This is a genomic window from Streptomyces sp. NPDC001348, assembly GCF_053597535.1.
In genome coordinates this window covers 88,159-145,829 of the sequence record NZ_JBSFIK010000011.1, presented here as the reverse complement: position 1 = coordinate 145,829, position 57,671 = coordinate 88,159, and the positions used below count along the sequence as shown (strand labels likewise).

Here is a 57,671-nt window from a genome sequence, read left to right as displayed (position 1 = left end):
ACCGGGTCGCAGGTGAGGCCGAGGTTGTGCTCCATGCCGATCTCGGCGGCGTTCTCCACCTGCTCGGGACTGCCGCCGAGGACCTCGGCGAGACCGCCGGCGGCCATGGAGCACGCGGAGCCGACCTCCCCCTGGCAGCCGACCTCGGCGCCGGAGATGGAGGCGTTCTCCTTGAAGAGCATGCCGATGGCGCCCGCCGCCAGCAGGAAGCGGACGATGCCCTCCTGGTCGGCGCCCGGCACGAAGTCGAGGTAGTAGCGGAGCACGGCGGGGATGATGCCCGCCGCGCCGTTCGTCGGGGCCGTGACGACGCGGCCGCCCGCAGCGTTCTCCTCGTTGACGGCCATCGCGTAGAGGGTCACCCACTCCATCGCACGGGCCGCCGGGTCACCTTCGCCGCGCAGCGCACGGGCGGCCGCCGCGGCACGACGACGGACCTTCAGGCCGCCGGGCAGGATGCCCTCACGGCCCAGCCCCCGGGCCACACAGGCCTCCATGACCCGCCAGATCTCCAGCAGGCCCGTGCGGATCTCGTTCTCGGTGCGCCAGGCCTTCTCGTTCTCCAGCATCAGCGCGGAGACCGACAGGCCGGTCTCCCGGGAGAGCCGCAACAGTTCGTCTCCCGTGCCGAAGCCGTACTTCAGCACGGTGGTGTCGGCCTTGATGCGGTCCGCGCCGACGGCGTCCTCGTCCACGACGAAGCCACCGCCCACCGAGTAGTACGTCTTCTCCAGCAGCGGTCCACCGTCGGCGTCGTACGCGAGGAGGAGCATTCCATTGGCGTGGTACGGCAGCGATCGCCGGCGGTGCAGCACCAGTTGGGTCGAGAGGTCGAAGCCGATCTCGTGGGCCGCGCCGATCTCGGCGCCGAGGAGGCGGATGCGGCCGGTGGCCCGCATCCGTTCGACGTCCAGGTCGGCCTGAGCGACGTCGACCGTGTGCGGCTCGTTGCCCTCCAGGCCGAGCAGCACCGCCTTGGGGGTGCCGTGACCGTGACCGGTGGCACCGAGGGAGCCGAACAGCTCCGCCCGGACCGAGGCGGTCTGGGCCAGCACTCCCTCCTGCTTCAGCCGGGCGACGAACATCCCGGCGGCGCGCATCGGTCCCACGGTGTGCGAGCTGGAGGGGCCGATGCCGATGGAGAACAGGTCGAAGACGCTGATTGCCACACCGTACTCCGTGGGATTGTCGGGGCGGACCGAGCGGTGCCGGTCACAGGCCGGGGTAGAGCGGGTGCTTCCCGGCCAGGGCCTTGACCCGGGCTTTCAGCGCCTCCGCGTCGTAGGACGGCTTCAGCGTCTCGGCGATCACGTCGGCGACCTCGGCGAAGTCCTCCGCCCCGAAGCCGCGGGTGGCCAGGGCCGGGGTGCCGATCCGCAGCCCCGACGTCACCATGGGCGGTCGCGGGTCGTTCGGGACGGCGTTCCGGTTGACCGTGATGCCCACCTCGTGGAGCCGGTCCTCGGCCTGCTGCCCGTCCAGCTCCGAATCACGCAGGTCCACCAGGATCAGGTGCACGTCCGTACCGCCGGAGAGCACGTTCACACCGGCCTCACGGGCGTCGGCGGCGGTCAGCCGCTCGGCGAGGATCCGCGCGCCCTCCACCGTACGACGCTGCCGCTCCTTGAACTCCTCCGAGCCGGCCACCTTGAAGGACACCGCCTTCGCCGCGATCACGTGCTCCAGCGGGCCACCCTGGAAGCCGGGGAACACCGAAGAGTTCAGCTTCTTCGCGAAGTCCTTGCCGCGGGCCAGGATGATGCCGCCGCGGGGGCCGCCGAGGGTCTTGTGGGTGGTGGAGGTGACCACGTCCGCGTACGGCACCGGGTTGGGGTGCAGCCCGGCGGCGACCAGGCCCGCGAAGTGCGCCATGTCGACCCACAGGTACGCCTCGACCTCGTCGGCGATCCGGCGGAACTCGGCGAAGTCCAGCTGCCGCGGGTACGCCGACCAGCCCGCGATGATCACCTTCGGCCGGTGCTCCTTGGCCAGCCGCTCCAGCTCGGCCATGTCGACCAGGCCGGTCACGGGGTCCACGTGGTAGGCGACCACGTCGAACTGCTTGCCGGAGAAGTTCAGCCGCATGCCGTGGGTGAGGTGACCGCCGTGCGCCAGGTCCAGGCCGAGGATGGTGTCACCGGGCTGGGCGAGCGCGAACAGGGCGGCCTGGTTGGCGGAGGCGCCCGAGTGCGGCTGCACGTTGGCGTACTCGGCGCCGAACAGCTCCTTGACCCGGTCGATGGCGATCTGCTCGGCGACGTCGACGTGCTCGCAGCCGCCGTAGTAGCGGCGGCCCGGATAGCCCTCGGCGTACTTGTTCGTCAGGACCGAGCCCTGCGCCTCCATCACCGCGAGCGGAGCGAAGTTCTCCGAGGCGATCATCTCGAGGGTGGACTGCTGGCGCTCGAGCTCGGCGTCCACGGCGGCGGCGACCTCGGGGTCGGCCTGGTGCAGGGGCTGGTTGAACAGGGTCATCGGCGGTCTCCTTGGATGGGGGCACGGTCGGGGGGCGCGCCTCGGCACAACTCCCGCGGGAGGGGCGGTGCGCGCCCGGCCGAGGTCGCTCAGGCGACGTACTCCGTCGCCGCGTCGAGCAACCACTCCGCCAGATAGCCGGCGAACGAGGAACGGACCAGCACCCAGAACCCCCTGCTCGGTTCGTCCCGGGCGACCAGGACGACCTGGGTGCGGCCCAGGGTCGTCTGGGCGCAGCGTCCGGAGCCGAAGACCCGCGGATGCAGGTCCAGCGCGCAGCCGTGGGCCAGCAGGTCGCGGGCGTGTGGGCCCGTCACGAGGAGCGTGGTGCGCTGGGCGGAGACGTCGGTGACGCAGACGTGCTCGTCTCCGGCGGCCTCCCGGATCCGGCTCTCCAGATGCCGCTCGCTCCCCGCCGGTCCCACCAGCAGCCATTCGTCCGGGCCGAGCCACAGCACGGTCAGCTTCCCCGCGCGTACGGTCGTGTTCGGCTGGAGGGGCAGCTGGAGGTCCAGTGCGAGCCCGACGGCTTCCGCCGCCGCACCCTTGCCGTCGAGGCGCACGTTGATCTGCGTCAGGAAGGGGAGTTCGGCCAGCCGGATCGCGCCCCCGGACGTGCGGGTCGCGGCGGCCAGCCGATCCGCGACATGCGACAGAGGGCTGCGGAGCGGGGCGGTCAGGACGTTGTCAGCCATCTCGGCGGGCTCCCTCGGGGTCGTAGAGGACGGGGCCGGTGACGGTCACCGGGACCAGTTGGTCGCCCACGGGGGCGTAGAGCCGGTCGCCGATGCGGTCCCGTCCGCCCTTGACCAGGGCGAGCGCGAAGGTCCGGCCGAGAGCCGCGCTGCGGTAGCTGGACGTGACGTGCCCGAGCATCGGGACGGGCGGTGCCGGCAGCACACCGTCGGCGATCAGGTGAGTGCCCTCCGGAAGGAAGGTGCCGGGGTCCTCGGGGAGGAGGCCGACCAGGTGTTTACGGTCGGGGCGTGCGGTGTCCGCGCGGGCGTGGGACCGCTTGCCGATGAAGTCCGGCTTCTTCTTCGACACCACCCAGCTCATGCCGAGATCCTGTGGGGTGACGGTGCCGTCGGTGTCCTGCCCGATGATCGGGTAGCCCTTCTCGGCGCGCAGGACGTGCATGGTCTCCGTGCCGTACGGGGTGATGCCGTACGGGGCGCCGGCCTCGTACACGGCCTCCCAGAGCGCGAGGGCCTCCCAGGGCGAGACGTTGATCTCGTAGGCGAGTTCGCCGGAGAAACTGATCCGGCACACCCGCGCCTCGATGCCCGCGACGGTCGTCTCCCGCCACGCCATGAACGGGAAGTCGTCGTTGGCGACGGGCAGTCGGGGCGCCAACGCGCCCAGGACCTCGCGGGAGCGGGGGCCGACCAGGGCGACCGTGGCCCACTGCTCGGTCACGGACGTGCAGTGCACCTTCAGCCCGGGCCACTCGGTCTGGAGCCACTCCTCCATCCAGTCCAGTACGGCGGCCGCGTTACCGGTCGTGGTGGTGACCAGGAAGCGGTCCTGCGCGAGACGGATGACCGTGCCGTCGTCGAAGACCATGCCGTCCGGGCGGCACATGACGCCGTAGCGGATCATGCCGACCTTCAGGGTGCTCATCATGTTGGTGTAGAGCAGGTCGAGGAAGGTTCCGGCGTCCGGCCCCTGCACGTCGATCTTGCCGAGGGTGGAGGCGTCCATGAAGGCCACGCTCTCGCGGGCCGCCCGGCACTCGCGCAGCACGGCGGCTTCCATGTCCTCGCCGTCCCGCGGGTAGTACCAAGGCCGCTTCCACTGGCCTACGTTCTCGAACAGGGCGCCGTGCGCGACATGCCACGCATGAATGGCCGTCGTGCGGATCGGGTCGCTCAGCGCGCCGCGGTCGCGGCCGGCGAGCGTGGCGAAGGAGACCGGGGTGTAGGGCGGCCGGAACGTGGGCAGACCGAGCGCCGAGATGTCCACGCCGAGCAGTTCGGCGATGACACCGCTCGCCAGGACGCCGGAGGTCTTGCCCTGGTCGTTGGCGGTGCCGGCCGTCGTGTAGCGCTTCGTGTGCTCGATCGAGCGCAGCCCGGCGCCGGTCGCGCGGGCCAGGTCGTCGGTGGTGACGTCGCGTTGGAGGTCGACGAAGCGGGGGGCGTCCGGCGCGCCCGGGACGGCGTACACGTGCATGGGGGCCGTCGGCCGTGGCTGCGCGGCCACCGCCGGGAGGCGGGGCGTCTCGGACGTGTACCCCTCGGCCTCGACGGCACGGGCACCGGCGGCCGCGCCCTGCGCCAGGACGGTGGCCGGGTCGAGGACGCCGCTCGCGCTGCCCGCCACCTCGACCGCCTGACGGCAGGTGTCGGGGACAAAGGAGCCGAGCGCCTCGTCGTGGCGCAGCGTGCCGCCCGCCTGGCTGAACAGGTGCGCCACCGGGTTCCAGCCGCCGGAGACCAGCAGCAGGTCGGCCGCGAACTGCCGCTGCCCGACGGACTCTCCGTACGGGGCGACGGTCACGGCGGTGAGGCGGGCCTCGCCCTCCGTACCGGTGACGGCGTGGCCGGCCAGCACCTCGATGCCGGCCGCCCGCGCGCGCTCGGCCCACTCCCCCGGTTCGGGACGGGTGTCGACGATGGCCGTGACGGTCACACCGGCCGCGGCGACATCCAACGCCGAGGCGTAGGCGCTGTCGTTGGTGGTGAAGACGACCGCGTGACGGCCCGGCAGGACGCCGTGGCGGTTGACGTAGCTACGGGCCGAGGCGGCCAGCATCACCCCGGGACGGTCGTTGTCCGCGAAGGCCAGCGAGCGCTCGTGGGCGCCGGTGGCGAGGACGACACGGCGGGCACGGATGCGGTGGACGCGTTCACGGGAGATGTTCTCGGGGGCCTCGGCGCCGAGGTGGTTGGTGCGGCGCTCGACGGCGAGGAGGTGGTTGTCGTCGTAGTGACCGAAGACGGTGGTGCGGCGCAGGACCCGTACCTCGGGTGAGGCCTCCAGTCGCCCGGCGGTCTCCCGCACCCAGTCGAGGTGTTCCCCCGTTCCCAGCAGGCTGCCGCCCGGCTCCGGCTGGTCGTCGGCCAGGATGACGCGGGCGCCGCTGTTCGCCGCGGCGGCCGCCGCGGCGAGGCCGGCCGGGCCCGCGCCGACGACCAGCAGGTCGCAGTGCGTGTGTACGGCGTCGTAGCGGGCGGGGTCCGGGTCGGTGGCCAGGCGTCCCTGGCCGGGGAGGCTGGTGGCGACCAGGCCGTCGTAGAGCTCGACGGTCGTCGCGGGGAGCATCGGCTCGGGGAACGGGGCCTCGATCTGGACGACGGCGTTGGGCTCCTCGACGCCGGCCGAGAAGATGCCTCGCGGGCGGCCGAGCTTGATGCTGGTGCCGGCCTGGACGACGCCGTTCGCGAGGAGGGCGGAGGCGAGGGTGTCGCCGCGGAAGCCTCGGTATTCGGTGCCGTCGAAGGTGAAGGTGAGGGGCTCGTCCCGCCGGATCCGGCCGCGGGTGGGGTGGCGGAAGGGCTGCGTTGTTCCGCCACCGCCGTCCCCGGCCGTCACGTCCTGCGGGGACTCGGCCACGGACCCCGCTTCGGCCGGAACGGCCTCGTCGCCGATCGCCGGACGGGCCGGTGGTGCCGGGCAGGGCTGAGAAGCGGCGGGACGCGGCTCGGAGATCGCCGGGCGCTCCTCCCCCGACCGGTACACGGCCAGCATCTCGTTCGTCGATGTGTCCCGCACCGCGTTGAACCAGCGGCGGCAGCCCGCCGCGTGGCTCCAGCGCTCGGCGAAGGGGCCTTTGGAGTTGTCCCGGAAGAACAGGTAGCGGGCCCACTCCTCGTCGGTGAGGGAGGCCGGGTCCTGCGGGTACGGCACATGGGCCTGACCGCCGTAGTGGAACTCGGCCTCGTCGCGGGGCCCGCACCACGGGCAGGGGATGAGCAGCATGGACGGCTCCCTAGTGGGCCACCGCGGCCGCGCCGTGCTCGTCGACGAGCGCGCCGGTGGTGAAACGGTCGAGCGAGAAGGGGGCGTTGAGGGCGTGCGGGGTGTCGTGGGCGATGGTGTGGGCGTAGACCCAGCCGACGCCCGGGGTGGCCTTGAAGCCGCCGGTGCCCCAGCCGCAGTTGAGGTAGAGGTTGTCGACGGGGCTGAGCCCGATGATCGGTGAGGCGTCGGGGCTCACGTCGACGATGCCGCCCCAGGTGCGCAGGACGTGGGCACGGGCGAAGACCGGGAAGAGCTCCAGAGCCGCCGACATCTGCTCCTCGATGATGTGGAAGGCGCCGCGCTGGGTGTAGGAGTTGTACGCGTCGATGCCCGCGCCCATCACCAGCTCGCCCTTGTGCGCCTGGCTGACGTACACGTGGACCGCGTTGGACATGACGACGGTGGGGTGCACGGGCTCCAGCAGCTCGGAGACCAGGGCCTGCAACGGGTGACTCTGGAGGGGGAGTGCGATACCCGCCATGGCGGCGAGGACGGAGGTATGGCCCGCCGAGCACAGCGCGACCTTGCCAGCCGCGATGGGGCCGAGGTTCGTCTGGACGCCGACCACCCGGTTGCCGACCACGTCGAGGCCGGTGACCTGGCAGTTCTGGATGATGTCGATGCCCGCCGCGTCCGCCGAGCGGGCCAGGCCCCACGCCACGTAGTCGTGCTTGGCGATGCCCGCACGCGGCTGGTAGGTGGCGCCGAGAACCGGGTAGCGCACGTCCGGGGAGACGTTGACGATCGGGCAGACTTCCCTGACCCCGTCCGCGTCGAGCCACTCCGCGTCCACGCCGTTGAGGCGGTTGGCCTCCACACGCCGCACGCTGTCACGGACGTCCTGGAGGCTGTGCGCGAGGTTCAGCACGCCGCGCTGGGAGAACAGGATCGGGTAGTCGAGTTCCTCCGCCAGGCCTTCCCAGAGCTTGAGCGCGTGCTCGTAGATGCCGGCGCTCTCGTCCCACAGGTAGTTGGAGCGGATGATCGTGGTGTTGCGGGCCATGTTGCCGCCCGCGAGCCAGCCCTTCTCCAGTACGGCGACATTGGTGATGCCGTGGTTCTTGGCCAGGTAGTGGGCGGTGGCCAGGCCGTGTCCGCCGCCGCCGACGATGACGACGTCGTACGAACGCCTCGGATCGGGCGTACGCCACAGCCAGTCGGGGTGCTCGGGGAGGTCGGCGCCGGGGGTGCGGGGGTTCATCGGACGTCTCCGTCTTCTGAAGGGTTCGGATACTGCGGGTACGTTGCGACGTGCGCGTTCATACGACGGTGGCGTTCCTCTCGGCGGCCTCGACGACGTTGGCGAGCAACATCGCCCGGGTCATGGGGCCCACGCCCCCGGGCATGGGCGCGATCCAGCCGGCGACCTGGGCGGCGTCCGGGTGGACGTCGCCGACCAGCCCCTGGTCGGTGCGGGTGATGCCGACGTCCAGGACCGCCGCGCCCGGGCGCAGCATGTCCTTGGTGACCAGGCCGGGCGAGCCGGCGGCCGCGATGACGATGTCCGCCTCGCGTACGTGCCAGGCCAGGCCCTTGGTGCCGGTGTGGCACAGGGTCACGGTGGCGTTCTCGGAGCGACGGGTGAGGAGGAGGCCGATCGGGCGTCCTACCGTGATGCCCCGGCCGATCACGCAGACCCGGGCTCCGGCGAGGGGAACGTGGTGGCGGCGGAGCAGTTCGACGATCCCGCGCGGGGTGCAGGGCAGTGGGGCCTCGACGCCCAGGGTGAGCCGGCCGAGGTTGACGGGGTGCAGGCCGTCGGCGTCCTTGCCCGGGTCCATGCGTTCCAGTACGGCATTGGCGTCCAAGTGGCGCGGGAGCGGGAGCTGGACGATGTAGCCGGTGCAGGCGGGGTCGGCGTTGAGTTCGTCGACCGTCTCCTCGACCTGCTGCTGGGAGGCGTCGGCGGACAGTTCGCGGCGGATGGAGGCGATGCCGACCTGTGCGCAGTCGCGGTGCTTTCCGGCGACGTAGGTACGGCTGCCGGGGTCGTCGCCGACCAGGACGGTGCCCAGGCCCGGCGGGCGGCCGACGGTGGCCGTCGACTTGGCCACGCGCTCCGCGAGTTCGCGACGGATGTCGGCGGCGGCCGCCTTGCCGTCGAGCAGCTGTGCGTTCACCGGCGGTGTTCCTTTTCTCGGAGTCGGCGTCAGGGGGTGTTTTGAAAGTCCAGTGCGGTGCCCGCGGTGTCCGGTGCGGCGAGGGTGCGTGCCGGGCGCCGCGGGTGCTGTGCGGGACTTTCAAGACACCCCCTGGGTGTCAGCCACGGAGGCGGGACATGGTGGGGTCGAACAGGGGCTCCTCGGCGACGACCGCCTCGACACGCCGGTCGAAGTAACCGATCCGCAGGGGTGTGCCGGGGGTGGCCGAATCGGCCGGCAGCCAGGCGTAGGCGATGCCCTTGCCGATGGTGTAGCCGTAGGCGGCGCTGGTGACGTAGCCGACGGGTCGGTCCCCGTCGTACACCGGCTCCTTGCCCAGGACGACGGCGTACGGGTCGTCGATGGTGAGGCAGGTCAGCTTGCGCCGCACGTTCTCCCTGCGGCGCTCCAGGGCTGCCTTGCCGATGAAGTCGCCCTTGTCGAGCTTGACGGCGAAGCCGACACCGGCCTCGTACGGGTCGTGCTCGTAGGTCATGTCGGTGCCGAAGGAGCGGTAGCCCTTCTCCAGGCGGAGGCTGTTGAAGGCGCCGCGGCCGGCGATGACGCCGCCGAGGGGCTCCGCCGCCCGCCAGAGGGTGTCCCACAGCTTCTGGCCCTGGTCGGCGGTGGTGTAGAGCTCCCAGCCGAGCTCACCCACGTAACTCAGGCGCATGGCGGTGACGGGCACCGAGCCGATGTAGGCGCGTTTGGCGCGGAAGTACTTCAGGCCGTCGGCGGAGAAGTCCTCGTCGGTCAGCGGCTGCAGGACCTTGCGTGCCAGCGGGCCCCACAGGCCGACGCAGCAGGTGCCGGGTGTGATGTCGCGGACCTGGACGGTGCCGTCGGCGGGCAGGTGGCGGGAGAACCAGTCGAGGTCGAGGTTGCCGTTGGCGCCGACCTGGAAGAGGTCGCGGGCCAGGCGGGCCACGGTGATGTCGCTGCGGATGCCGCCGTCGTGGTCGAGGAGCAGGGTGTAGGTGACCGAACCGACGGACTTGGCGACCTTGCCGGTGCACAGGCGCTCCAGGAACTCCCCCGCGCCGGGGCCGCTCACCTCCAGGCGCTTCAGGGCCGTCATGTCGTACATGGCGACCGTCTCGCGGGTGACCTGGGCCTCGGCGCCGACGATGGGCGACCAGAACCGGGCGGCCCAGTCGTTGGGGGTGGGGATGCCGCGGCCTTCGACGAGCTTGGCGTTGGCCTCGTACCACTGCGGGCGCTCCCAGCCGTTCGCCTCCAGGAAGAAGGCGCCGTGCTCCCGCTGGCGGGTGTGGAAGGGGCTGGTGCGGATCGGGCGCGGGTCCCCGGACGGCTGGAGAGGGTGGAGGATGTCGTAGACCTCGACGAAGTTCTGGCAGTCGCGCGCCAGGACGTACTCCGGGGCCAGTTGGTGCGGCTCGAAGCGGTTGACGTCGCACTCGTGCAGGTCGAAGGACGAGCAGTGGCCGTCGACCAGCCACTCGGCCATCGCCCGGCCCACGCCCGCGGAGTGGGTGACCCAGACGGCCTCGGCGACCCAGAAGCCCTTGACGTCCCCGCACTCGCCGAGCAGCGGGAAGTTGTCGGTCGTGAAGGAGAACAGGCCGTTGATGCCCTGCTCGATCTTGGCCTCCTGCGTCGCGGGGAGCAGGGACTGGGTCTCGGTCCAGGCGGGCGCGAAGTCGTCCTCGGTGAACTCCAGGACCGACGGCATCTCCTCGGCCTCGTCGAAGGAGAGGATCTCGTCCGCCGTGACGGGCATCGGGCGGTGACCGTAGTAGCCGATGCCCACGCCGTCGAAACGGTCGCGGTAGTAGAGGTCGGCGTCCTGGTGGCGCAGGATCGGGCGGACCGCCTCCTCGGTCTGGCCGGCGAGGGCCGGGACGGGGCCGGTCCAGGCGAGCTGGTGCGCCAGTGGGGTCAGCGGGAGGTTCATGCCGACCATGCGGGCGATCTTCGGACCCCAGATGCCGGCGCAGCAGACCACGATGTCGGCGGGGATCTCGCCCTGGTCGGTGAGGACGCCGGTGACACGGCCGTCGGCCTGCTTAACGTCGAGGACCTCGTGGCGGGCGAGGAAGGTCACGCCGCGCTCGGTGGCCCGGCGGATCTGCGCCTCGACCGCGAGGACCGCCTTGGCGAGGCCGTCGGTGGGGACCAGCAGGCCGCCGAGGACCTTCTCGCGGCTGACCAGGGGGTGGTGCTCCACGCACTCGTCGGGGGTCAGCAGCCGGGACTCGATGCCCCAGGCCGTGATCCAGCCGTGGCGGCGGTGCAGCTCCGCCAGACGCTCCGGGGTGGTCGCCACTTCGAGGCCGCCGACCTGCAGGAAGCAGGGCTTGCCGTCGACGTCGAGGGAGCAGAACTTCTCGACGGTGTACCGGGCCAACTCGGTCATGGTCTTGGAGGAGTTGGTCTGGAAGACCAGGCCGGGAGCGTGCGACGACGACCCCCCGGTCGCGGGGAGCGGGCCCTGGTCGACCACGGTCACTTCGGTCCAGCCGCGCGCGGAGATCTCGTCCGCGAGGGCCGCTCCCACGACACCCGCTCCGATGATCACCACTCGGGGTCCCGCCATCGCCGCACCTCCGGAATCAAGAACCGTTCAGTTGCTTGCTGCGCAACGCGATTCAGGTTGCGCAACTCAATGTGCCCGCGCCGGGGAGAGGTGTCAAGAGGTGGGGTTCAGGGCCTCCCCGCGGCCTCGTCCCGCATCCACCTGGCCAGGTCGTGAGGAATTCCGCCCTCCCGGCCCGGACCACGGACACGATCCGTGTCGCCGCCCGAGATGCGGAAGCGGATGGCCGGCGTGCATCCCCCGTCAGTTCGGGATTTCTGACGCACTGGTCCGCCGGAACCCACCTGCCGAGGCCTGTGACGGCCGGCTCGGAACGTCGGGTTCACGAATCTTGAGGGCGGCCTCGGCCAGGTCCAGCCCATCGATGTTGTCCGTCCGGTCCGATCCGCACCCCTCCGCATTCCTTGCGTCTTACGACGTTGTGAACGAAGTCGGGTGGGGTGCCTTGATCGAGGCCCGAGGCTTCCGGTGCCCGCACCGCGCCTACTGCTGGGGGCGGTGCTGGTGCACTCGAGCCCGGTGGGCCCCTCTCGTCTCCCCGTCGATCTGGAGTGGAGGGGAGCAGGCTGTGCGCAGCGCCACCGTGACGCCCGAGGGGCGGCCGGATCCGCTGGGTCGAGCTGCCGGGACAAGAGCCGTCGCGCGTCTACGTCCACGGTCAGGGCGCCACGTCGTCGGCCTACTTGGCGGAGGTCGCGGTTCCCATCCTCTGCTCCACCTCGGCGCGGCCCACGCACCACACAGCTGCCCGGGGCCGCCTGGTTCAGCTCCGGAGGGTGGCGAGCCAGTCGGTCAGCAGACGGTTGACCTCCTCGGGACGTTCCTGCTGGACCCAGTGGCCGCAGCCGTCCAGGAGGTGGGAGGCGGACAGGGCGGGCAGGGTGGTGGAGGAGGCGTCGACGGCGTCGGACATCCAGGTGGTGGAGGCGTCCAGGGAGCCGCCGACGAACAAGGCGGGCTGTTCGATCGGGGCGCCGCGGTGCGGGGCGACGTCCTCCCGGTCTCGGCGCGGCAATCCGTTCCGGGCAGACCGCTCGTCACGGTGCGGCACGGGCCGGGTGGCGTGGGCGGGGGGGGTGGGCGGCTGACGAGCGCCGGGGAGCCGGTCGTCCCCGCCCCGCAGGGTCAGGCCATTTCGACGTAGCGGTGGACCCGGTCGAAGCGCCGGTCCGCCAGGTCCCGGTGGCGGATCACCCAGTGTGCCACGCCGGAGTCCAGTTCCGTGACGTCGTCGTCGCACCTCCAGGTGGCCAGGAGGGCCCAGTCGTCGGCGCCCTCTCCGTGGGCCCTGCCGCCCTGCTCGGAGGGGCCGGCCTCCTCGGGATCACGGGCGTAGTGGACGGGGTCGTTCTGGGGCGAGACCGGATGGCCGCCGATCTGCAGGGCCCAGGAAGGGCGGTAGCCGCCCACGTCTGCCCAGGCGTCGCCGAGTTCGTCGGCGAGTTCGAACTGCTCTTCCTCGGGGAAGTCGCCCCATCTGTCGAGGGCGAAGCTCTCCGGCATCTGCGCGCTCGACTGGTGCCACACCGTGCGGAGTTCACGCGGCCGGTACGGCTCACGCCGGCTGTGTTCGAGGGGGCTCGGGCTTGTCGGGGTCCCGGCAGGGACATAGAGCACAGCGTCGGGCACCTGCCCCGCGATGCCGTGCACGTCGGTGCCGGAGAAGAAGAGCAGGTGGCCGTCGGCGGGCAGCGGAAGGTCGGTCGCGCGCGGCGGGAGGGCCGCGAGGTCGACGGAGGCCACGAAGGGATCGGACGGCTTGGGCGCGCCGTGCGGCAGCAGGGGGTCGCCGCCGAGCCGGGCCACGAGGGGACCGTCACCGCCCTCGGCCATGTACACCGCCGGCAGGGTGACCCGTATCCATTCCTCCACCTCCTCCGACGGCAGGCCCCGGGAGGCCGCCTCGGCTCGGAAGCGGTTCAGTCTGTCCACGGTCTCGTCGGTCACCGGGCCACCCTACTGACCTTCAAAGCGTGATGCCGTCATGGTGGGGTGGTGGACCGAAGCGCGACAGTCGTCACATGGGCAGGCTTGTTCTCCAAGCTGTCCCGGATGAGCGCGGTCGGGCCGCCGAGCTGCTGGGGCGCTCACCAGGGGACGGGCGTTGCGTCCCAGGAGAAGAAGCCACCGGTGGGGCCGTCGTCCGGCAGCAGGGCCGGGCGGGCGGCTCCCTGGGCGCCTCGGGTGGGTCGCCGCCGGCAGCGAGGAGTTCCGGCAGATCCGGGCGACGCGCCCCGTCCACGCCCCCGGGCACCGCACCAAGACCCTCCACCCCGAGACCGGCACACTGCGGTTGAACCGCGACGTCCTGCTCGTACCCGAGGACGACCAGGAAGTCGTCCTGATCACAGCCGACCCCGGATCACCTACCGCACGAACCCTGCACAAGCCGGCCGGGCAGACGGCCCGAAACAAAGAACCGGCAGAGCTCTCCCCAGCGGCCGGACCGTCGCAGCTGAATGATCACTGCGACCTGCCCCACACCCTTGCCGAGGCTTTCCACGCCGCCCGTCTGCGTCGGCTCTTATGCGGTCGGCGCGTCACGGTAGGGCGCCAGGAACGCGGTCAGTGCCGTCAGCATCGCCTCTGGGGCTTCCTCGGCGGGGTAGTGGCCGCACTCAGGGAGGACCATGCTCTTCACCTGGTCGGCGGCAAGCCTCATCGTTGCGCCGACCGACGCACCCAGGTTCTCCGCGCCCCCGATCGCGAGGACGGGAAGCGACAGCGGTCGAGTCTTGCGCTGGTGGTTCTGTTCGATGGTCGTGTCGAGTGCGCGGTAGAACTCGAAGCTGCATCGCAGCGCTTCCGGATCGGCGGCGAGGATGTCGACGTAGTACTGGACGGCGTGGTCGGGCAGTGCCTTCGCGGATTTCGTGGCGAACTGGTGGCCGAAGTAAAGGTGTTCCCGTCCGCTGACCAGCTGTTCGTTGAGGCCGGTGAGGCGGTTGAAGGCGAAGTGCCAGAGGCGGTCGTTGGTCTCCTGGCCGGCGAAAAGAGGTGGCGTCGGGGAAAGTCCCGGGATTGCGGCCTCAGCGACGGCCAGGCGTTCGAGTCGGTCAGGGTGGTCCGCGGCCAGGGCATAGCCGGTCCACATCCCGACGTCGTGACCGACCATGGCGAAGCGCTGATGCCCGAGTGCGTCCATCAGTGCCACCATGTCGCGTGCGAGCGTGCCGGTGTCGTATCCGTCCAAGGGTTTGTCGGACAGTCCGACACCACGCGGGTCGGCGGCGACCACCTGGAAGTCCTGGGCCAGCGCGGGCATCAGGAGGCGCCAGGCGTACCAGGTCTGGGGCCAGCCGGCGAGCAGCAGCAGCGCGGGTCCTTCGCCGCCGGTCACGGCGTGCAGGCGCAACTCGCCGGTATCGATGTACTGGCTGGTGAAGGTGTCGGTGAAGCGGGCGGGGAGGTTGGCCGCCCCGGAGACGGAACCGGGGCCTTCGGGCGTGGGCAGGTGGGTTGGCGACGGACTCACTGTCATCCTTCACGGTTGCGGTTGACGGGGTTTCATCGAGTGGCGGAAGGGAGCGGGGCCACGCGGCATGGCTCCCGCTCAGGCCGTGGTGGTGGCGGGGCGGCTCAGTGCGCCGGCGAGGGTTGTCGCTACGACGGTGACGGCCAGGAGCAGGGTTGCGACGTCCTGGTTGACCATCTGGTCGAGGACCCCGAGGGCGAGCGTGGGCACGATCGTGCCCGTGTAGGCGAACAGGAAGTACGTGGACAGCAGATCCGCCCTGCGCCGCGGATGGGCGAGCCGCTGGGCGACTGCGACGCCGTTGCGGAAGACCAGACCGATGCCGGTACCCGCCAGGAGTGTTCCGGCGGCGAACATGGGCAGTGACCGTGTCCACAGGCCGGTCTCGAACACCACGACGCCCGCTGTGAGGAACGCAGGCGCCGGCCAGCGCCCGGAGATCCACCGCTCCGGGACGGCCACCTGCGCGATCAGGGCGGCGATGAACAGCAGTCCTGCCTGTGCGCCGACAGCCGCGACGTTGTGGACGTGCAATTGCTCGCGGAGGAAGGCAGGCACCAACGACGAGAACAGCCCGCTGACCGCGAACGCGGCGAGAACGGCTGCGGCCGCCCGCAGGAACTCGGTCCGCGCTGTCCGCCGGCCGGGAAGGGCAGGACGGCGAACCGACAACGCGAGGCGTTGCCGGGCCGTGACGGTCTCCGGGGTGACGACGACGGCCAGGAACGCCGGTATCAGGCTGGCGAGGTAGGCCCAGAACACCAGGTGCGTGGGATCCGCCTCGTACTGTGCGAACAGGCCGGCGACGATGGCGCCCAGCCCCAGTCCGCCCATGTTCGACACCGCGGAGACGGTCGACGCTCGTCGGCTGTGCTCGGCTCCGGCGAGTTCACCCAGCGCCGCGGTCGCCGTGGCGGCGAAGACGCCGGTGCTCAGGCCGCACAGGAACCGTGCCGCCAGAAGGGTTCCGACACCATGGGCGACGAGGAACAGCACTGTGTTCGCCGCCGCGGCCAGGAGAGCGGCGGCCAGGAGGGGACGGCGGCCCGCGCGGTCGGAAAGCGACGCGAACAGCGTGAGCGCGAGCACCGTCCCCAAGGCGTAGACGGCGAAGACCAGCGTGGTGGTGAAGGGCCCGAAGCCCATCTGCGGCGCCCAGAACGCATACAGCGGAATCGGCAGCGTCCCGCCCAGCATGACCAGGGTGTACACCGCGGCCACGAGCCAGAACCCTGCGCGCGCCCGGCGCCCGTCGACGGGCGGGACGACGTGTGTGCGGCCGTCCGGGGCGATGTCGTTGATCATCGTGCGGCCTTTCGTGTGGGCGAACCGACGCCCATCACGCTAACCATCTTGGATCGATCGGTCAAAGATACTTCGACCGATCGATCCAAGATGCGGGTAGGCTCCCATCTGAGTCGTGAAACTGGAGGTGCACGCCATGTCCGGCCGGAAGCAGTTCGACGTCGGCACGGCCCTGGACCAGGCCATGCGAGTCTTCTGGCAGCGCGGATACGCCGACGCCTCGCTCGATGCCCTCGGTTCCGCCACCGGTCTCGGCCGCGGTTCCCTCTACGGCACCTTCGGCACCAAGGACGCCCTGTTCCGCCAGTGCCTCGACCGCTACGCGTCGATCTACGGAGCGCAGTACGAGCACGCACTGACAGCACACCCCGGTGATCCGGTACGTGCGGTCGAGGCATTCTTCGACGTCGTCCTGAACCGCATCGCCGACCCGTTGGTTCCCGTGGGGTGCCTCATCGCACAGTCCGCCGCGCAGTCACCGACGCTGAAGGAGGAGAACAGCACTCACGTGCGCGGCCTGCTGGACCTGCAGCGCCAACGGGTACGCGCGGCATTGGCGGACTCCGCGGGCGACACCCAAACGCTCGATGAACTCGCCACATTTGTCGTCGCCGTCAACCAGTCGCTGGCCGTGCTGAGCCGTGCCGGCGCTTCTGACGCCGAGCTGCGCTCCGTGGCCCGACTCGCATGCACAACGGTGGCAGACACCCTCGCCCGAGCAGCATCGGAGGACGTCACCCAAGGCTGACGGGCACCGCCCGGCATGCCGGCGGCCGCACCGGGCCGACGGCCGGAAGCAGCGGCGGCGTGAAGCCGTCACCAGCTTGTCGAACGCGATCCGGTCGCTGGTACGGCTGCGCGGGCGACCCAGCGGGGTTGGGGCAACCGCAGGGCGCTTGGTCGGCAGTGCCGCCGATTGGTCCCAGAGCGGGTCGATCGGCCGCGAGGACGGGAGTACCGCGAGCCGCGGACGCGGCGGCTCGCGGCCCTGACCATCGCCGAGGCCCTGCAGTTCCTAGTACGCGAGCTGCCCGATACCCCCGTCCACGCGCAGCACGGTCCCTGCGGTGTAGGCGGATTCGTCCGAGGCGAGATAGACCGCCGCCTTCGCCAGCTCGGTGGCGGTTCCCAGGCGATGGAGAGGCACGGTCTGCCGGAGCTCCTCGTAGAGGGCGGCCCGGCGCTCGGGGCCGAGGGGCGCGAACGCGTTGGTGACCGTCGGGCCCGGGCTCAGTCCGTTGACGCGGATGCCCCGGTCCTTCAACTCATAGGTCAGCCCGCGCGTGTAGGAGAGCAGTCCCGCCTTGGCCGCGCCGTAGACCGTCGCGTTCTCGTGTCCGATGTACGCGGAGACCGAACCGACGAGGATGACCGAGGACTGCTGCGAGAAGAGCGGCAGCAGGTCCCTGATCAGGAAGAACGGCGACTTGAGATTGGTCGCGACGAGCGAGTCGAACGCCTCCTCGGTCCATGCCTCGATCGGGAGGTGCGTGACGTCGGCGGCGTTGCTCATGAGGATGTCGAGCTTCGGCCACTCCTCCCGGAGCCGCGCGGCGAGCGCCGCCTGGCCGGGCACGTCGCCGGCGTCACTGGCGATGGTCAGCAGCGGGCCGTCCAACTCCCGGACTGCCTCGTCCAGCTTTTCCCGCGAGCGGCCGGTGATGGCGACAGTCGCTCCCTCGGCGAGGAATTCGCGAGCCGTTTCCAGGCCGATGCCGCTCGACCCCCCTGTGATCAGTGCGTGCTTTCCCGCAAGACGACCCATTGTCCTGCTCTCCCTTCAGATTGCGGTGCGGCCACCGTCGGCGGCCACGGTCGCCCCGGTCATGTAACTGGCCCGGTCACTGGCGAGAAAGGCGATCACGTGGGCCACCTCGGCCGGGTCGGAGGTGCGCCCGAGTGCGGTGGCCAGGCCCATGCCGCCCATCTCCGGGCCCATCGCCGCGACCACCTTCGAGGTGCGCATCGGCCCCGGAGCGACGGCGTTGACCCGGACGTTCGACTCGGCGAACTCCGCCGCCCAGGTGCGGGTCAGCGATTCGAGCGCCGCCTTGGTGGCGCCGTAGACGGCCATGCCCGGCATGCCGAGGCCGGCCGCGGTGGAGCTGACGTTGACGATGCTGCCACCGCCACCCGCGGCCATCTTCTCCGCGAGCAGGGCGGTGAGCAGGAACGGGGCACGCACATTGACCGCGAAGGCGGCGTCGTAGCTCGCGAGGTCCTGTCCGGTGGTCGGCGAGAACGTCATCACGCTCGCGTTGTTGATCAAGATGTCGACGGATCCGGCGTCCTCGACCAGCTCTCGCACGCCCGCCGGGTCGGACAGATCGGCAGCGACGAAACGCACCGTCCCGGCGGACCCGTCACCGAGTGCGCGGAGGTCCTCCACCACCTGGGTGCCGCGCTGCGGATCGGTGCCGGTCAGGATCAGGTCGGCTCCGCCCGCGGCCAGCACCTTGGCCGTCGCGTGCCCGAGTCCGCCGATCGCACCGGATCCGGTGACGAGTGCCGTCTTGCCTGCAAACTCCATTGCTTCCCCTTCGCGCCGGCCAGTGAGCGACCGACTTCTGTGCTTCCGTTCAAGAAGTTCCGAACGGAAGCTACGACTTCTTGAACACCCAGTCAAGAAGTCGTAGTATCGAGCACGTGGCACGAACCGGACGCCCCCGCGAGTTCGACAGGCAACAGACGCTGGAGCGCGCACTCGAACTGTTCTGGTCCCGGGGATACGGGGCGACGTCGATCCAGGACCTGGTCGACACGCTGGCCGTCGAGCGCGGCAGCCTCTACGGCGCATTCGGCGACAAGCGCCGCTTCTACCTCGAAGCCGTCAGGCTCTACTGGGAGGTGTACGAGCGGCATCTGATGACCGTGCTCGACACCAGCCCGCTTCTGCCCGCCCTGCACGAGATCCTTACCCATCCCGTACGGCTGGACGAACTGATCTCCGACGTGGGCGTGCCGCAGGGCTGCCTGGTCGGCAACACGACCGCCGAGCTCGTCCCCCAGGACAGCGAAGCCACGCAGATCGTCACCCGCTCGTACCGCCGGTTCACCGACATCGTCGCCGACGCACTCCGGCGCGCACAGGCCGCCGGAGAGGTCACGGACACCTGCTCCCCAGAGGCCCAGGCACAGCTCCTGCTGTATATCGTCCAAGGTCTCTCGCTCGTTTCGAGGGCGGGGCTCGACAGGACGGCGGCCGTGGCGGCTATCGACGCGGCAGTGGACGGGTTGCGGGCATGACCGGACCTCTCCGAGCCGGTGCGGATCTCGGCATACGGTCGCGTCCTACCCGGCAGGGACGAGCTCGCCGGCAGGCCGGCTCGCGGGGCTGCCGCCCGATCAGGTGCACCAAGCCGTCCGGGGCGTGCCGGTGCGCGGATTGACTCCGGCTCACTGTTCAGGACCCGCGTGGCGTCCGTGACCTCGGAAAGCGGTTCCGAAACAGGGCAATGCCCGGTGGGCGGTGCACACGAGTGCGCACCGCCCACCGGGCATGTTCGACCGGCGTCGGGACCCGGCTACTTGAGCCAGGCGTCCACCTTGTCCTTGTTGGCCTCGACCCACTTCTTGGCCGCCGCGTCGTCGGACAGCTTGTCCTGGGCGATGTACTTGGCGACGGTGTTCTGATCGTCGTTCGTCCAGTTGAAGTTCTTCACCAGGTTGTAGGCGGGGCTGCCGGACTTGGCGAACTTCGTGCTGACGATCTTGTTGAGGTCGTACACGGGGTAGTCGCAGGCGACCTTCGCCGCGTCGGCGTCACACCCCGTCTTGTAGGCGGGCAGGGAGACCTTCTTCAGCGGGACCTCCGACAGGAACCACTGCGGCTCGTAGAAGTAGCCGATGACCCACTTCTTGTTCTTCTCGGCGTCGCGGAAGGCCGTGATGAGGGCGGCCTCACTGCCCGCGTACACCACCTTGAAGTCCAGGTTCAGGTTCTTCACCAGCGCGGCGTCGTTGGTGACGTACGACGGGTCGCCGTCCAGGAGCTGGCCCTTGCCGCCCGACTCGGACGTCTTGAACTTCGACGCGTACTTGTCGAGGTTCTTCCACTGGAGGATGTCGGGGTGCGCCTTGGCCAGCCACGGCGGCACGTACCAGCCGATGATGCCCTTGTTGCCGGTCTGGCCGGCGTCCACGGCCGTCTTCTGCTGGTCGATGTACTTCTTCACCAGGTCGGCGTGGCCCCAGTTCTCCAGTACCGCGTCGACCTCGCCGGTGCCGAAGCCCTGCCAGGCGATCTCTTCCTTCAGGTTCTTCTTGTTGACCGTGCAGCCGAGGTTGTGCTGCGCGACGTACGCGACGACCGCCGCGTCGGCCTCGTAACCCACCCAGGGGTTGACCGCGAGGTTGAACGTGCCGCACTTGCCGGAGCTGCCCGCGTTGTTCGTGCCCGAGGAGGTGTCGCCGACCTTCGCACCGCCGCACGCGGTGAGGGTGAGGCCGAGGACGGCCAGGCCGGCCGCGCCGGCTCGCCAGTGTCTTGCCATGGTGTCCTGCTCCCTTAAGCGCCCGCGCGTCGCGCCGCGGCCTGAGTGATCCGGTCGAACATGACTCCGAGCAGTACGATGGCGAGCCCTGCCGCCAGCCCCTTGCCGTACAGCTCTCCCTGCGAGAATCCGGCCACGACGTCGTAGCCGAGGGCGCCAGCTCCCACCAGGCCGCCCACAACAACCATCGACAGCACGTAGATCAGGCCCTGGTTGGTGGCGAGCGTCAGGGCACTGCGCGACATCGGCAGCTGAACCTTGGTGATGATCTGCCAGGTGTTGCACCCGGCGGAGGTGGCCGCTTCCACGGTGGTCTCGGGCACGGCCCGGATCCCGTCGGCGATGATCTTCATGGCGACGGGCGCCCCGTAGACGATCGCGGCGACGATGGCCGTGAAGCGGGTGGCGCCGAACAGCGCCAGGAACGGCACGAGGTAGACGAACGGAGGCATGACCTGGGCCGCGTCCAAGGTGGGCCGGATCATGCGGTCGGCCATCGTGCTGCGGCCCATCCACACCCCGAAGACGATGCCGAGGATCATCACCAGCACCGTCGCGACGAGCGTCGAGGCCATCGTCGTCATGGCGTCCGACCACACGCCGGTGGCGACGAGCAGGCCCACGCACACGGCCGTGGTGATCCCGGCCCTCCAGCCGCCGAGCACCACGGCCAGTGCGACCAGCACCGCGCCGACGAGCCACCACGGGGAGTCGGTGAGCAGTGTCTGGAACGGGTTGAGCAGGCCGTTGGTGATGGCGTCGCGGAAGGCGTTGGTCAGACCCGACAGGTTGTCCTGCACCCAGTTGGTCGCGGTGTCCGTCGCGCTCGCGATGTGGCTGCCGACGGTGCCGTCGCCGGGGAAGTCGGCCGCCCACAGGTAGGTGTGCGAGAGGTAGATCAGGACCACCGTGACCACCGCGCCGACACCGAGCAGTGGTCGCCGCCACTTGGCGAAGTCGTGCCCCGCGTTCCGGGCGTTCTCCTCGCGGGCGCTGGCCGCGGTCGTCACCCGGTCCAGCACGATCGCCATGATCACGATGGCCAGGCCGGCGTTGAAGGCCGTGCCGACGTCGAGCGACTGCAGTGCCTGCAGGACGTTCACGCCGAGGCCCGGCGCGTTGATCAGGGCCGCGATGGTCACCATGGCGAGGGCGGCCATGATGGTCTGGTTGACGCCCATCACCACCGTCCGCTTGGACATCGGCAGCAGGACCTTCAGCAGCGTCTGTCGGCGTGTGGCGCCCAGTGACTCGGCCGCCTCGACCGTCGTCGGCGACACGTTGCGGATGGCGTGCGCCGTGATGCGGATCGTCGGCGGGGCCGCGTAGATCACGGTGGCGATGGTGGCGGACGCGCCGCCGATGAGGAAGAACAGGGTCAGCGGCGCCAGGTAGACGAAGGTCGGCATCGTCTGCATGAAGTCCAGGAAGGGTGTCATGAGCCGGTTGAACCGGTCCGACAGGCCGGCCCACACCCCGAGCGGGATCGCGAACAGCAGGGCCACGAACACCGCGCACAGGATGAGCGCCAGGGTGTCCATGCTCTCCTGCCACAGCCCCTGCAGCCCGAAGAAGGTGAAGCCCGCCACGGCCAGCAGGGCGACCTTCCAGTTGCCCACCGCCCAGGAGACGTAGCCGGCCAGGCCGACGACGCCGAGCCAGCCGATCTGCGGGACCGGGCGGGCTCCGGACGGCTGGGAGATCAGGTGCTGGACGAAGGTCACCAGGTTGTCGATGACCAGCCGGATCTCGTTGAAGAAGTACAGGAAGACCGGGTTGGAGTTCCGGTTGGCGCCGACGGAGTCGTTGAAGTCGTTGATCCACCGGTGCAGGTCGGTCAGGTCGGCCACCGCCAGGGACAGCGTCTGCTTGCCGCGCAGCACGGCGAACAGCACCAGCCAGACGACGAGGATCGCGCCGATCACCATGGGCCGGCCGGCCCTGCGCACCCGCTCGACGGGCGCGGCCGGTTCCACGGCCCCCGCCTTCCCGGCTTTTTCGGGCTTCTCCATGGCGACGGTCATCACGCGCCGCCTTCCTCACCGGCGACCACCGCGAGGATCTCCTCGTCACCGACGATGCCGAGGAGCTTGCCGCCCTCGACGACCTTGACCGGCTTCTCGGCCGCCAGGACGACGCGGGTGGCCTCCTTCACCACGACGTCCGGGCCCAGCTCGGGGCCGTCCAGCGGATCGCCGTCCTCCGGCGCCCGCATGATCCAGCGGAGGGTCAGGACGTCGCCGCGCGGCACGTCCTTGACGAACTCGCGGACGTAGTCGTCGGCGGGGGCGCCCACCAGTTCGTCGCCGGTGCCGCACTGGACCATCTTGCCGTCGCGCATGATCAGGATGCGGTCGCCCAGCTTGAGCGCCTCGGAGAGGTCGTGGGTGATGAACACCATGGTCTTGCCGACCTCGTGGTGCAGCCGGATGACCTCGTTCTGCATGTCCCGGCGGATCAGCGGGTCGAGCGCGGAGAACGGCTCGTCGAAGAAGAGCACGTCCGGATCGCCGGCCAGCGCGCGGGCCAGTCCGACGCGCTGCTGCATACCACCGGAGAGCTGGTCGGGGTAGGAGTTCTCGTACCCGGCCAGGCCGACCAGGTCGACGACCTCCAGTGCCCGTCTGGTGCGCTCCGCCCTGCCCATGCCGCGGATCTCCAGGCCGAAGGAGACGTTGTCCACCACCTTGCGGTGCGGCAGCAGCCCGAAGTGCTGGAAAACCATGGAGAACTTGCTGCGGCGCAGTTCGCGCAGACGCCCGGCGTCCGCATGGCGGATGTCCTGGCCCTCGAAGACGACCTCACCGGAGGTGGGTTCGATCAGCCGGGTCAGACAGCGCACCAGTGTGGACTTGCCGGATCCGGACAGCCCCATGACGACGAAGACCTCGCCGGGCGAGACGTCGAAGTGGACGTCGCGTACGGCGGCGGTGCATCCGGTGCGGTCCATGAGCTCGCGCCGGCTGAGTCCGCACAGCTCCTTCGACTCCGGCACCTTCTCGGCCTTCGGGCCGAACACCTTCCACAGATTGCGCACGGAAATGACCGGAGCGGCGTCCGAGTCCTGGGGTACACCGCGCCGCTGCGGCACCTCGGTCTGTGTTGGGGTCACGATCGACCTCTTTTCGGCGTTCAGCCGCTAAACCAGCGCTGCGGCCGGGGGTGGATGTTCTGCCAGATGTGTTTGGGCTCTCGGTACTCGTCCAGGCCGGCCGGCCCCAGCTCCCGGCCCACACCCGAGTGACCGAAGCCACCCCATTCGGCTTGCGGCACATAGGGGTGGTAGTCGTTGATCCACACCGTGCCGTGCCGCAGCCGCCGGGCGACGCGCTGGGCCTTGCCGGCGTCCTGCGTCCAGACGGCGCCGGCGAGCCCGTACTCGGTGTCGTTGGCGATGCGGACGGCATCGTCCTCGTCGGTGAAGCGCTCGACGGTCAGCACGGGCCCGAAGGACTCCTCGTGCACCACGCCCATGCCCTGCGTGCACTCGTCGAGCACGGTCGGCGGGTAGTAGTGGCCGCCGGCGAGCGCGGGGTCGTCCGGCCGTGCACCGCCGCAGCGCAGTACGGCGCCCTCGGCGATCCCCGCGGCGACGTACGCCTCCACCTTCGCCAGGTGCTGCGCGGAGATCAGCGCGCCCGTCTCGGCCTCCGGGTCGAAGGGCCCGCCCAGGCGGATCCGCGCCGCACGGCGTACGACCTCGTCGACGAAGCGATCGTGCAGACAGTCCTCGACGATCAGCCGGGCGCCGGCCGAGCAGACCTGCCCGGAGTGCAGGAACACGGCAGTGAGAGCGAAGTCGACGGCCGTCTCGAAGTCGGCGTCGGCGAAGACGACGTTCGGGTTCTTGCCGCCGAGTTCCAGCGCCACCTTCTTCACCGTCGAGGCCGCGGTGGCCATGATCCGCCTGCCGGTCTCCAGTCCGCCGGTGAAGGAGACCATGTCGACGCCCGGGTCCTCGGAGAGCGGGGCGCCGACCTCCGGCCCGGCGCCCAGGACGAGGTTGGCGGCCCCGGCCGGCAGCCCGGCCTCCTCGAGCGCCTTCATCAGCAGGATGGAGGAGGAGGGGGTGAGCTCGCTGGGCTTGAGGACGATCGTGTTGCCGGCGAGCAGTGCCGGGGCGACCTTCCAACTGGCCTGCAGCAGCGGATAGTTCCAAGGAGTGATCAGAGCGCACACGCCGACCGGCTCGTGGACGACGCGGCTGACGGCGTCGTCGCGGCCGGTGTCGATCACTCGGCCGGCGTCGGTGCCGCCGAGTCCGCCGTAGTACCGGAAGCAGGAGACGACGTCGGCGATGTCGTACTCGCTCTCCACCAGCCGCTTGCCGGTGTCGAGCGACTCGGCGCGGGCGAAGTCCTTCGCGTCCCGCTCGATCAGGTCGGCGGCGCGCAGCAGCAGGGCGCCGCGCTCACGCTCCGGGGTGCGGGGCCAGGGCCCCTCGTCGAAGGCGCGGCGAGCCGCGGCGATCGCCGCCTCGGTATCGGGACGCGTCCCTTCGGATACGGTCGCCGTAAGCGTGCCGTCAGCGGGACAGCGGATCTCCCGGTGGCCTCCGGCCACCGGCTCCCGCCATTCACCGCCCACATACAGGTCTGCCACGCGCCAAGCCCTTCAGCCGAAATGCGTTGCGCATCGTGCATCCAATTGCTTGTGGTGGAACACCCTGGCGAATGTCCGGACAGACGTCAAGTAGTTGGCGGATGACGATTTGGCCAGGGGCCCCATGGCCCTCGCTCCTCTTGACCGTGGGGCCCATCGACCCTGACGATGTTGCGCATCGCTCACTGAGTTGTGCATTACGCACCGACGGAGGCCGACATGTCACCTCGACCGCAACCTGGCCGCGAGTACGTCCTCACCCTCTCCTGTCCCGACAGCGCCGGGCTGGTCCACGCCGTGAGCGGCTTCCTCGTCAGGAACTCCGGCAACATCCTGCAGAGCCAGCAGTTCGATGATCGACTCCAGGGCCGTTTCTTCATGAGGGTGCACTTCGACGTTTCCGATCCGGACGCGGACCTGGAAAATCTGCGTTACCGGTTCGGTCCGGTCGCCGAGGCCCACCAGATCTCCTGGACCCTGCGGGACGCCTCGACGCCCACCCGAACCCTCATCATGGTGTCCAAGTTCGGGCACTGCCTCAACGATCTGCTCTTCCGCCGGCGCACCGGCGCGCTCAACATCGAGATACCGGCGATCGTCTCCAACCACCGTGACTTCGAAGGCCTGGCCCAGACGTACGGCATCGCCTTCCACCACATCCCGGTGACCAGGGAGACCAAGCCGGAGGCCGAGGCGCGGCTGCTGGAGCTGGTGCGCGAGCTGGACGTCGACCTGGTGGTGCTGGCCCGCTACATGCAGGTCCTCTCGGACGACCTGTGCAAGCAGCTGGAGGGCCGCGCGATCAACATCCACCACTCCTTCCTGCCCAGCTTCAAGGGCGCGCGCCCGTACGTCCAGGCCTACGACCGCGGGGTGAAGCTCGTCGGCGCGACGGCGCACTATGTGACGCCGGACCTCGACGAGGGCCAGATCATCGAGCAGGACGTGGTCCGGGTGGACCACTCGCTCGACCCGGGCGAGCTGGTCACGGTCGGCCGGGACGTGGAGGCCCAGGTGCTGGCGCACGCGGTGAAGTGGCACAGCGAGAGCCGCGTGATGGTGGACGGCAACCGCACGGTGGTCTTCCGCTGAGCGATGACGGGAAAGACGGGCGGGCCGGTTCTCCGGCCCGCCCGTCGTCGTATACGGCGGAACACCTCAGCCGCCGAGGCGCTCCACGAGAGCGCGGCGCCAGGCCTCCGTCTCCGCGATCTGGTTGAAGGTGAACAGGTGCAGCCCGGCGACCCCGGGCGAGGGTGCCGCGAGGCCCTCCTCGACGCGGGTCAGGAGCCGCTCCGGTGAGTAGCCCCCGGGCGCCGCGAAGCGCAGGAACCACGACGGGTGCCGGGTCAGGAAGCGCGTCGACTCCCCCACCCCGATCTTCGTGGCCATCGTCAGCAGTTTCGCGCGCTGCACCGGCCCCGCGACGCCCAGGTGGACGGGCAGGGTGACGCCCCGGCGCCGGATCCGCGCCACCCACTCCACCAGCATCCGCGGGTCGAAGCAGAGGTTGCTCACGATGTACGTGGCGTGCTCGCGCTTGTCCCACATCGACTGGATGGTGACGTCGTCGTGTATGAGGGGATGGCTCTCCGGGTAGCCGGTGACGCCGACGCCGGCGAAGGGGCTGCCCAGCTCGCTCAGCCGGCGCAGCACCGGCAGCGCGCCGTGGTAGGCCCCGGCGGGCGGGTCGGCGTCTCCCGCGGGGACGAAGACGTCGTCCACGCCCGCCTCGCGGAGCCGGTCGACCACCTCCTTCAGGTGCGCGTCGTCCCGCAGCAGTCGCGCGGGCACGTGCGGGACGACGCGGTAGCCGTGCGCCGCGAGCCGGCCTGCGAGAGCGAGGGTCGGCTCCAGCCCCTTCACCGGTGACGCCGTGACCGTGACCACGACGTCGCGCGGGACATGGGCGAGGACCTTCTCCTCGGTCGCACTCGCCGGCAGCACCTCGTAGCGGACGCTGTCCAGCAGCGTCCTCAGCCCGGTGGCGCCCAAGGTCTACCCGGCCTGGCTCTCGGCGTCGCGCAGACGGTAGTACGCGGCCGTGGAGGGGGGCAGCGGCTCCTTGCCGAGGATCAGGTCGGCGGCCTTCTCGGCGACCATCATCACCGGCGCGTAGATGTTGCCGTTGGTGACGTACGGCATCACCGACGCGTCGACGACCCGCAGGCCCTCCACGCCGTGCACGCGCATGCTGGTGGGATCGACGACGGACATCGCGTCGGTGCCCATCTTGCAGGTGCAGGACGGGTGCAGCGCGGTCTCGCCGTCCTTGGCGACCCAGGCGAGGATCTCCTCGTCCGTCTCCACGGACGGCCCGGGCGAGATCTCGCCGTCGTTGTACGGGGCGAGCGCGGGCTGGTTGAGGATCTTCCGCGCGACCCGGATCGCCTCGACCCACTCCCGGCGGTCCTGTTCGGTGGAGAGGTAGTTGAAGCGCAGCGCCGGGTGCTCGTGCGGGTCCTTGCTCCTGATCTTCACCGATCCGACGGCGTCGGAGTACATGGGCCCGACATGGACCTGGTAGCCGTGGCCGCCGGCGGGCACGGAGCCGTCGTAGCGGACCGCGATGGGCAGGAAGTGGAACATCAGGTTGGGGTAGTCCACGTCCTCGTTGCTGCGGGCGAAGCCGCCCGCCTCGAAGTGGTTGGTGGCGGCCGGGCCCGTGCGCAGCAGCCACTGCAGACCGATGAAAGGCGCCCGCCACTTCGCCAGGTACGGCTGCATGGAGACGGGCTGCTTGCAGGCGTACTGGATGTACACCTCGAGGTGGTCCTGCATGTTCTCGCCGACGCCCGGCAGATCGTGCACCACGTCGATGCCGAGGGCGCTCAGCTCCTCCGCGTTGCCGACGCCGGACAGCTGCAGGAGCTGCGGCGAGTTGATCGCGCCGCCGCAGAGGATGACTTCCTTGGCGCGCACCTGCTGCGGGGCGCCCTTGCCGCGCTGGAACTCCACCCCTACCGCGCGTCTGCCCTCGAAGAGGACGCGGGTGACGAGGGCCCGGGTCCTGACCGTGAGGTTGGGCCGCTTCCGCACGGGCTTGAGGTACGCCTTCGAGGCCGACAGCCGGCGTCCGCGGTGGACGTTGCGGTCGAACTTGGCGAAGCCCTCCTGCCGGTAACCGTTGACGTCGTCCGTGGGGGCGTAGCCCGCCTGCTGGGCGGCCTCGAGGAAGGCGCCGAAGAGCGGGTTGGTGGCCGGGCCGCGCTCCAGGACGAGGGGGCCGTCATGGCCGCGGAACTCGTCGTCGGGGTCGGCCGCCAGGCAGTTCTCCATCCGCCGGAAGTACGGCAGACAGTGCGCGTAGTCCCAGGTCTCCATGCCGGGGTCGGCCGCCCAGCGCTCGTAGTCCATGGGATTGCCGCGCTGGAAGATCATGCCGTTGATGCTGCTGGAGCCGCCCAGCACCTTGCCGCGGGCGTGATAGACGCGCCGGCCTCCCATGTGCGGCTCGGGCTCGGACTCGTACTTCCAGTCGTAGAACCGGCTGCCGATCGGATAGGTCAGTGCCGCGGGCATGTGGATGAAGACGTCCCACGGGTAGTCGGACCGGCCGGCCTCCAGCACCAGCACCTGGTTCGCCGGATCCGCGGAGAGTCTGTTCGCCAGTGCACTGCCGGCCGAACCGCCGCCGACGATGACGAAGTCGTATTGCAGGGGAGCCATGGTGCCTCGTCTCGCTCGCGCCGTAGATACGCGAGGCATGCTAGTACCAGTAGCGCTATACGCACTAGGTTGCGTGCAACGCAACTTGCAAGGCCATCATTTCGACACGGTTACTTGCACTGGCGTTGTTTACTGCGCGTATAGTTTCGCTGTGAGCAACTACAGACAAGACAGCGAAACGTCGAACTCACAGGCCGGCGGAGTGCAGTCGGTCGACCGGGCCATCAGCGTTCTCGAGATCCTGGCTCAGCGTGGCGAGGCGGGCGTCAGTGAAGTGGCAGCCGAGATCGATGTGCACAAGTCCACCGCGTTCCGCCTGCTCGGCGCCCTGGAGGCGCGCGGACTGGTGGAACAGGCGGGCGAGCGCGGGAAGTACCGGCTCGGCTTCGGCATCGTACGCCTGGCCGGCGCGGTCACGGGACGCATCGACATCACCCAGCAGGGACGCCCGGTGTGCGAGCGCCTCGCCGAGGAGATCGGCGAGACCGTCAACATCGCGGTGCTGCAGGAGCACTACGCGGTCAACCTCTACCAGGTGCGCGGCCCGAGCGCGGTCACCGCGCACAACTGGGTCGGCCAGCTGACCCCGTTGCACGCGACGTCGAGCGGCAAGGTCCTGCTGGCCCACCTGCCCGCCAAGGAGCGCGCCGCGCTGCTGGCCGAGGCGGGGCTGAAGAAGGTCACGCCGCACACCATCACGTCGAAGGCGAAGCTGGAGAAGCACCTCGTCGAGGTTCGGGAGGCCGGCTACGCCTGGACCAAGGAGGAGCTGGAGATCGGTCTGCACGCCATGGCCGCGCCGGTCCTCGACCGCGACGGCGAGGTCATCGCCGCGGTCACCGCCTCCGGCCCCTCCTACCGACTCACGGAGGAGCGGATGCGGGAGCTCGCCCCGGTGCTGATCAAGGGCGCCGAGGAAATCAGCCACCGCATGGGATACCTGGGCTGATCACCCCTGGGGGGTACCCAGGCGCTCGTTCACCCAGTCGTGGAAGGCTCCGATGTGGTGCTCGCTCGGCACCAGCACGCCGCCCTTGGCGTACATGCGGGAGCTCATACCGGGCTGCGTGCGCTCGCAGGCGTCGAAGTCCTGCTGGTTGACCCGGTGGAACAACTCGACGGACCGGCTGACGTCCTTGCCGCTCTCCACGACGTGCGGGAGGTAGAGCCAGTCGCACTCGACGATCGTGCGGTCCACGGACACCGGATACATCCGGTGGAAGATCACATGGTCGGGCACGAGGTTGACGAACACCTGGGGCTTGACGGTGATCGCGTAGTAACGCCGGTCCTGGTCGTCGGCGACCCCGGGAATGCGGTCCAGGCCCTCGGAGCCGTCCACGGTGAATCCCTGGACGCCCTCGCCGAACTCGGCGCCGTGGCCGACGTAGTACTGGGCGGCGTACCCGTCCGCGAACTCGGGCAGCACCTCGGTGAGCTCGGGATGGATCGTGGCGCAGTGGTAGCACTCCATGAAGTTCTCGATGATGAGCTTCCAGTTCGCCTTGACGTCGTAGACGATCCGCTTGCCGACGGAGAGGTTGTCCATGTCGTAGCGCTCGATCGACTCCACGTCACCGAGCCGCTCGACGATCGCGCCCATGACGTCCTCCTCGAAGGAGGGCGGGTTCTCCGCGAGACAGACCCACACGTAGCCGAGCCATTCACGCACGGCCACGCTCACCAGTCCGTACTCGGTACGTCCGACGTCGGGCATCTTGGTGAGGTTCGGCGCCGCGACGAGTTTGCCGTTCAGGTCGTACGTCCAGGCGTGGTAAGGGCACTGGAAGGCCCGCTTGACCTCGCCGGTCTCATCGGTGCAGAGCTTGGCCCCGCGGTGCCGGCAGACGTTGAAGTACGCGCGGATCGAGTTGTCCCGGGCCCGGGTGACGAGGATGCTCTCGCGGCCCACGTCGACGGTGCGGAAGGCGCCGGGCCTGGCCAGTTCGGAGGCGCGCGCGACGCAGAACCACATCGTCTCGAATATGCGCTCCTGCTCCTGGGTGAAGATCTGCGGATCCGTGTAGGAGGAGCCGGGGAGGGTGGCGATCAGGCTGTCCGGCAGGCTGGTCGAGGTCACGGTGCACTCCTCGGGAGAACGTCGTGGAGGGGTCATTCACGCGCCGGGAGGAGCGACTCCGGACGGCGTTGTGCATGAAGCAACGCTGCGTGCCATACGCAACTGCAGCATGGGATGCCGCTGGGGCGGTGTCAAGACGCGGTGACGGCGAGCTGTTTTCGCCACCGCGTGAACAGCCGCGGCTGGTTCATCCCGAGGACGGCGACCGGGTTCCCGGCCCGCCGGTAGACGGCCAGGACGTCGCGGTCGTCCGCGGCACCCGCCTCGATGGTGACGCTGTCGGCGCCGGCCGCGTGACCGGCGAACTGGATCTTCACACCGTACTGGTCGGACCAGAAGTACGGCGGCCGGGGCAGACCCGGTTCCACCGCACCGCCGGCCAGCAGCGTGGCGACCGCGGCGTCGGGACGCTCGCGCGCGCCGGTCCAGTGCTCGACACGGCGATGGTGCCCGGCGCGCGGGTCGTACCAGTTGGCGCAGTCGCCGACCGCGACCACGCCGGCCAGGCTGGTCCGGCCGTCAGCGCCGCACTTGACGCCGTTGTCGAGCTCGACGCCGGAACCTGCCAGCCACTCGACACAGGGTCGGGCGCCGACACCGACCACGACGATGTCGGCGGGGAGGGTACGGCCGTCCTCGAGCAGGACGGCCTCGACACGGGTCTCCCCGCTCAGTCCCTTGACGCCCACGCCGCACAGCAGCCGTACTCCGTGGTCGGCATGGAGAGCGGAGACCAGGGCGCCCATGACCTCGCCGAGCGGTCCGGCGAGCGGTGTGGGCGCCACCTCCACGACGGTCACCTCGAGCCCGAGGGCGCGCGCGGTGGAGGCGACCTCGGCTCCGATGAAACCTCCGCCGATCACCACCAGCCGTCCGCCGCGAGCCAGTCCGTCGCGCAGGGCACGGGCGTCGTCCAGAGTGCGCAGGGTGTGCACTCCGGCCAGGCCCGCGGAGCCGGGGAGGCCGCGCGCGGCGGCACCGGTCGCGATGACGACGCCGTCGGCCCGCACCTGCCGGCCGTCGGCGAGCCGGACGGCACGGTCCCTGCGGTCGAGACCCACGGCACGGGTGCCCAGCAGCCACTCCGCCCCGAGGTCCTCGCCGTCCGCCTCCAGGGCGAGTTCCGCCTCGCCGAGCGTGCCGAGCAGGAACTCCTTGGAGAGCGGGGGGCGGTCGTACGGGCGGTGGAGCTCGTCCCCGATGACGACCAGGGCGCCGTCGTAGCCCTGCTTGCGCAGTGAGCGCGCCGCCGACAGACCGGCCAGCGAGGCGCCGACCACGGCGACGCTCCTCACGCCAGACCGCCGGCGAGCCGGGCTGCGATGCAGGGCGGCAGGTTGGGCGCCTCCGTGGACAGCCGGACGTAGATCACGCCGTCCTCGACGGCGACCTCGTGCGTCCGGACCGGCAGCTTGGCGGGAGGGGCGTCGACGGCGCCGGTCCTCAGGTCGAACTTCGAAGCATGCAGCGGGCATTCCACCTCGCAGCCCTCCAGCCAGCCGTCGGCGAGCGACGCGTCCTGGTGGGTGCAGGTGTCGTCGATGGCGAAGAGTTCGCCGTCGTCGGTGTGGAACACCGAAACCGGCGGATCGATGTCGAGCCGGTGGGCCTCGCCTCGCGGGAGATCCTCGAGACGGCACGCGGGAATCATCATGACACCTCGGTGCGTATAGCGAAACGGATTGCGATGAGCGCAACATCAGTCTGGGGTCGCCCTGAACCCTTGTCAAGGCATTCAGAAGGCACTCTGAGCGGCCCACAATGTTGCGCCATACAGAACTGTGTTCACATAGAACAACACGCCCGCCGCATCGGCTCGCTGAGGACGCGAGCCGATGCGGCGGGCGTGCACGGAACGCCGACGGGCGTCAGAATCCGCGGTCGATCCAGTCCTGAAGGTGGGGAGCCTCGGCGGCGACGGTGGTCGTCTCCCCGTGTCCGGTGTGCACGACGGTGTCGCCCGGCAGCGTCAGCAGCCGGTCCCGGATCGACTCGATGATGGCCGGGAAGTGACTGTACGACCTTCCCGTCGCCCCGGGACCGCCGGCGAACAGCGTGTCGCCGCTGAAGAGCGCTCCCAGGGCGGGCGCGTGGAGGCAGACCGCACCGGGGGTGTGGCCGGGCGTGTGCAGCACGGTCAGCTCGACGCCTGCCACCGCGATGCCCTGTCCGTCGGTCAGTTCGGCGTCCGGCACCTTGTCGGGATGGGTCTGCTTCCACAGTGGCAGATCGTCCGGATGGAGCAGGACCGGGGCACCGGTGCGCGCCGCGAGTTCGGGTGCGGCGTCGATGTGGTCGTCGTGGGCGTGGGTGCACACGATGGCCCTCAGGGTGCGCCCGCCGAGGGCCCGGGCGATCGCCTCCGCGTCGTGCGCGGCGTCGATGACGACCGCCTCGGTGTCGTCGCCGACGATCCATACGTTGTTGTCGACGTCCCAGGTGCCGCCGTCCAGCGAGAACGTCCCCGACGTGACGAGGTGTTCGATGCGCGCGCCCGCCATCAGAGGATCACCACCGAGCGCAGCACGTCGCCGTCACGCATCCGCTCGAAGGCCTTCTCGACCTCGTCCAGCGCGATGGTCTCCGTGACGAACGCGTCCAGGTCCAGCCGGCCCTGGAGGTACAGGTCGATGAGCATCGGGAAGTCCCTGCTCGGCAGGCAGTCGCCGTACCAGGAGGACTTCAGCGCGCCACCGCGGCCGAAGACGTCCAGCAGGGGCAGCTCCAGCTTCATCTCCGGGGTCGGCACGCCGACCAGGACGACCGTGCCGGCCAGGTCGCGGGCGTAGAAGGCCTGCCGGTACGTCTCCGGACGGCCGACCGCCTCGATGACGACGTCGGCGCCGTGGCCGCCGGTCAGCTCGCGGATCGCCGCCACCGCGTCCGCCCTCCTGGAGTTCACGGTGTGGGTGGCGCCCAGCTTCCTGGCGGTCTCCAGCTTGCGGTCGTCTATGTCGACCGCGATGACCTTCGCCGCACCCGCCAGGGCGGATCCGGCGATCGCCGCGGCCCCGACACCGCCGCAGCCGATCACGGCGACCGTGTCGCCGCGGCCGACGTTCCCGGTGTTGATGGCGGCGCCGATACCCGCCATCACACCGCAGCCGAGCAGTCCGGCGGCGGCCGCGGACGCGGCCCGGTCGACCTTGGTGCACTGCCCCGCCGCCACCAGTATCTTCTCCGCGAACGCGCCGATGCCCAGAGCCGGTGAGAGTTCGGTACCGTCGGGCAAGGTCATCTTCTGCTTCGCGTTGTGGGTGCTGAAGCAGTACCAGGGGCGCCCTCGCAGACAGGCACGGCACTGGCCGCACACGGCTCGCCAGTTGAGGATGACGAAGTCGCCGGGGGCGACGTCGGTGACCCCCTCCCCCACGGATTCCACGACACCCGCGGCCTCGTGCCCCAGGAGGAACGGGAAGTCGTCGTTGATGCCGCCCTCGCGATAGTGCAGATCGGTGTGGCAGACCCCGCAGGCCTCGATCTTCACCAGCGCCTCACCCGGACCCGGGTCGGGCACGATGATCGTCTCCAGGCTGACGGGGGCGCCCTTGCCCCGCGCGACGACAGCACGGACCTGGTGCGTCATGGCCACTCCTCGGCTGATCGAGACTTGACTGTATGTTGCTCATTACGGCACACATCTCATGTGTCGCAACACAGCATCAGGGAGTGACGACCGGCGGTCAAGGAGCGCGACGACGGTTCCCCCGGCCGGGCGGGGTGGCGGCGAGGCAGCGCGAACGCCCGGCGGGGCCGTGACCGCGCATGGCGGCTCCACGGCCCAGCCGGGCGGGGGTCCCGCCGGTCCCCAGGTCACGCCTGGGTGGAGACGGGTTCCAGCCGTACGACGACGGGCTTCGAGGTGGGGGTGTTACTGACGGACGCCGTGGAGTCCCGCGCTACGAGCACGCCGGCCCAGGGGAACGACGGTTCGGCGCCCTCCCGCTTGGCCCGTCGGCCAGGCGGGCGTGAACTGGATGTCGGTGCACACCGGCATCGGCTTCCCCGTCTCGTACGGCACGAAGGGCTCCCGCCGGGAATGGTGCGGTGGCCGCCTGCGGCACCCGGTCGGGGGCCTTTTCGCCGTCGAACTGTTCGCTGCCCGCGCCGGTGAAGGGCGGAGGCACGCCGGGCGGGCGGCGGTCCGAATCCCGCCGACGGCCCTGCGCGGTGCCGTCGGCGGGTCGGGAACGCCCGGTGCGGGCCGGCAGGTTCAGGCGATCTCCACGAGGAGGTCGCCGCCCTCCACCTGCTGGATCCGGTTGATGGCCAGCCGGGACACCCGGCCCGCCTTCGGCGCGGTGATGGTGGCCTCCATCTTCATCGCCTCGATGGTCGCCACCGTGGCACCGGCCGCGACCTCCGCGCCCTCCGTGACCGCGAGGGTCACCACTCCGGCGAACGGTGCCGCGACATGGCCGGGATTGGACCGGTCGGCCTTCTCGGTCACCGGTACGTCCGAGGCGGCCGCCTTGTCGCGTACCTGGATCGGCCGGAGCTGGCCGTTGAGGGTGGCCATCACGGTGCGCATGCCGCGTTCGTCGGCGTCGCCGACGGCCTGGAGCTCGATCAGCAGCCGTACGCCCGGTTCGAGGTCGACGGTGTACTCCTTCGCGGGACGCAGCCCGTAGAAGAAGTCCTTGCTGTCCAGCACGCTGGTGTCGCCGAACGCCTGCCGGTGGTTGTCGAAGTCGCGCGTCGGACCGGGGAACAGCAGCCGGTTGAGCGTGGCACGCCGGGACTTCTCCAGACCGGTGCGGTCCTCGGCGGTCAGCTCCCGCACCGGCTTGGCGTCGGCGCGGCCCTGCAGCGCCTTGCTGCGGAACGGCTCCGGCCAGCCGCCGGGCGGGGTGCCCAGCTCGCCGCGCAGGAAGCCGATCACGGAGTCGGGGATGTCGTACCGGTTCGGCTCGGCCTCGAAGTCCGCCGGGTCCACCCCGGCACCGACGAGGTGCAGGGCCAGGTCGCCGACCACCTTGGAGGACGGGGTGACCTTGACCAGGCGGCCCAGCATGCGGTCGGCGGCGGCGTACATCGCCTCGATGTCCTCGAAGCGGTCGCCGAGGCCGAGGGCGACCGCCTGGGTCCGCAGGTTGGACAGCTGGCCGCCGGGGATCTCGTGGTGGTAGACGCGTCCGGTGGGCGAGGCAAGGCCCGCCTCGAAGGGGGCGTAGACCTTGCGGACGCTCTCCCAGTACGGCTCCAGGTCCCCGACGGCCTGGAGGTCGAGGCCGGTGGGCCGCTCGGAGTGGTCGGTGGCGGCCACGATCGCCGACAGCGAGGGCTGGGACGTCGTACCCGCCATCGAGGCCACCGCGCCGTCCACCGCGTCCGCGCCGGCCTGGATCGCGGCCAGGTAGGTGGCGAGCTGGCCACCCGCCGTGTCATGGGTGTGCAGATGGACCGGCAGGTCGAACTCGCGGCGCAGCGCGGAGACCAGCTCGGCGGCGGCGGGGGCGCGCAGCAGACCCGCCATGTCCTTGATCGCGAGCACATGGGCGCCCGCCTCGACGATCTGCTCGGCGAGGCGGAGGTAGTAGTCGAGGGTGTACAGGCGCTCGTTCGGGTCGGACAGGTCGGAGGTGTAGCAGAGGGCGACCTCGGCGATCGCCGTGCCGGTCTCCCGTACGGCGTCGATGGCGGGCCGCATCTGGCCGACGTCGTTGAGCGCGTCGAAGATCCGGAAGATGTCGATGCCGGTGGCGGCCGCCTCCTGCACGAAGACGTCGGTCACCTCCGTCGGGTACGGCGTGTAGCCGACGGTGTTGCGGCCGCGCAGCAGCATCTGCAGGCAGATGTTGGGGACGGCCTCGCGCAGGGCGGCCAGCCGCTCCCAGGGGTCCTCGGCGAGGAAGCGCAGGGCGACGTCGTAGGTGGCGCCGCCCCAGCACTCCAGGGACAGCAGCTCGGGCAGGGTGCGGGCCACCACCGGGGCCACGGCGAGCAGGTCCTTGGTGCGCACCCGGGTGGCCAGCAGGGACTGGTGGGCGTCGCGGAAGGTGGTGTCGGTGACGCCGATGGTCGGGGACTCGCGCAGCCAGCGGGCGAAGCCCTCCGGGCCCAGGTGGACCAGCCGCTGCCGGGAGCCCGCGGGCGGCTCACCGGCGGGCAGCGGGGGCAGCTTGGTGGTCGGTTCGATCAGTTCCGGCCGCTTCCCGTGGGGCTTGTTCACGGTGACGTCGGCGAGGTAGGTGAGCAGTTTGGTGCCGCGGTCGGCGGACGAACGCGCGGTGAGCAGGTGCGGGCGCTGTTCGATGAACGAGGTGGTGATCCGCCCGGCCTGGAAGTCCGGGTCGTCCAGGACGGCCTGCAGGAACGGGATGTTCGTGGCCAGGCCGCGGATGCGGAACTCGGCCACGGCACGGCGGGCGCGGCCGATCGCGGCCCTGAAGTCCCGGCCGCGGCAGGTGAGCTTGACCAGCATCGAGTCGAAGTGCGCGCTGATCTCCGTACCGGCGTGGGTGGTGCCGCCGTCCAGGCGGATGCCGGAGCCGCCCGGCGAGCGGTAGGCGCTGATGCGGCCGGTGTCGGGGCGGAAGCCGTTGGCCGGGTCCTCGGTGGTGATCCGGCACTGCAGGGCGGCGCCGCGCAGGGTGACGGTCTCCTGGGACAGGCCGAGGTCCGCAAGGGTCTCGCCGGCCGCGATGCGCAGCTGGGACTGGACCAGGTCGACGTCGGTGACCTCCTCGGTGACCGTGTGCTCGACCTGGATGCGCGGGTTCATCTCGATGAAGACGTGGTTGCCGTCCCGGTCCAGCAGGAACTCGACGGTGCCCGCGTTGCGGTAGCCGATCTGCCGGGCGAAGCGCACGGCGTCGGCGCAGATCCGGTCCCTGAGCTCCGGGTCGAGGTTCGGGGCGGGCGCCAGCTCGATCACCTTCTGGTGGCGGCGCTGCAGTGAGCAGTCGCGCTCGAAGAGGTGGATGACGTTGCCCTGGCCGTCGGCGAGGATCTGCACCTCGATGTGGCGGGGTTCGACGACGGCCTTCTCCAGGAAGACGGTGGGATCGCCGAACGCGGACGCCGCCTCACGGGCCGCGGCCTCGATGGACTCGCGCAGCTGGGCGGGGTCCTCGACGCGCCGCATGCCGCGCCCGCCGCCGCCCGCCACCGCCTTGACGAACACGGGGAAGCCGATCTCCTCGGCGGCGCGGACCAGCTCGTCCACGTCGGTGGAGGGGGCGGACGAGCCGAGCACCGGCACACCGGCCTCGCGGGCCGCGGCCACCGCGCGTGCCTTGTTCCCGGTCAGTTCCAGGACGTGGGCGCTCGGTCCCACGAAGGTGATGCCCGCCTCCTCGCAGGCGCGCGCCAGCTCGGGGTTCTCGGACAGGAAGCCGTAGCCGGGGTAGACCGCGTCCGCGCCCGCACGGGTCGCTGCGGCGACGATCTCCTCGACCGACAGGTACGCCCGCACCGGATGCCCGGGCTCACCGATCTCGTAGGCCTCGTCGGCCTTCAGCCGGTGCAGCGAATTGCGGTCCTCGTGGGGGAAGACCGCGACCGTGCGCGCGCCCAGCTCGTAGCCGGCGCGGAACGCGCGAATCGCGATCTCCCCACGGTTGGCGACCAGCACCTTGCGGAACATTCTCGATCCCTTCAGCCTGCCGGTGACGAACACCATGGTCTCGGCCGCTTGGCCGCCGTGCCACGCGATGAACGTTAGGGGGTTCCGGGCCTGCTGAGGGGCGGGATACGTCACATTGACATCGCCGGGCCGGGCCCGGGGACGGCCGGGGTGTCAGCCGATGTGGTAGCTGTCGCCGTACACCTTCCAGTCGAGGGGCGGGTTCAGGTCCAGGTTTCCCTTGCGCAGGAAGACGCGTTGCTCGGTGTCGACCCGCGTGGTGTCGCTGTGGGCCTCCTCCTGCTTCATGGCCCACACCCGGGCGTCCAGGAAGGCGTTCAGGTACGTCGTCTCGTCGCCGCCCTGGGCCGGTGGCTTGGCGCTGCGCAGGGCCCGCTTGCGGATGTTGCGGAAGCTGGTGGGGTCGTCGCCGTCGCCGTGCATGACGATGGCGTCGTAGTAGGTGAACTGGCCCAGCGCGCGCAGTCCGTCCGCCTTGCCCTGTTTGACGGCTGGGTTGAAGTACACGCGGTCGCGTTCGTCGTTCTGCGCCTGCTGGAAGGCCGTGTCCTGGGCGGCCTTGCGCCAGTCCTTGGGGAAGTCCGGGTCGAGGCCGGCGTGCGAGTCACTGCCGTTGACCCTGCGCAGCGCCGGGAGGTACTTGGCGAGGACGTTGCCGGGCTTGCGGTCGGTGTAGAGCTGTACCAGGTCGAGCATGTCGCCGGTGCCCGAGCAGAAGCCGATGATACCGGCGGTGTAGCCGCGCCCGTCGCCGATGTCCTCGATGTACTTGTACTGGGCCTTCCAGTCGAGCGAGGAGTTCTCCGCGCTGGACACCAGCTTCATGGCGATCTCCTTCTTCGCCGGGTCGTCGAGACCGGGGGCGGCCGCCGGCGTCGCCGCGGCACGCGGGACGCCGAGCAGGGCCCCTGACGCGACCGCGCCGAACAGTGTGACGACGGTACGGCGGGAGAAGGGGGCGGGGGCTGTTTCTCGGTCTCGGTCGGGATGCGACACGGGGGCTCCAAGTGGTCGTGGGGGGCGGCGAGTTGCTTCGTCCGGCTGCAAGCCGCTCTTGATAGGAAAGTTTCCTATCAATCGCCCGCCGAAGCGGTAACCCGTCGCACAGAAATTCGTAGGAACCCACAGAAGGGGTGGTTCGGCCGTGCGAGTGGTGCATGGACCGCGACGGTCGTAGCGTCGATAGGGAGTCGACCGCGCGGGAGCGGGGTCAACGCGAGTGAGCGGGGTCAAGATGCGCGGACCGGTTGTGTGGACAGCGATCACCCTCTGGACGGGCGCGCTGCTTGCGGCGGCGATGCCCCCGGCCGCCGCCGGAGCAACGGCGGCGTCCGCCACGACCGCGGCGGTGCGGTCCAGGCCCGTGCTCGTCGACTGCACGTCGCATCCGAACGTACAGCCCACGGACTTCATCCTGGCCTGCGGTGACGGCAACAGCCGACTCGGCGGGCTGCGCTGGTCGCAGTGGGGTACGGCTTCGGCGACGGCCGTGGGCGTGAACGCGGTGAACGACTGCAAGCCGTTCTGCGCGGCGGGCAGGTTCCACTCCTACGCGGTGGCCGTGCGGCTCGACCGCCCGGAGCCGTGGAAGAAGCATCCGGGGCTGAAGCACTTCACCCGGATCGTGCTGACGTACACCGGCGGCAGCAGGCCGGACGGGTTCCCGCGGGTCGTGAGCTATCCCCTGGGAGCCTGACCGTGCCCCGCTGACCGCCGGTGCGGACCCGGGTCAGCTCCGCCCGGCGTGCGCCCGCGCGTCGTACAGTTCCTCGGAGGTGGTGATCAGCTCCCGCCGCTCCTCCTTGGAGCCGACCATCGGCTGGGAGCCGCGCAGCGGGACCTGGGCGCTCTCCGGCAGGAACCGCACCGTCACCAGACCGATGGCCCCGGCCAGCATGAGGTAGAACGCGGGCATCATGTCGTTGCCGGTGAGGTTGATCAGCGCCTCGGTGACCAGCGGGGTGGTGCCGCCGAAGGCCGCGACGGCGAAGTTGAAGCCGATGCCCATGGCCGCGTAGCGCACGGCCGTCGGGAAGAGCGCGGGCAGGGTGGCAGCGCTCGGCGCGGCGAAGCAGCCCAGCAGGGTGGACAGCAGGAGCACCCCGAGGATCGGGCCCCAGGTGCCCTGCATCTTGATCAGCATGAAGGACGGCACCGCCAGGACGACCATCGCGGCCGCGGCGACCCCGTAGACCGGACGCCTGCCGACCCGGTCGCTGAGCCGGCCGAGGAAGGTGATCAGCAGGACGATCCACACCATGCCGACCAGCACGAGGACATCGGCGGAGCCGCTGGAGCGGTGCAGCGTCTCCGTCTGGTACGTCGGCAGGAACCCGGTGACCATGTAGTTGGTGACGTTGTAGAGCAGCACCAGCCCCATGCAGACGAGCAGCGGCCGCCAGTGGTTCTTGACGATCGCCTTGAGCTCGCTGCCCGCCGACTCCTGGGCGAGGCTCTGCTCGTGCTCGTCCAGCTGCTGCTGGAAGGCGGGCGACTCCTCGAGCTTGAGCCGCATGTAGAGGCCGATCGCGCCGAGCGGTCCGGCGATCAGGAACGGGATCCGCCAGCCCCAGGAGAGCATCTCGGCGTCGGTCAGCATCAGGTTCAGCACGGTGACCAGCGCGGAGCCGAGGGCGTAGCCGACGAAGGTGCCGAAGTCGAGCCAGCTCGTGAGGAATCCGCGGCGGCGGTCCGGCGAGTACTCGGCGACGAAGGTCGTGGCGCCGCCGTACTCACCGCCCGTGGAGAAGCCCTGCACCATGCGGGCGAGGAGCAGCAGCGCGGGGGCGGCGATGCCGATCGTCGCGTAGCTGGGGATCAGCCCGATGGCGAAGGTGCCGATCGCCATCATGATCATGGTGGTGGCGAGTATCTTCTGCCGGCCGAGGCGGTCGCCGAGGGGGCCGAAGACGAGGCCGCCAAGGGGGCGTACGACGAACGCCGCGGCGAAGGTGGCGAAGGAGGATATGACCTGGGCCGCGGGTGAGGCGCCGGGGAAGAAGACCTTGCCGATCGTCGCGGCCAGGTAGCTGTAGACGCCGAAGTCGAACCATTCCATGCAGTTGCCGAGCGCGGACGCGCCGACCGCGCGCCGGAGCAGGGGCGGCTCGACAACCTGGACGTCCTCCTTGCGGAAGGCCCGCCGGTTCCGGCGCAGCCTGCGCGTGAGGTCCTCGCGTACCTGCCTCGGCAGGCCCGCCACGCGTTTGGCGCCCTTCGGGCCGCCGGGGGATTCGTGTTCGCCGTCAGTGCTGGTGTCGACCATGCCGCCACACTTCTTTCGTCCTTGCCGCAATTCGCACACGCGACCGATGCGACCTTTCGGCCGTACGCTGTCGCACGTCACCGCTACTGCCCGGCTTTGCTTCCGGCACACCGGGGGTGTCCGCAAGACACGTCCGCCCCGGCCGCGTCCGACGGCTTCGCCCTCGGCTGGCTCATGGTGACGGGTCGTCTGGTACGGGACTTGATGCGACTGTGCCTGCTGACCGGAGGCGCCGTGGAAGGGTGGCCCCGTGGTCGCCAGGGACAGGGATACCGATACCGGTACCCACATCGACATCGACATCGACGAGCCACTGGTACGCCGACTGCTGCGCGAGCAGCACCCGGACCTCGCGGAACTGCCCCTGCGGCCGGTCGCCGGGGGCTGGGACCACCGGCTGTGGCGCCTCGGGGAGGAGTTGGCGGTGCGGCTGCCGCGCACCCGGTGGGCCCCGTCCGTCGTCCGTAACGAGCGGCGGTGGCTGCCCGTGCTTGCCCCGGAGCTTCCGCTGCCAGTACCGACGCCCGTGCGGGCCGGTGAACCCTCCGCGAACTTTCCGCGGCCGTGGAACATCGTGACCTGGGTGCCCGGGGAACCGGGTGACCGGGTCCCGGTCAGCCGTGGCGGCCACGCGGCCGACCGGCTGGCCGGCTTCCTCGGCGCACTTCACGTCAACGCTCCCGCCGACGCTCCGGCCAATCCGCACCGGGGTGTTGCCCTCGGTTCCCGCGCGGACGAGTTCGACCGGCTCCTGGACGCCGTCGCCGACAGGATCGACGTCGACGGTGTCCGGGCGGTGTGGAGAGAGGCAGTAGCGGCACGGGAGTGGACGGCGCCACCGGTCTGGCTGCACGGTGATCTCCATCCGGCCAATGTGGTCGTCTCGGAGGGCACACTTGCGGGCGTGATCGACTTCAGTGACGTCTGCGCGGGAGATCCGGCGACCGACCTCGCGGCCGCCTGGCTGCTCCTGCCCGCAGGCGCGGCCTCGCGGTTCTTCGCCACGTACGCGGAGGCGGACCCGGCGACGGTCGAGCGCGCACGCGGCTGGGCCGTCTTGCGCGGGCTTTCCCTCGTCGACATCGGCCGGGCGGGTGAACGGGGCCTGCCCGGCGGCCAACCGACCTGGGGGCCGGCCGGCCGGGCGGCCCTGGAGCGGGCTTTGTCGTGGAGTTGACCGGGTGTCAGGCCAGGCAGGTCAGGGGGCGGCCGCCGTTGTACGTGACCATGTCGCCGAGCGCCGCGACGGCGTCGATGGGCCGGCCGAGCGGCCCGTCCTCCAGCTCGGCGTAGGCGCGGTGCAGGTTGCCGACGATCCGCTCTCGGTCGAGCAGTTCACCGTACTCCCCCAGGTCGAGTTCCCGGGCGGTCTGGAGCGGAGTGAGCCCGGCGTCGCGTCCCTCGCGGGCGGCCTTCTGCACGAATCGCAGATAACCGAGGACGTCGTCGATGACCTCGGGTCCCGCGACGGCGCCGTGCCCGGGGACGATGGTCGTCGCTCCGAGCGGCTCGACGACCTCCTCGAGGACCCGGATGGCACCGGCGACCGATCCCTGCAGCAGGAACGGCGTGCCTCCGTTGAACAGCAGGTCACCGCTGAACAGCAGCCCCCGCTCGGGCAGCCAGACGATGGAGTCGTTCGTCGTGTGGGCCGGCAGCCCCACGTGCCGCACCTCGGCACGCAGGTCGTCGGCCCAGACGGTGACCGAGTCGGTGTAGGTGAGGAACGGCGGCTCGAGGACGAACTCCCCCCAGTCGACCTCCGTCCAGAACGGCGCGTCCTTCGGCTCGCCCCATTCCAGGACGCCCGCCCGGGTGGCCTCGTGCCCGACGATCGTGGCGCCGTTGAAGAGGTGGTTGCCGAAGGTGTGGTCACCGTGGTGGTGGGTGTTGATCAGCGTCCGTACCGGCTGCGGTGTGATCTCGGCGATGGCGTCCAGGTAGGCGCGGGTGCGACGGACGGTGGAGCAGGCGTCGACGCTGATCACCCCTCGTCGGCCGACGAGGAAACCGGTGTTGTTGATCCACCAGGTGCCGTCGGGCTGGACGTACGCGAAGACGCCGTCGCTGACCTCCTCGACCCGGGCCGGGGGAAGCGTGGTGACGTCGTGGTGGACACTGCTCACTGCGGGCTCCTGTCGCGGTGGGTGAGCGGGGACGCGGGTGGTCTCGCCGCGATCATCGCATCCGCGCCGTCGCCCCGTCAGCGCCCCGCCCACCACGCCGTCGGAACGGTGCTTGACTTGGAGTGCTCTCCAAGTTCTAGCGTCCATGGGAGAAGGACGATCCACCCCCCGGGAAAGGCTACTCACATGAAGCGGCGCAGGCTGCGGGACCTTGAGGTGTCAGCCATCGGTCTCGGCTGCATGGGCATGTCCGCCTTCTACGGCTCCACCGATCAGGACGAGGGCGTCCGGACCATCCGGCGCGCCCTCGAGCTGGGCATCGACTTCCTCGACACCGCGCAGATGTACGGCCCGCTCACGAACGAGACGCTCGTGGGCCAGGCGGTCAGGGGCCATCGCGACGAGTACGTGATCGCCACCAAGTTCAACTACCGCATGGACGACGCCGTCCCGGGCGACATGAGCACGGTGGGGCGGCAGGACGGCTCGGCCGAGCACGTCCGCAGCTCGGTTCACGGCTCGCTCAAGCGGCTCGGCACCGACTACATCGACCTCTACTACCAGCACCGCGTCGATCCGAACGTCCCCATCGAGGAGACCGTCGGCGCCTTGGCAGAACTGGTCGCCGAGGGCAAGGTGCGGCACATCGGTCTCAGCGAGGCGGGCCCGCAGACGCTGCGCCGGGCGAATGCCGTGCACCCGATCGCGGCCGTGCAGACCGAGTACTCGCTCTGGACGCGCGACCCGGAGGCCGAGGTCCTGCCGACCTGCCGGGAGCTCGGCATCGGCTTCGTGCCCTACTCACCACTGGGCCGCGGCTTCCTGGCGGGCCGGTTCTCCTCGCCGGACGACCTCGACCAGACGGACTGGCGCCGCAGCGGTCCCCGCTTCACCGGCGAGAACCTGGAGGCGAACCGCAGGCTCGCCGAGAAGGTCAAGGAGATCGCCGCCGAGAAGGGTGTGACGCCGGCCCAGCTGGCGATCGCCTGGGTGCTGGCACAGGGCGAGGACCTGGCTCCCATCCCGGGGACCAAGCGCCGCGAATACCTCGAGCAGAACGCGGCCGCGATCGACGTCGAACTGACCGAGGAGGACCTGGCCCGCATCGACGCCGAACTCCCCGAAGCCGCCGGGGAGCGCTACGACGAGGCCGGCATGCGGGCCGTGGACAACCCTTAGGGGTCCTTGCACTATGCCCGCCCGGGTCGCGCGGCCTGGCACCGCACCTCGCCGCGTTGCCGAAAAGCGCTAGTAGCTCCTCCCCCACTCTCGGCTTCGCTCGAGCGGGGGGACCCCCATCGAGGGCTCTCCGGCGCCTTGCGATGCACGGCACCAGACCACGCGACCTCATCGGGCGCTCATAGTGCAAGGGCCCCTTAGGCGCTGCCAGGAGATCCCCGGTCCGGCCGGCCCTCCTGCCCCGGCGCGGTGCGCGCCTCGTACCGCGCCGCGCTCCCGGCCACGGCACCCGCTGGTGACGGCGTCACTGACGACCGCAAGCCTGGACCGCGCGTGTGGGCCCGCTGATCCGGGGTAGTCGGCGACGGCGTCCGGGGCGCGAAGGCTCGAGGGGCAGGGGGACGGGTGTTCGACGGCTTCACACTGACGCGGTGCGAGGGCGAGGGGGCCGAGCTGCGGGTGCGGTTCGGCGGCCGGGGGCCGGCCGTGCTGCTCCTGCACGGTCATCCGCGTACGCACGCGACGTGGCACCGCGTCGCCCCGCTTCTCGTCGCCGCCGGTCACACCGTGGTCTGCCCCGACCTGCGGGGCTACGGCGAGTCGGTCAAGCCCCCGACCGACCCGGAACACCGCCCGTACTCCAAACGGGCCATGGCGGCGGACTGCCTCGCGGTGATGCGCGGCCTCGGCCACGACCGGTTCGCGGTCGTGGGACACGACCGGGGCGCGTACGTGGCCACGCGTCTCGCCCTGGACCACCCCCGGGCGGTGTCCGCCGTGAGCGTGCTGGACGCCGTCCCCATCGGCGAGGCGCTCGGGCGCTGCGACGCGCGGTTCGCCGCGCGCTGGTGGCACTGGTTCTTCCTCGGGCAGACGGACAAGCCCGCAGAGCGGATCATCAACACGGACCCGGACGCCTGGTACCGGGCGGGCGCCGAGCCGATGGGGGCTCAGGCGTACGAGGACTACCGCCGCGCCATCCACGACCCTGCCACCGTGCACGCCATGTGCGAGGACTACCGGGCCGGCCTGGGCGTCGACCGGGAGCACGACGAGGCCGACCGGCGGGCCGGCCGGCGCATCGGCTGCCCGCTGCAGGTGCTGTGGGCGACGCGGGACGACATGGTCGATCTCTACGGCGACGTGCTGGGCGTCTGGCGGGACTGGGCGGGCGGGGGGCTGGTCGGCGGCCCCGTCGCGTCCGGTCACCACATGGCCGAGGAGGCGCCCGAGGAGCTCGTCGAAGCACTGTGCGGGTTCTGGCACCGCGCGGCGATCCAGCCGTGACCCTCCACCGGCTACACCCACCGGTTACCTTGAGTGTGCAACCGCAAACAGTGTGTGCCGTCGGTTCCGGCCCGGCGGATTGATCCCCTGTTGCGCTCATGACCGCGGGGACTGCGGGTAGCCGAGAATTCGATGCCCACCCACCCGACGGTCACCCGACGACTGAGGATCCCCCACACGAAGGCCCATTGAACATGGTCATCCCGCTTAGGAATCAGGCGACGGATGCACAGCGCTTCCGCGCACCCGAACCGCTCCGCTACAGCGCCACCTGGGACGCCGGCACCCTGCGCGGTGTCGACGCACGACGGGCGGTGACGGCGTTCCTGTCCCGCCTCGGGTACGCCCCGGACCAGCGGGTCGGCCAGGACGCCCAGCTGGTGGTCAGCGAACTGGTCACCAACGCACTGCGGCACGCTCCGGGCCCGTGCGGCCTGCTGCTGGAGCTGTCGCCCGGCGCCGACGTGCTGCACATCACCGTGTGGGACACGTCCACCACCCTGCCGGAGATCCAGCCCCGGGACGGCCGCCGGATCGGCGGTCACGGACTGCACCTGGTCTCCAGGCTCTCCGCCGACGTACGGGTCGCACCCCTGAACGGCGGCAAACGCGTCACCGCGGACCTCCGCCTGCCGCCACCCCGTACCTGACAGCACGGGAGCACCCCGGCGTTCGATCACCCGAAAGCCACCAGTATCGTGTGGCTACCATATGAGCGCCGCCTAGCTCGAAAGATAGATTTGTGACTGTCAACGACGACTCGTTCACCAACTGGAAGAACCGCGAGGAGATCGCGGAGTCGATGATCCCGATCATCGGGAAGCTGCACCGCGAGCGGGACGTCACGGTCCTGCTGCACAGCCGCTCCTTGGTGAACAAGTCGGTGGTCAGCATCCTGAAGACCCACCGGTTCGCCCGGCAGATCGCCGGCGAGGAGCTCTCGGTCACCGAGACGCTGCCCTTCCTGCAGGCGCTCACCACACTCGACCTCGGCCCCTCCCAGATCGACATCGGCATGCTCGCCGCGACCTACAAGGCGGACGACCGGGGTCTGACGGTGGCGGAGTTCACCGCCGAGGCGGTCGCGGGCGCCACCGGCGCCGACAAGATCGAGCGCCGCGATCCCCGTGACGTCGTCCTCTACGGCTTCGGCCGCATCGGCCGCCTGGTCGCCCGTCTGCTGATCGAGAAGTCCGGCTCCGGAAACGGCCTGAGGCTGCGTGCCATCGTCGTGCGCGGCGGTGGCGGGCGGGCCGCGGAGGACCTCGTGAAGCGCGCCTCGCTGCTGCGCCGGGACTCCGTGCACGGCCAGTTCCAGGGCACCATCACCGTGGACGAGGCGAACAGCACCATCTCCGCCAACGGCAACGAGATCAAGGTCATCTACGCCGACGACCCGTCGGCGGTGGACTACACGGCGTACGGCGTCAAGAACGCCATCCTGATCGACAACACGGGCAAGTGGCGCGACCGCGAGGGTCTGTCGAAGCACCTGCGCCCCGGCATCGACAAGGTGGTGCTGACCGCGCCGGGCAAGGGTGACGTCCCCAACATCGTGCACGGTGTCAACCACGACACGATCAAGCCGGACGAGCAGATCCTGTCCTGCGCGTCCTGCACCACCAACGCGATCGTGCCGCCGCTGAAGGCGATGGACGACGAGTTCGGCGTGCTGCGCGGTCACGTGGAGACCGTCCACTCGTTCACCAACGACCAGAACCTGCTGGACAACTACCACAAGTCGGACCGACGGGGCCGCTCCGCGCCGCTCAACATGGTCATCACCGAGACCGGCGCGGCCTCCGCCGTCGCCAAGGCACTGCCGGATCTCAAGGCCCGGATCACCGGCAGCTCGATCCGTGTGCCCGTGCCCGACGTCTCCATCGCCATTCTCAACCTGCAGCTCGGGCGCGAGGCCGACCGCCAGGAGGTCCTCGACTACCTCCGCAACGTGTCACTGACCTCGCCGCTCAAGCGCCAGATCGACTTCACCACCGCTCCCGACGCGGTCTCCAGCGACTTCATCGGCTCGCGGCACGCCTCGATCGTCGACGGCGGCGCGACCAAGGTCGAGGGCGACAACGCCATCCTCTACCTCTGGTACGACAACGAGTTCGGCTACTCCTGCCAGGTCGTCCGCGTCGTCCAGCACGTCTCCGGGGTGGAGTACCCGACGTACCCGGCTCCGGCGGTCTGAGCCCCGGCGCGGGCTCTGTGAACCGGGCGGAGATCGCCGAGGCCGCCGACGCGGGGATCCAGCACGGCTCCGGCCTGCCCAGGCGTTCGCCGCGGGCCGGAGCGGACCCCTCTACTGTGGGTCCGGCGAGCAACGCCCGGTCACAAGGAACGTCATGTCCGACAGCCCCGCTCCGGCACGGTCGCCGGGAACCAGCCGCAGTACTTCGGCGACCATCCCGCCGAACATCCTGCGCTGCCTCATCCCGGTCACCGACGGGTACGGAGTCGACCTCCGGCCCGAGCTGGCCCGGGTCGGGCTGGACGAGGCGATGATGCGCTCGGCGGCACTGCGGGTCTCGTACCGCCAGGGCAGTGCCGTCATCCGGCGTGCGCTGGAGCTCACCGGTGATGCGCACCTGGGCCTGCGGGTGGGCGCGGCGCAGCACCTGACCTCCTGGGGCCTCCTCGGGTTCGCCCAGATGGCCGCCGAGACGCTGCGGGAGGCCATCGAGACGGGCGTGCGCTTCCAGAACCTGTCCGGGGCGATGGTGGTCTGGTCGGCAGGGCCGGACGAAGCCGGCTACGTGCTGCGGGCCGAGCTGCCCGATCCCGCCCTCGATCCGGCGGTCGCGGTCTTCCTGGCGGAGGAGGCGTTCGCCAGCGTCGTCGCCCTCACACGGCTGAGCTCCGGGGACGAATTCGCCCCACGGAACGTCGAGTTCGCCTTCCCCGCCCCCCGTGACGTCCGGCCTTTCACCGAGCTGTTCCGCTGCCCGGTCCGGTTCGGAGCCGTGGGGAACCGCCTGGTGTTCCCCACGGCATGGGCCGGACGGCCGATGCCGGGGCGCGATCCGGTCACGTACACCGCGGTCGTGGAGTCCCTGGAGGAGCAGGCGGCGTCGAGGCGCGATCAGCAGGATCTGCTGGAGGTGCTGGAGATCTCGATCGCGCAGAGCCTGCCCGACGTGCCGTCCTTCGTCGAGCAGGCCCGACGGCACGCTTCCAGCGAGCGCACGCTGCGCCGTCGGCTGGCCGAGTGCGGCACGACGTACGAGGCGGTCGTCGACGGCGTGCGCCGCGAGCGCGTCGAGCAGCTGTTGCGCCGGCCCGAGCCGACCCTGCGGGACATCGCCCGGCAGGCGGGTTTCTCCGACGTCCGCGCGCTGCGGCGGGCGGTGCACCGCTGGCACGGGGTGGCCCCGGCCCGGTTGCGCGAGGAATCGGCGGAACAGTGAGGGGGATGCCACCGGGCCGTCGGACGGTCGGCTTCGGGCAACCCGACCACCGGCCGTGCCGACGGCCCGGACCACGGGGGTCAGCGGGTGCGGATCCAGACGGTCTTCTCTCTGGTCCACTGCGCCAAGGCGTCGGTGGACTTCTCCGCACCGCCGAACCCCGACTGCTTCCACCCGCCGAAGGGGGTGGTGATGTCGCCTTCACCATACGCGTTGACGGAGACCACCCCGGCTTCGATGCCCCGCGCGAGCCGGAGCGCGGCGTCGAGGTCGCGGGTCCACACCGAGGCGGCGAGTCCGTATTCGGTGGCGTTCGCCGACCGCACCGCCTCGTCCTCCGAGGTGAAGGTCTGGACGGTGACGACAGGGCCGAACAGTTCCTTGGTGAGTACGTCGCTGCCCACCGGGGCCCGGCTGATCACGGTGGGCGGGTAGTAGGCACCGCGCGGTGGCAGACCGTGCGGCAGCCCGCCGGTGTGGATGTGAGCCCCGGCGGAGCGGGCCGTGTCCACCGCTGCCGCGACCCGGTCGAAGGCGGCACGGCTGATGAGGGGCCCCACCTCGGTGCGTGCGTCGGCGGGATCGCCGATGACGAGACACTTCGCAGCGGTGGTGAACCGGTGCAGCACATCCTCGGCGATGCTGTGGTGGACCAGCACACGGGAGCCGGCGGTGCAGTTCTGCCCCATGGTCACAAACGCCGCTTCGATCATGTCGTCGATCAGTTCGTCGCCGTACTCGAGCGCGTCCGCCATCAGGACCTGGGGGCTCTTGCCGCCCATCTCCAGGGAGACCCGCTTGAAATTGGTCTCCGCCGCATCGGCCAGGATGCGGCGTCCGGTGGCCGTGGAACCGGTGAACGACAGGGCGCGCACGAGCGGATCGCGGGCGAGCGCCGTACCGGTGACCGTCCCGTGGCCGGGCAGCACGGTGAGCACGCCGTCCGGCAGGCCCGCCTCGGCCGCCAGAACGGCCAGGTACAGGGCGGAGCGCGGGGTGGCCTCGGCGGGTTTGAGCAGCAGGGAGTTGCCCGCGGCGAGCGCGGGCCCGACCTTCCAGGCGGCCATGGCCAGCGGGTAGTTCCAGGGCAGGATGGCGGCGGCCACCCCGACCGGTTCGCGGCTCACCAGGCCCAGGCTCTCGTGACCCGTGGGGGCGATGCGGCCGAAGACCTTGTCGGCCGCCTCCGCGAACCAGCGGATCGACTCGATCGCGGAGGGCACGTCGCCGGTACGGCACTCCGTGATCGGTTTGCCCGCGTCCTCGCAGTCCAGCCGGGCGAGGAATTCGGCGTCGCGCTCCATGAGGTCGGCCAGGCGCAGCAGGACAGCGGCTCGCTGCCGCGGGGTGCGGCCGGCCCAGACGCCGCTCCGGAAGACCTTGTGCGCCCGCTCGGCGGCCAGCCGCACGTCCCGTTCGCTCGCCGCCGCGACGGTCGTGATCAGCTCACCCGTCGCGGGGTCGACGACGTCGAGCGTCTCCTGGAGAGCGGTGAGGTGCGTCCTGCTCATGCTTCCTCCAGCAGTTCCCACCGGCCGCCGACCCGGCGGGCCAGCCCCCTGCGCCGCAGGTCCTCCAGATAGCGGGCCATCCCCCGCTCGCCGCGCCTGCGGAAGAGCGGGAAGAGCCGGGGCAGGAGATTGGGCGCCAGCATCGCGCACCGCACCAGCCGGGACTCACCGGGTCTGGCGTAGGCCTCGAGACGGGGCCTGTCCAGCAGGCTCACGACCGCCCTGACGACGTCGGACGGCTGCTGCGGCGCGTCCTGGAACTGCAGGGAGTTCCCGCCCTCGACAGCCTCCTGGCGCAGCATCCGCGTGTCGGTCGCCGACGGCAGCACCGAACCCGCCTTGATGCCCTTGCCCCGCAGGTCCAGCCCGATGGCGAGCATCGCGCCCCGCAGCCCGAACTTCGAGGCGGTGTAGATGGGCGTCTCGCCCAGCGGGAAGACCCCGCCGAGGGAGACCGTCGTGATCACCCGCGGGTCGCCGGAGGCCCTCAGCAGCGGGACGGCGAGCCGGGTGGTGACCAGCGGCGAGACCAGGTTGAGGTCGATCTCCCGCTCGATGCTCTCGACGCTGCGCACGTCGAACCGTTCGGAGCTGGTCATGCCCACGTTGTTCACCAGAACGTCGATACGGCCGTGGTCGGCCGCCACCCGGTCGAGCATCAGCTCCACCCCCGCGCGGTCCAGCAGGTCGCAGCCGAGTCCGGAATGTCCGCTCCCGGGCAGAGCGTCAGCGGTCCGCCCGGCCCTCGCCTCGTCGACGTCGACCACGACGAGACGGGCACCGCCGCCGGCGAAGCGGTGGCACAGGGCGCTGCCGATGCCTCCGGCACCGCCGGTCACCAGGATGACCTTGTCACGGAAGTCGTACGTCATGACGTCACCGCCGCCCGGCGCGGAGACGTCGCCCGAGGCGGCAGCCCCGAGGTACGCCAGCCCAGCCCCTCGGCCACCTTGCCGAGGTACTTCACGAAGGCGTCGCTGTGGACGTAACCGGTGTGGCGCGGCGAGTCGACGAACCTCAGTCCGCCGGACAGGTCCGGCCGGTCGCCGCGGATCATGCGGGCGAACCGGTCGGCGGTCGGCAGCCCGGCCCCCGCGTCCCGGATGAAGGAGGCGATCAGCTGGGCCTGGCTGTCGAAGAGCTGGTACGCCCCGGAGTTGGTCTCCACGAAGCCGACGCCGAACAGGCCCTCGTGCTCGCGGGAGAAGGAGGACAGATAGAGGTCGGGGTGCTGCTCGTCGCCGAAGTACTTCTGCGCGACGGGGACTTTGTGGACGTATCCCGTGGCCAGCAGGATCAGGTCGAAGTCGTCGCTGGTGCCGTCGGTGAAGTGCACCGTCCTGCCCTCGGTGCCCGCGATGCCGGGCCTGGCCGTGATGTCCCCGTGCTGGAGGTGGTGGATCAGCAGAGAGTTGATGGCCGGATGGGTCTCGAACAGCTTGTGGTCGGGCTTTTGCAGACCGAGCCGGCGCGGGTCGCCGTTGACCAGCCGCAGCAGACCGCCGAACACCTTCTGCTGCAGCCACATCGGCAGGTGGGGTCCGTCCGCGGCGATGGTGTCCACCGGCCGACCGAACAGGTGCTTGGGGATGAACCAGTAACCGCGGCGCATGCTGATCGCCGCGTGGTCGGCGGACCGGGCCGCATCGCAGGCGATGTCCAGCCCGGAGTTCCCGGCACCCACCACCAGCACCCGCTTGCCCCGCAGTTCGGCGCTGCTGCGGTAGGTGACCGTGTGGCGGATCTCGCCGGTGAAGTCGCCGGGCAGGTCGGGGACATTGGGGTGCCACTGCGCCCCCGTGCACACGACGACCTGCCGGTGGATGCCGGCGCGGCCGTCGGCCCGGGTGACCGTCCAGGTGCCGTCCGGGTTCTTGTCCACGCTGCGGACCTCGGTGGCGAACTCGATGCGCTCCTCGAGCCCGTACGCCTCGGCGAACGACGTCAGGTAGGACAGGATCTGCCGGTGCGGCGGGTAGTCGGCGAAGTGGTCGGGCATCGGGTATCCGCCGAAGCCGGAAAGCGTCTTGCTGGAGATGAAGTGGGCCGACTCGTACATCGGGCTGCCGGGGTTGTCGATGTCCCACAGTCCGCCCGGCCCTGTGTGACGCTCGATGTGCGTGTACGGCAGGTTCCGCTCGGCGAGCGCCCTCGCGACCGCCAGTCCCGCGGGTCCCGCACCGATCACGCAGGTGTCTTCCTGGTTCTCACTCACCGGTCCGCCTCCTTTACCGGGTGTCTCAGCTGTTGCCGGGAAACCTATGCACCGGGAGACCGGCGGGAACTGACCCCTGCGGCCACGGAGGGGACCGCAGAGGCCAGGGGGAGGCCGCTGCGGCCCGCGGCTGCCAAGGCCCGGTACCGCGCGGGCGCATGCGACGCCGGGAAGCGGCCACCCCCTCACGCGGAACAGGGGGTGGCCGCTTCCCGGCGTCTGGTCTCCGGACCGCCCGACCGGCGCGCTCACCCGGTCCCGGCGGCTGAGGAGGGCGCGGGTCCGCGTTCGGCCGGTGCCTCCGTGCCGGACACCGTCATCCGGAGCAGGGGCAGCGAGGCGATGGCGGTGCCCAGGGCCAGGACCCCGCCGAGCACGTCGGACCCGGCGGCGTCGAGGACGGCTCCGACGGCCAGCGGTCCGATGCCGGTGCCCAGGGCTCCCGCGCCGCTGAGGGAGGCGACCAGGCGTCCGGTCGGGTCGATGAGCGCCGCGGCGGCGAGCATCTGCACCAGGACGGCCAGTTGGCAGGACTGCCAGAGGACGGCCGCCACGGTGAAGAGCACGGGGTCGTGGGTGAGGACCAGGGCCGCCATCGCGAGGGCTTGAGCGGTGACGAAGACGGCCATCGACCGCATGCGCCCGAAGCGCCGCGCCGCCACCGGACCCACCGCAGCACCGGCGAGCGCCACGACTCCGGAGATCGCGAGGACGGCCGACACGGCTGAGTGTGACATTCCGGTGTGCTGACGGCCGAGGACCGAGGCGTACGACCACGTGCGCCCTGGGTGACGGCCCACAGGAGCGCGGTCCCGAGGAGCAGAACCACCGACGGTTCGGCCGCGGTCGTCCTGCCCGTACCGGGGGACCCGGCGTCCGGTGCGGAGGGACCATCCGGTATCCGGCGTATCAGCGGCCAGGCGGCGAGACAGCACATCGCCATGAGCAGGAAGCCGGCCCCCTCCCCCAGGTCGTGGTTGACCGCGGGGACACCCATGATCAGCAGCGCCGTCATGGCGACCGTGCCGGAGATGGTGACGGCGGACGCCTTGTCGGCGTCGTCGGTGGCGGCGAGCGCCGCCGTGGCCGCCGCGTAGACCGCCCCGAGTCCCGCGCCGAGGACCAGGTTGGCCAGGACCAGAGTCACCGGGTCGGTGGCCGCCGCCGCTCCCAGGAAGCCGGCACCGGAGAGGGCCAGACCACGGCGGGTCATCCGCGCCCGCCCCGGCCGCGCGGCCCGCTTGGACAGCAGCAGCGTCACCACGGCCGTCGCCATCAGCTGGCTCGCGGCCACGAGCCCGGCGCCGGAGTCCGACAGCCCGAAGCGGGACGCGAAGTCGTCGATGAAGACGGGCATCACGTTCGCCCCGCCGTTTCCGAGGGTGACTCCGGCGATGAGCGCCACCGCGACGCCGAAGGTCAGGGGGGAGGAGGCCCGGGCGTTCACCGGCCGCTCCCCAGGGGGGAGCCGGGGACTACGACCGTTCCTCGGCGGAGCACCGAATGGGCATCAAGCATGAGAACCTCACGGGTCTGGGGCGCGAGCCGCGTTCGATCGAAGGCGAGAGCGGGGACGGCGGTCAGCCGGCCCAGACGTCTTCCATGTAGTGACCGGACTCGGTCAGGGCCGCCAGCCAGGCGGTGGCCTCGTCGTCTCCCGCACCCGTGTGGCCGCGGTAGATCGCCCTGAACGCCTCCCGGACCGCCGGGGCCATGCGACGGCCGTCTCCGCAGACGTAGACGCGCCCGCCGGCTTCCAGTACCGCCCACACCTCGTCGCTCTCCTTCGCGATGCGATCCTGGACGAAGCGGGCGCCGTCCACGGGAGCGCAGGAGAAGGCGGGCCGCATGCTGACGGCTCCGGCTGCCTCGGCCGCCTCGAGTTCCGCACGGTGGAGGTAGTCGACGTCCGGGTGGTCGCAGCCGAGGTAGCACAGCAGCGTGCCGGTGGACCGGATGTGGTGGCGCTCGAGGACCGCGCCGCGGAAGGGCGCCAGACCAGTGCCCGCGCTGACCAGGATCACCGGCACCGAGTCGTCCTGCGGCAGGCGGAAGGCCTCGTTGCAGGGCAGCACCCTGGCCTGGAGCAGGCCGCGCCCACGGACACGGACTTCGGGGACACGATCGCCACGCTCGCCGAAGCCCTGTGGCGCACCGTGCTGGAACAGCCCGCGTCCTACCAACTCCTCACGGAACTGTCCATGTTCGCCCTGCGCACGCCCCGCCTCCAGGAGGCTCTGCACGGCCACCAGCGCGACATCTCGGCCGTGACGACGAAGCTGATCAGCGAGGCCGCCGAGCGCACCGGGCACCGGCTCGCCCAGCCCGCCGAGACGATCGCGAGGTTCTTCCTCGCGGGGTTCGACGGGCTGACGATGCAGCACCTCTCACTGCCGGACGAGAAAGCCGAAAGGGTGTGTCTGCAGGCTCTGGTCTCCGCCGTCACGGCCATGGCCTGAGGCCGCCCCCGGTGGTCCGTCCCGACCGCCGGATCCGTGCGGCGAGAAGGCCGGCGCGCCCCGCACCGGACCGCGACACACCAACGGCCGGGGTCCCCTTCTCCGGGGCCCCGGCCGACGGTGTCATGCCACCCGGATGCCGACGATGCAGGTGTCGTCGTCGGTGTCCGACCTGCTGTAGGTGAGCAGCCGGTCCAGTTGCTGGTCCAGCGTGCGGGGCGCGGACCGGGCGGTGGACAGCAGGTGCGACAGGGACTCCTCCACGGACCGGTCGCGGCGCTCGATCAGACCGTCGGTGTACATCAACAGGGTGTCACCGGGAGCCAGTTGCATCTCGGTCTCCTCGTACACCGCCTCGGGCACGGCGCCGAGCAGCAGGCCCCTGACGACCGGCAGCGCGCTCGCCTCCCTGTCCCGGACGAGTACCGGGGGCAGGTGCCCGGCCCGTGCCCAGCGCAGTGTCCTGCTCTCCCCGTCGTACAGCGCGCAGACGGCGGTCGCGGTGACGGCGCCCGTGAGGTGGTGCGCCACGATGTTGAGCCAGGACAACAGCTGTGCGGGTCCCGCGCCGGTCACCGCCAGGCCGCGCAGCGCGTTGCGCAGCACCACCATGCTGGTGGCCGCCTCGATGCCGTGCCCGGCCACGTCCCCGACGCACAGCAGCACCAGGCCGGAGGGGAGTACCACCGCGTCGTACCAGTCGCCGCCGACCAGTTGCTCGGTCTCGGCGGGGCGGTAGCGCACGGCCACCTGCAGATCGGGCACCTCCAGCGGTGCCTGCGCCGGGGGCATGATCGCATGCTGCAGCTGCAGGGCGAGCCGGGCGCGTTCGTCGGCCTGCTGCTCGGTGTGGGCCAGCTGGTCGCGGGTGGCGGCCAGCGCGACCTCGGTCCAGTGCTGGGCCGAGATGTCCTGGTAGGCGCCGCGCACCACGAACAGCCGGCCGTCCGTGTCGAGGACCGGCTCCGCGACGACCCGGATGTGCCGGGTGACGCCGTCGGGCCGCAGCAGGCGGAAGGCGGCGGAGGCCGGACGCCGGTGGTGCATCAAGGTCCGCAGGAACCGCCGGATGGTGGTGGCGTCGTCGGGATGGGCGTGCGCGGGCAGGTCCTCCAGGGCGACCGGGGTGCTGGTGGGCGGGCGGCCGTACAGGCTGAACAGCTGGCCGTTCCAGGTGATCTCGCCGGTCAGCAGGTTCTCCTCGAAGCCGCCGATCCTGCCGAGACGCTGGGCGTGCTGGAGCAGGCTGGCGAGCCGGGCGGTCTCGTCCTCGATGCGCCAGATCAGCAGCACGCTGGAGCCGTGGCGGCTGACGCTGATGTCGGCGACGGCCGCGAGCGGTACCTGGTCGACGAGCGCGGTGAGGTTCATCCGGTGCGCCCGGAACGGCTCGCCCGTGGCATAGACCCGCTCGACGCTCTGGAACAGTTCGCTGTCACCGGCGGCCATCGGATAGGCCTCCAGCAGCAGGGCGCCGTTGATGACGGCCCTCGGCCGGCCCGCGGGGTCGAGGAAGCGGTTGTTGACGTGCTGGATGCGGAAGTCGACGAGCTGTCCGGCGCCGTCGAGGTGCGGCACCAGGACCAGCGCCGGGTCGTGCAGTCCGTCCGCGAGGTCGCTCAGCTCCTGCGCGTCGGGCACGAACCGCGGTTCGTACGCCGTCCCGTGCACCAGCGTGTACGTCTCCAGGGTGTGCGCACACAGCTCCGCCAGCGCCTCCAACTGCCGCACGACCTGCGGCGGCTGGGGCTCCTCGGGCTTGGGCCAGGCGATCTCCAGCACACCGTGGATGCGGCCGCCGGCCCCGGCCGGTACGGCGGCCCGCGCGCCGTCCGGGTACAGCAGCCGGCCGATCGTGGGCAGAC

45 protein-coding genes and 4 pseudogenes (1 of these 49 running past the window's edge) are annotated in these 57,671 nt (G+C 70.7%); 13 read left to right on the top strand and 36 right to left on the bottom strand.

The genetic code is table 11. The features are described from left to right. The 10 genes and pseudogenes from ACWC21_RS14735 to ACWC21_RS14690 form a co-directional block, all read right to left on the bottom strand. On the bottom strand, positions 1-1,169 hold the 5' portion of the coding sequence (locus tag ACWC21_RS14735) for an L-serine ammonia-lyase (protein WP_450881634.1). It extends 214 nt beyond the left edge of the window; 1,169 of the gene's 1,383 nt are visible here — the first part of the coding sequence; it begins with the start codon at positions 1,167-1,169; its stop codon lies off the left edge, out of view. Positions 1,170-1,212: 43 nt separating this feature from the next. Next, positions 1,213-2,475, bottom strand: coding sequence for a serine hydroxymethyltransferase (gene glyA, locus ACWC21_RS14730; protein ID WP_450881632.1), 1,263 nt, complete (start codon positions 2,473-2,475; stop codon positions 1,213-1,215). Positions 2,476-2,564: 89 nt separating this feature from the next. After that, positions 2,565-3,170: a sarcosine oxidase subunit gamma gene (locus tag ACWC21_RS14725; RefSeq protein WP_450881630.1), complete on the bottom strand. Its 606-nt coding sequence runs from the start codon at positions 3,168-3,170 to the stop codon at positions 2,565-2,567. Then, a complete protein-coding gene (locus tag ACWC21_RS14720) occupies positions 3,163-6,399 on the bottom strand; it encodes a sarcosine oxidase subunit delta family protein (protein ID WP_450881628.1) in 3,237 nt (1,078 codons plus the stop codon). Before ACWC21_RS14720 ends, ACWC21_RS14725 begins: the two co-directional genes overlap by 8 nt. A gap of 10 nt (positions 6,400-6,409) precedes the next feature. Further along, positions 6,410-7,642, bottom strand: coding sequence for a sarcosine oxidase subunit beta family protein (locus ACWC21_RS14715; protein WP_450881626.1), 1,233 nt, complete (start codon positions 7,640-7,642; stop codon positions 6,410-6,412). 58 nt (positions 7,643-7,700) lie between these two features. Further along, positions 7,701-8,561, bottom strand: coding sequence for a bifunctional methylenetetrahydrofolate dehydrogenase/methenyltetrahydrofolate cyclohydrolase (locus ACWC21_RS14710; protein WP_450881624.1), 861 nt, complete (start codon positions 8,559-8,561; stop codon positions 7,701-7,703). Between the two features lie 139 nt (positions 8,562-8,700). Further along, complete coding sequence (locus ACWC21_RS14705) at positions 8,701-11,139, bottom strand: GcvT family protein (RefSeq protein WP_450881622.1); 2,439 nt, start codon at positions 11,137-11,139, stop codon at positions 8,701-8,703. Between the two features lie 763 nt (positions 11,140-11,902). After that, positions 11,903-12,145, bottom strand: a pseudogene (locus ACWC21_RS14700) (alpha/beta fold hydrolase); the annotation flags it as partial. Positions 12,146-12,264: 119 nt separating this feature from the next. Next, positions 12,265-13,086 carry a DUF1963 domain-containing protein gene (locus ACWC21_RS14695; protein WP_450881620.1) on the bottom strand — a complete coding sequence of 274 codons (822 nt, stop codon included), beginning with the start codon at positions 13,084-13,086 and terminating at the stop codon, positions 12,265-12,267. 140 nt (positions 13,087-13,226) lie between these two features. Then, a pseudogene (locus tag ACWC21_RS14690) lies at positions 13,227-13,375 on the bottom strand (short-chain dehydrogenase); the annotation flags it as partial. Between ACWC21_RS14690 and ACWC21_RS14685 the strand changes: the two are divergent. Continuing rightward, positions 13,358-13,462, top strand: a pseudogene (locus ACWC21_RS14685) (transcriptional regulator); the annotation flags it as partial. The pseudogenes ACWC21_RS14690 and ACWC21_RS14685 sit on opposite strands and share 18 nt — an antisense overlap. Before the next feature lie 201 nt (positions 13,463-13,663). On the opposite strand, the gene ACWC21_RS14680 reads toward ACWC21_RS14685, so the two are convergent. Next, the gene (locus ACWC21_RS14680; protein WP_450881618.1) at positions 13,664-14,620 is read right to left on the bottom strand and encodes an alpha/beta fold hydrolase; all 957 of its coding nucleotides are present in this window, start codon (positions 14,618-14,620) and stop codon (positions 13,664-13,666) included. 72 nt (positions 14,621-14,692) lie between these two features. Next, positions 14,693-15,919 (bottom strand): MFS transporter, encoded by a 1,227-nt coding sequence (locus ACWC21_RS14675; RefSeq protein WP_450881616.1) that lies wholly within the window; start codon positions 15,917-15,919, stop codon positions 14,693-14,695. A gap of 136 nt (positions 15,920-16,055) precedes the next feature. Here ACWC21_RS14675 and ACWC21_RS14670 point away from each other — a divergent pair, with 136 nt between their 5' ends. Further along, positions 16,056-16,667, top strand: a complete 612-nt coding sequence (locus ACWC21_RS14670) for a TetR/AcrR family transcriptional regulator (RefSeq protein ID WP_450881735.1) — start codon at positions 16,056-16,058, stop codon at positions 16,665-16,667. Between the two features lie 267 nt (positions 16,668-16,934). Here the strand turns inward: ACWC21_RS14670 and ACWC21_RS14665 are convergent, their stop codons facing one another. After that, positions 16,935-17,684: an SDR family oxidoreductase gene (locus tag ACWC21_RS14665; protein WP_450881614.1), complete on the bottom strand. Its 750-nt coding sequence runs from the start codon at positions 17,682-17,684 to the stop codon at positions 16,935-16,937. 15 nt (positions 17,685-17,699) lie between these two features. Then, positions 17,700-18,449 (bottom strand): SDR family NAD(P)-dependent oxidoreductase, encoded by a 750-nt coding sequence (locus tag ACWC21_RS14660; protein ID WP_450881612.1) that lies wholly within the window; start codon positions 18,447-18,449, stop codon positions 17,700-17,702. A gap of 116 nt (positions 18,450-18,565) precedes the next feature. On the opposite strand from ACWC21_RS14660, the gene ACWC21_RS14655 reads away from it, so the two are divergent. Further along, positions 18,566-19,165 (top strand): TetR/AcrR family transcriptional regulator, encoded by a 600-nt coding sequence (locus ACWC21_RS14655; protein WP_450881610.1) that lies wholly within the window; start codon positions 18,566-18,568, stop codon positions 19,163-19,165. Positions 19,166-19,443: 278 nt separating this feature from the next. Here ACWC21_RS14655 and ACWC21_RS14650 read toward each other — a convergent pair whose 3' ends face one another. Genes ACWC21_RS14650 through ACWC21_RS14635 form a run of 4 tightly spaced genes read right to left on the bottom strand, consistent with a single transcriptional unit; the run spans position 19,444 to position 25,014 of the window. Next, entirely contained in the window at positions 19,444-20,412 is a 969-nt protein-coding gene (locus ACWC21_RS14650; RefSeq protein WP_450881608.1) for an ABC transporter substrate-binding protein, read from the bottom strand. A 14-nt stretch (positions 20,413-20,426) separates the two neighbouring features. Further along, positions 20,427-22,436, bottom strand: a complete 2,010-nt coding sequence (locus tag ACWC21_RS14645) for an ABC transporter permease (RefSeq protein WP_450881606.1) — start codon at positions 22,434-22,436, stop codon at positions 20,427-20,429. Further along, a complete protein-coding gene (locus ACWC21_RS14640; protein ID WP_450881604.1) occupies positions 22,436-23,524 on the bottom strand; it encodes a quaternary amine ABC transporter ATP-binding protein in 1,089 nt (362 codons plus the stop codon). The genes ACWC21_RS14645 and ACWC21_RS14640 overlap by 1 nt, the downstream gene beginning before the upstream one ends. 20 nt (positions 23,525-23,544) lie before the next feature. Then, complete coding sequence (locus ACWC21_RS14635; RefSeq protein ID WP_450881602.1) at positions 23,545-25,014, bottom strand: aldehyde dehydrogenase family protein; 1,470 nt, start codon at positions 25,012-25,014, stop codon at positions 23,545-23,547. Between the two features lie 219 nt (positions 25,015-25,233). Here ACWC21_RS14635 and purU point away from each other — a divergent pair, with 219 nt between their 5' ends. Next, positions 25,234-26,106 (top strand): formyltetrahydrofolate deformylase, encoded by an 873-nt coding sequence (gene purU / locus ACWC21_RS14630; protein ID WP_450881600.1) that lies wholly within the window; start codon positions 25,234-25,236, stop codon positions 26,104-26,106. A 66-nt stretch (positions 26,107-26,172) separates the two neighbouring features. Here purU and ACWC21_RS14625 read toward each other — a convergent pair whose 3' ends face one another. After that, positions 26,173-27,009 (bottom strand): methylenetetrahydrofolate reductase, encoded by an 837-nt coding sequence (locus ACWC21_RS14625; RefSeq protein ID WP_450881598.1) that lies wholly within the window; start codon positions 27,007-27,009, stop codon positions 26,173-26,175. Positions 27,010-27,012: 3 nt separating this feature from the next. Then, positions 27,013-28,683, bottom strand: a complete 1,671-nt coding sequence (betA, locus tag ACWC21_RS14620; RefSeq protein ID WP_450881596.1) for a choline dehydrogenase — start codon at positions 28,681-28,683, stop codon at positions 27,013-27,015. Between the two features lie 202 nt (positions 28,684-28,885). Between betA and ACWC21_RS14615 the strand changes: the two genes are divergently transcribed. Further along, complete coding sequence (locus ACWC21_RS14615) at positions 28,886-29,632, top strand: IclR family transcriptional regulator (RefSeq protein WP_450881733.1); 747 nt, start codon at positions 28,886-28,888, stop codon at positions 29,630-29,632. On the opposite strand, the gene ACWC21_RS14610 is transcribed toward ACWC21_RS14615, so the two are convergent. From ACWC21_RS14610 to ACWC21_RS14580, 7 genes are all read right to left on the bottom strand, one after another. After that, positions 29,633-30,763 (bottom strand): aromatic ring-hydroxylating oxygenase subunit alpha, encoded by a 1,131-nt coding sequence (locus ACWC21_RS14610; RefSeq protein WP_450881594.1) that lies wholly within the window; start codon positions 30,761-30,763, stop codon positions 29,633-29,635. 131 nt (positions 30,764-30,894) lie between these two features. Then, the gene (locus ACWC21_RS14605) at positions 30,895-32,058 is read right to left on the bottom strand and encodes an NAD(P)/FAD-dependent oxidoreductase (protein WP_450881592.1); all 1,164 of its coding nucleotides are present in this window, start codon (positions 32,056-32,058) and stop codon (positions 30,895-30,897) included. Next, a complete protein-coding gene (locus tag ACWC21_RS14600; protein WP_450881590.1) occupies positions 32,055-32,417 on the bottom strand; it encodes a bifunctional 3-phenylpropionate/cinnamic acid dioxygenase ferredoxin subunit in 363 nt (120 codons plus the stop codon). The genes ACWC21_RS14605 and ACWC21_RS14600 overlap by 4 nt, the downstream gene beginning before the upstream one ends. 214 nt (positions 32,418-32,631) lie before the next feature. Further along, positions 32,632-33,264, bottom strand: coding sequence for an MBL fold metallo-hydrolase (locus ACWC21_RS14595; RefSeq protein ID WP_450881588.1), 633 nt, complete (start codon positions 33,262-33,264; stop codon positions 32,632-32,634). Next, on the bottom strand, positions 33,264-34,349 hold the full coding sequence (locus ACWC21_RS14590) for an S-(hydroxymethyl)mycothiol dehydrogenase (RefSeq protein WP_450881586.1): 1,086 nt from the start codon (positions 34,347-34,349) through the stop codon (positions 33,264-33,266). The genes ACWC21_RS14595 and ACWC21_RS14590 overlap by 1 nt, the downstream gene beginning before the upstream one ends. A gap of 627 nt (positions 34,350-34,976) precedes the next feature. Further along, a complete protein-coding gene (locus ACWC21_RS14585) occupies positions 34,977-38,351 on the bottom strand; it encodes a pyruvate carboxylase (protein WP_450881584.1) in 3,375 nt (1,124 codons plus the stop codon). Between the two features lie 153 nt (positions 38,352-38,504). Continuing rightward, positions 38,505-39,347: a chitosanase gene (locus ACWC21_RS14580; protein ID WP_450881582.1), complete on the bottom strand. Its 843-nt coding sequence runs from the start codon at positions 39,345-39,347 to the stop codon at positions 38,505-38,507. 238 nt (positions 39,348-39,585) lie between these two features. Between ACWC21_RS14580 and ACWC21_RS14575 the strand changes: the two genes are divergently transcribed. After that, on the top strand, positions 39,586-40,047 hold the full coding sequence (locus ACWC21_RS14575) for a hypothetical protein (RefSeq protein WP_450881580.1): 462 nt from the start codon (positions 39,586-39,588) through the stop codon (positions 40,045-40,047). A gap of 33 nt (positions 40,048-40,080) precedes the next feature. Here ACWC21_RS14575 and ACWC21_RS14570 read toward each other — a convergent pair whose 3' ends face one another. Then, positions 40,081-41,616, bottom strand: coding sequence for an MFS transporter (locus ACWC21_RS14570; protein WP_450881578.1), 1,536 nt, complete (start codon positions 41,614-41,616; stop codon positions 40,081-40,083). 250 nt (positions 41,617-41,866) lie between these two features. On the opposite strand from ACWC21_RS14570, the gene ACWC21_RS14565 reads away from it, so the two are divergent. Beyond that, positions 41,867-42,793, top strand: coding sequence for an aminoglycoside phosphotransferase family protein (locus ACWC21_RS14565; protein WP_450881576.1), 927 nt, complete (start codon positions 41,867-41,869; stop codon positions 42,791-42,793). A 7-nt stretch (positions 42,794-42,800) separates the two neighbouring features. On the opposite strand, the gene ACWC21_RS14560 is transcribed toward ACWC21_RS14565, so the two are convergent. Continuing rightward, positions 42,801-43,742: an MBL fold metallo-hydrolase gene (locus ACWC21_RS14560; RefSeq protein WP_450881574.1), complete on the bottom strand. Its 942-nt coding sequence runs from the start codon at positions 43,740-43,742 to the stop codon at positions 42,801-42,803. Between the two features lie 186 nt (positions 43,743-43,928). Between ACWC21_RS14560 and ACWC21_RS14555 the strand changes: the two genes are divergently transcribed. The 5 genes from ACWC21_RS14555 to ACWC21_RS14535 all read left to right on the top strand — a co-directional run bounded on the left by ACWC21_RS14555 (position 43,929) and on the right by ACWC21_RS14535 (position 49,621). Continuing rightward, positions 43,929-44,921 carry an aldo/keto reductase gene (locus ACWC21_RS14555; RefSeq protein WP_450881572.1) on the top strand — a complete coding sequence of 331 codons (993 nt, stop codon included), beginning with the start codon at positions 43,929-43,931 and terminating at the stop codon, positions 44,919-44,921. 405 nt (positions 44,922-45,326) lie between these two features. Beyond that, positions 45,327-46,208: an alpha/beta fold hydrolase gene (locus tag ACWC21_RS14550; protein WP_450881570.1), complete on the top strand. Its 882-nt coding sequence runs from the start codon at positions 45,327-45,329 to the stop codon at positions 46,206-46,208. 194 nt (positions 46,209-46,402) lie between these two features. Next, positions 46,403-46,858, top strand: coding sequence for an ATP-binding protein (locus tag ACWC21_RS14545; protein ID WP_450881568.1), 456 nt, complete (start codon positions 46,403-46,405; stop codon positions 46,856-46,858). A gap of 92 nt (positions 46,859-46,950) precedes the next feature. Continuing rightward, positions 46,951-48,405: a glyceraldehyde-3-phosphate dehydrogenase gene (locus tag ACWC21_RS14540; RefSeq protein WP_450881566.1), complete on the top strand. Its 1,455-nt coding sequence runs from the start codon at positions 46,951-46,953 to the stop codon at positions 48,403-48,405. 154 nt (positions 48,406-48,559) lie between these two features. Continuing rightward, positions 48,560-49,621 carry an AraC family transcriptional regulator gene (locus ACWC21_RS14535; RefSeq protein ID WP_450881564.1) on the top strand — a complete coding sequence of 354 codons (1,062 nt, stop codon included), beginning with the start codon at positions 48,560-48,562 and terminating at the stop codon, positions 49,619-49,621. A gap of 80 nt (positions 49,622-49,701) precedes the next feature. Here the strand turns inward: ACWC21_RS14535 and ACWC21_RS14530 are convergent, their stop codons facing one another. From ACWC21_RS14530 to ACWC21_RS14505, 6 genes and pseudogenes are all read right to left on the bottom strand, one after another. Beyond that, positions 49,702-51,132 carry an aldehyde dehydrogenase family protein gene (locus ACWC21_RS14530; protein WP_450881562.1) on the bottom strand — a complete coding sequence of 477 codons (1,431 nt, stop codon included), beginning with the start codon at positions 51,130-51,132 and terminating at the stop codon, positions 49,702-49,704. Further along, a complete protein-coding gene (locus ACWC21_RS14525) occupies positions 51,129-52,004 on the bottom strand; it encodes an SDR family NAD(P)-dependent oxidoreductase (protein WP_450881560.1) in 876 nt (291 codons plus the stop codon). Before ACWC21_RS14525 ends, ACWC21_RS14530 begins: the two co-directional genes overlap by 4 nt. After that, positions 52,001-53,347 carry a flavin-containing monooxygenase gene (locus tag ACWC21_RS14520; RefSeq protein WP_450881558.1) on the bottom strand — a complete coding sequence of 449 codons (1,347 nt, stop codon included), beginning with the start codon at positions 53,345-53,347 and terminating at the stop codon, positions 52,001-52,003. Before ACWC21_RS14520 ends, ACWC21_RS14525 begins: the two co-directional genes overlap by 4 nt. A 248-nt stretch (positions 53,348-53,595) precedes the next feature. Beyond that, positions 53,596-54,084 (bottom strand): hypothetical protein, encoded by a 489-nt coding sequence (locus ACWC21_RS14515; protein ID WP_450881739.1) that lies wholly within the window; start codon positions 54,082-54,084, stop codon positions 53,596-53,598. A 125-nt stretch (positions 54,085-54,209) separates the two neighbouring features. Then, a pseudogene (locus ACWC21_RS14510) lies at positions 54,210-54,704 on the bottom strand (MFS transporter); the annotation flags it as partial. Positions 54,705-54,927: 223 nt separating this feature from the next. Then, positions 54,928-55,371, bottom strand: coding sequence for a hypothetical protein (locus ACWC21_RS14505; protein ID WP_450881556.1), 444 nt, complete (start codon positions 55,369-55,371; stop codon positions 54,928-54,930). On the opposite strand from ACWC21_RS14505, the gene ACWC21_RS14500 reads away from it, so the two are divergent. Then, the gene (locus ACWC21_RS14500; protein WP_450881554.1) at positions 55,261-55,806 is read left to right on the top strand and encodes a TetR family transcriptional regulator C-terminal domain-containing protein; all 546 of its coding nucleotides are present in this window, start codon (positions 55,261-55,263) and stop codon (positions 55,804-55,806) included. The genes ACWC21_RS14505 and ACWC21_RS14500 overlap by 111 nt on opposite strands. Positions 55,807-55,929: 123 nt before the next feature. On the opposite strand, the gene ACWC21_RS14495 is transcribed toward ACWC21_RS14500, so the two are convergent. After that, positions 55,930-57,671, bottom strand: a 1,742-nt coding sequence (locus ACWC21_RS14495; protein ID WP_450881552.1) for a PP2C family protein-serine/threonine phosphatase, incomplete at its 5' end; no start/stop codon positions are given.

What these genes read in the sequence shown, in the direction of transcription:
- ACWC21_RS14590 (WP_450881586.1), bottom strand. Translation starts at nt 34,349, where the DNA reads ATGACGCACCAGGTCCGTGCTGTCGTCGCGCGGGGCAAGGGCGCCCCC.
- ACWC21_RS14575 (WP_450881580.1), top strand. Translation starts at nt 39,586, where the DNA reads ATGCGCGGACCGGTTGTGTGGACAGCGATCACCCTCTGGACGGGCGCG.
- purU (WP_450881600.1), top strand. Translation starts at nt 25,234, where the DNA reads ATGTCACCTCGACCGCAACCTGGCCGCGAGTACGTCCTCACCCTCTCC.
- ACWC21_RS14665 (WP_450881614.1), bottom strand. Translation starts at nt 17,684, where the DNA reads ATGGGTCGTCTTGCGGGAAAGCACGCACTGATCACAGGGGGGTCGAGC.
- ACWC21_RS14660 (WP_450881612.1), bottom strand. Translation starts at nt 18,449, where the DNA reads ATGGAGTTTGCAGGCAAGACGGCACTCGTCACCGGATCCGGTGCGATC.
- ACWC21_RS14670 (WP_450881735.1), top strand. Translation starts at nt 16,056, where the DNA reads ATGTCCGGCCGGAAGCAGTTCGACGTCGGCACGGCCCTGGACCAGGCC.
- ACWC21_RS14600 (WP_450881590.1), bottom strand. Translation starts at nt 32,417, where the DNA reads ATGATGATTCCCGCGTGCCGTCTCGAGGATCTCCCGCGAGGCGAGGCC.
- glyA (WP_450881632.1), bottom strand. Translation starts at nt 2,475, where the DNA reads ATGACCCTGTTCAACCAGCCCCTGCACCAGGCCGACCCCGAGGTCGCC.
- ACWC21_RS14555 (WP_450881572.1), top strand. Translation starts at nt 43,929, where the DNA reads ATGAAGCGGCGCAGGCTGCGGGACCTTGAGGTGTCAGCCATCGGTCTC.
- ACWC21_RS14545 (WP_450881568.1), top strand. Translation starts at nt 46,403, where the DNA reads ATGGTCATCCCGCTTAGGAATCAGGCGACGGATGCACAGCGCTTCCGC.
- ACWC21_RS14645 (WP_450881606.1), bottom strand. Translation starts at nt 22,436, where the DNA reads ATGACCGTCGCCATGGAGAAGCCCGAAAAAGCCGGGAAGGCGGGGGCC.
- ACWC21_RS14585 (WP_450881584.1), bottom strand. Translation starts at nt 38,351, where the DNA reads ATGTTCCGCAAGGTGCTGGTCGCCAACCGTGGGGAGATCGCGATTCGC.
- ACWC21_RS14705 (WP_450881622.1), bottom strand. Translation starts at nt 11,139, where the DNA reads ATGGCGGGACCCCGAGTGGTGATCATCGGAGCGGGTGTCGTGGGAGCG.
- ACWC21_RS14650 (WP_450881608.1), bottom strand. Translation starts at nt 20,412, where the DNA reads ATGGCAAGACACTGGCGAGCCGGCGCGGCCGGCCTGGCCGTCCTCGGC.
- ACWC21_RS14675 (WP_450881616.1), bottom strand. Translation starts at nt 15,919, where the DNA reads ATGATCAACGACATCGCCCCGGACGGCCGCACACACGTCGTCCCGCCC.
- ACWC21_RS14715 (WP_450881626.1), bottom strand. Translation starts at nt 7,642, where the DNA reads ATGAACCCCCGCACCCCCGGCGCCGACCTCCCCGAGCACCCCGACTGG.
- ACWC21_RS14535 (WP_450881564.1), top strand. Translation starts at nt 48,560, where the DNA reads ATGTCCGACAGCCCCGCTCCGGCACGGTCGCCGGGAACCAGCCGCAGT.
- ACWC21_RS14515 (WP_450881739.1), bottom strand. Translation starts at nt 54,084, where the DNA reads ATGTCACACTCAGCCGTGTCGGCCGTCCTCGCGATCTCCGGAGTCGTG.
- betA (WP_450881596.1), bottom strand. Translation starts at nt 28,683, where the DNA reads ATGGCTCCCCTGCAATACGACTTCGTCATCGTCGGCGGCGGTTCGGCC.
- ACWC21_RS14530 (WP_450881562.1), bottom strand. Translation starts at nt 51,132, where the DNA reads ATGAGCAGGACGCACCTCACCGCTCTCCAGGAGACGCTCGACGTCGTC.
- ACWC21_RS14725 (WP_450881630.1), bottom strand. Translation starts at nt 3,170, where the DNA reads ATGGCTGACAACGTCCTGACCGCCCCGCTCCGCAGCCCTCTGTCGCAT.
- ACWC21_RS14680 (WP_450881618.1), bottom strand. Translation starts at nt 14,620, where the DNA reads ATGACAGTGAGTCCGTCGCCAACCCACCTGCCCACGCCCGAAGGCCCC.
- ACWC21_RS14595 (WP_450881588.1), bottom strand. Translation starts at nt 33,264, where the DNA reads ATGGCGGGCGCGCGCATCGAACACCTCGTCACGTCGGGGACGTTCTCG.
- ACWC21_RS14570 (WP_450881578.1), bottom strand. Translation starts at nt 41,616, where the DNA reads ATGGTCGACACCAGCACTGACGGCGAACACGAATCCCCCGGCGGCCCG.
- ACWC21_RS14720 (WP_450881628.1), bottom strand. Translation starts at nt 6,399, where the DNA reads ATGCTGCTCATCCCCTGCCCGTGGTGCGGGCCCCGCGACGAGGCCGAG.
- ACWC21_RS14525 (WP_450881560.1), bottom strand. Translation starts at nt 52,004, where the DNA reads ATGACGTACGACTTCCGTGACAAGGTCATCCTGGTGACCGGCGGTGCC.